The 57,191-nt window shown below is 60.2% G+C and carries 53 protein-coding genes and 1 pseudogene (2 of these 54 running past the window's edge); 36 read left to right on the forward strand and 18 right to left on the reverse strand.

All coding sequences use genetic code 11. The annotated features are described in order from the left end of the window. Positions 1-424, reverse strand: partial view of a putrescine utilization regulator PtrR gene (gene ptrR / locus BK660_RS26320; protein WP_123435784.1) — the start only. The gene continues 455 nt to the left of window position 1, outside the view; 424 of the gene's 879 nt are visible here — the first part of the coding sequence; its start codon is at positions 422-424; its stop codon lies beyond the left edge, outside the window. A gap of 100 nt (positions 425-524) precedes the next feature. Between ptrR and BK660_RS26325 the strand changes: the two genes are divergently transcribed. Both BK660_RS26325 and BK660_RS26330 read left to right on the forward strand, forming a co-directional pair. After that, on the forward strand, positions 525-1,916 hold the full coding sequence (locus BK660_RS26325) for an aldehyde dehydrogenase family protein (protein ID WP_123435785.1): 1,392 nt from the start codon (positions 525-527) through the stop codon (positions 1,914-1,916). A 99-nt stretch (positions 1,917-2,015) separates the two neighbouring features. After that, a complete protein-coding gene (locus tag BK660_RS26330) occupies positions 2,016-2,687 on the forward strand; it encodes a glutathione S-transferase family protein (protein WP_123435862.1) in 672 nt (223 codons plus the stop codon). Here BK660_RS26330 and BK660_RS26335 read toward each other — a convergent pair. Beyond that, positions 2,684-3,628, reverse strand: a complete 945-nt coding sequence (locus BK660_RS26335; RefSeq protein ID WP_123435786.1) for an aldo/keto reductase — start codon at positions 3,626-3,628, stop codon at positions 2,684-2,686. The genes BK660_RS26330 and BK660_RS26335 overlap by 4 nt on opposite strands. Before the next feature lie 98 nt (positions 3,629-3,726). Here BK660_RS26335 and BK660_RS26340 point away from each other — a divergent pair, with 98 nt between their 5' ends. After that, positions 3,727-4,515, forward strand: coding sequence for an alpha/beta hydrolase (locus tag BK660_RS26340; RefSeq protein WP_123435787.1), 789 nt, complete (start codon positions 3,727-3,729; stop codon positions 4,513-4,515). A gap of 113 nt (positions 4,516-4,628) precedes the next feature. Then, positions 4,629-5,528: a bestrophin family protein gene (locus tag BK660_RS26345; RefSeq protein ID WP_123435788.1), complete on the forward strand. Its 900-nt coding sequence runs from the start codon at positions 4,629-4,631 to the stop codon at positions 5,526-5,528. 2 nt (positions 5,529-5,530) lie between these two features. Here BK660_RS26345 and BK660_RS26350 read toward each other — a convergent pair whose 3' ends face one another. Beyond that, positions 5,531-6,508: an NAD-dependent epimerase gene (locus BK660_RS26350; RefSeq protein WP_123435789.1), complete on the reverse strand. Its 978-nt coding sequence runs from the start codon at positions 6,506-6,508 to the stop codon at positions 5,531-5,533. Between the two features lie 606 nt (positions 6,509-7,114). Here BK660_RS26350 and rfaH point away from each other — a divergent pair. From rfaH to BK660_RS26430, 16 genes are all read left to right on the forward strand, one after another. Continuing rightward, positions 7,115-7,651: a transcription/translation regulatory transformer protein RfaH gene (rfaH, locus tag BK660_RS26355; protein WP_123435790.1), complete on the forward strand. Its 537-nt coding sequence runs from the start codon at positions 7,115-7,117 to the stop codon at positions 7,649-7,651. Between the two features lie 93 nt (positions 7,652-7,744). Further along, positions 7,745-8,848 (forward strand): outer membrane beta-barrel protein, encoded by a 1,104-nt coding sequence (locus BK660_RS26360; protein ID WP_259698539.1) that lies wholly within the window; start codon positions 7,745-7,747, stop codon positions 8,846-8,848. Positions 8,849-8,859: 11 nt separating this feature from the next. Then, positions 8,860-9,393 carry a polysaccharide biosynthesis/export family protein gene (locus tag BK660_RS26365; RefSeq protein ID WP_123435792.1) on the forward strand — a complete coding sequence of 178 codons (534 nt, stop codon included), beginning with the start codon at positions 8,860-8,862 and terminating at the stop codon, positions 9,391-9,393. Between the two features lie 2 nt (positions 9,394-9,395). Next, positions 9,396-11,708: a GumC family protein gene (locus BK660_RS26370; RefSeq protein WP_123435793.1), complete on the forward strand. Its 2,313-nt coding sequence runs from the start codon at positions 9,396-9,398 to the stop codon at positions 11,706-11,708. Between the two features lie 387 nt (positions 11,709-12,095). Further along, the gene (locus tag BK660_RS26375; RefSeq protein ID WP_123435863.1) at positions 12,096-13,487 is read left to right on the forward strand and encodes an undecaprenyl-phosphate glucose phosphotransferase; all 1,392 of its coding nucleotides are present in this window, start codon (positions 12,096-12,098) and stop codon (positions 13,485-13,487) included. A gap of 30 nt (positions 13,488-13,517) precedes the next feature. Further along, positions 13,518-14,858 carry a UDP-glucose dehydrogenase family protein gene (locus tag BK660_RS26380; protein ID WP_123435794.1) on the forward strand — a complete coding sequence of 447 codons (1,341 nt, stop codon included), beginning with the start codon at positions 13,518-13,520 and terminating at the stop codon, positions 14,856-14,858. Positions 14,859-14,871: 13 nt separating this feature from the next. Further along, a complete protein-coding gene (locus tag BK660_RS26385) occupies positions 14,872-15,576 on the forward strand; it encodes a WecB/TagA/CpsF family glycosyltransferase (RefSeq protein WP_123435795.1) in 705 nt (234 codons plus the stop codon). A 2-nt stretch (positions 15,577-15,578) separates the two neighbouring features. After that, positions 15,579-16,661, forward strand: a complete 1,083-nt coding sequence (locus tag BK660_RS26390) for a glycosyltransferase (RefSeq protein WP_123435796.1) — start codon at positions 15,579-15,581, stop codon at positions 16,659-16,661. Then, positions 16,658-17,770, forward strand: coding sequence for a glycosyltransferase (locus BK660_RS26395; protein WP_123435797.1), 1,113 nt, complete (start codon positions 16,658-16,660; stop codon positions 17,768-17,770). Before BK660_RS26390 ends, BK660_RS26395 begins: the two co-directional genes overlap by 4 nt. Further along, positions 17,767-19,080, forward strand: coding sequence for an O-antigen ligase family protein (locus BK660_RS26400; protein WP_123435798.1), 1,314 nt, complete (start codon positions 17,767-17,769; stop codon positions 19,078-19,080). The genes BK660_RS26395 and BK660_RS26400 overlap by 4 nt, the downstream gene beginning before the upstream one ends. Before the next feature lie 15 nt (positions 19,081-19,095). After that, positions 19,096-20,049 (forward strand): glycosyltransferase family 2 protein, encoded by a 954-nt coding sequence (locus BK660_RS26405; RefSeq protein ID WP_123435799.1) that lies wholly within the window; start codon positions 19,096-19,098, stop codon positions 20,047-20,049. Positions 20,050-20,062: 13 nt separating this feature from the next. After that, the gene (locus BK660_RS26410; RefSeq protein ID WP_123435800.1) at positions 20,063-21,481 is read left to right on the forward strand and encodes an oligosaccharide flippase family protein; all 1,419 of its coding nucleotides are present in this window, start codon (positions 20,063-20,065) and stop codon (positions 21,479-21,481) included. A 29-nt stretch (positions 21,482-21,510) separates the two neighbouring features. Continuing rightward, entirely contained in the window at positions 21,511-22,566 is a 1,056-nt protein-coding gene (gene galE, locus BK660_RS26415) for a UDP-glucose 4-epimerase GalE (protein ID WP_123435801.1), read from the forward strand. A gap of 28 nt (positions 22,567-22,594) precedes the next feature. Further along, entirely contained in the window at positions 22,595-24,073 is a 1,479-nt protein-coding gene (locus BK660_RS26420) for a family 16 glycosylhydrolase (RefSeq protein ID WP_123435802.1), read from the forward strand. 172 nt (positions 24,074-24,245) lie between these two features. Then, a complete protein-coding gene (locus tag BK660_RS26425; protein ID WP_123435864.1) occupies positions 24,246-24,479 on the forward strand; it encodes a hypothetical protein in 234 nt (77 codons plus the stop codon). A 77-nt stretch (positions 24,480-24,556) separates the two neighbouring features. Next, on the forward strand, positions 24,557-25,687 hold the full coding sequence (locus BK660_RS26430) for an acyltransferase family protein (RefSeq protein WP_123435803.1): 1,131 nt from the start codon (positions 24,557-24,559) through the stop codon (positions 25,685-25,687). Here the strand turns inward: BK660_RS26430 and treS are convergent. Further along, complete coding sequence (gene treS, locus BK660_RS26435; protein WP_123435804.1) at positions 25,665-27,731, reverse strand: maltose alpha-D-glucosyltransferase; 2,067 nt, start codon at positions 27,729-27,731, stop codon at positions 25,665-25,667. The genes BK660_RS26430 and treS overlap by 23 nt on opposite strands. 230 nt (positions 27,732-27,961) lie before the next feature. Between treS and BK660_RS26440 the strand changes: the two genes are divergently transcribed. Next, entirely contained in the window at positions 27,962-28,813 is an 852-nt protein-coding gene (locus tag BK660_RS26440; protein WP_123435805.1) for a hypothetical protein, read from the forward strand. A gap of 45 nt (positions 28,814-28,858) precedes the next feature. Here BK660_RS26440 and BK660_RS26445 read toward each other — a convergent pair whose 3' ends face one another. After that, complete coding sequence (locus BK660_RS26445) at positions 28,859-30,244, reverse strand: MFS transporter (protein ID WP_123435806.1); 1,386 nt, start codon at positions 30,242-30,244, stop codon at positions 28,859-28,861. Between the two features lie 128 nt (positions 30,245-30,372). On the opposite strand from BK660_RS26445, the gene BK660_RS26450 reads away from it, so the two are divergent. After that, a complete protein-coding gene (locus BK660_RS26450; protein ID WP_123435807.1) occupies positions 30,373-31,269 on the forward strand; it encodes a LysR family transcriptional regulator in 897 nt (298 codons plus the stop codon). A gap of 66 nt (positions 31,270-31,335) precedes the next feature. After that, a complete protein-coding gene (gene ilvD / locus BK660_RS26455) occupies positions 31,336-33,018 on the forward strand; it encodes a dihydroxy-acid dehydratase (protein WP_123435808.1) in 1,683 nt (560 codons plus the stop codon). A gap of 131 nt (positions 33,019-33,149) precedes the next feature. Here the strand turns inward: ilvD and BK660_RS33715 are convergent, their stop codons facing one another. Further along, the gene (locus tag BK660_RS33715; RefSeq protein WP_404942959.1) at positions 33,150-34,013 is read right to left on the reverse strand and encodes a methyl-accepting chemotaxis protein; all 864 of its coding nucleotides are present in this window, start codon (positions 34,011-34,013) and stop codon (positions 33,150-33,152) included. Then, positions 34,008-34,763: pseudogene (locus BK660_RS33720) on the reverse strand (MCP four helix bundle domain-containing protein); the annotation flags it as partial. The gene BK660_RS33715 and the pseudogene BK660_RS33720, both read right to left, overlap by 6 nt. 221 nt (positions 34,764-34,984) lie before the next feature. On the opposite strand from BK660_RS33720, the gene BK660_RS26465 reads away from it, so the two are divergent. Then, the gene (locus tag BK660_RS26465; RefSeq protein WP_123435810.1) at positions 34,985-35,845 is read left to right on the forward strand and encodes a CAP domain-containing protein; all 861 of its coding nucleotides are present in this window, start codon (positions 34,985-34,987) and stop codon (positions 35,843-35,845) included. A 6-nt stretch (positions 35,846-35,851) separates the two neighbouring features. On the opposite strand, the gene BK660_RS26470 is transcribed toward BK660_RS26465, so the two are convergent. Next, positions 35,852-36,481: a DUF2238 domain-containing protein gene (locus tag BK660_RS26470; RefSeq protein WP_123435811.1), complete on the reverse strand. Its 630-nt coding sequence runs from the start codon at positions 36,479-36,481 to the stop codon at positions 35,852-35,854. A gap of 514 nt (positions 36,482-36,995) precedes the next feature. Here BK660_RS26470 and katG point away from each other — a divergent pair. Beyond that, complete coding sequence (gene katG / locus BK660_RS26475; protein ID WP_123435865.1) at positions 36,996-39,251, forward strand: catalase/peroxidase HPI; 2,256 nt, start codon at positions 36,996-36,998, stop codon at positions 39,249-39,251. 324 nt (positions 39,252-39,575) lie between these two features. Continuing rightward, a complete protein-coding gene (locus tag BK660_RS26480) occupies positions 39,576-39,800 on the forward strand; it encodes a hypothetical protein (protein WP_123435812.1) in 225 nt (74 codons plus the stop codon). A gap of 176 nt (positions 39,801-39,976) precedes the next feature. On the opposite strand, the gene BK660_RS26485 is transcribed toward BK660_RS26480, so the two are convergent. From BK660_RS26485 to BK660_RS26495, 3 genes are all read right to left on the reverse strand, one after another. Then, positions 39,977-41,449 carry an FAD/NAD(P)-binding protein gene (locus BK660_RS26485; RefSeq protein ID WP_123435813.1) on the reverse strand — a complete coding sequence of 491 codons (1,473 nt, stop codon included), beginning with the start codon at positions 41,447-41,449 and terminating at the stop codon, positions 39,977-39,979. Between the two features lie 158 nt (positions 41,450-41,607). Next, a complete protein-coding gene (locus BK660_RS26490) occupies positions 41,608-43,038 on the reverse strand; it encodes an LLM class flavin-dependent oxidoreductase (RefSeq protein WP_123435814.1) in 1,431 nt (476 codons plus the stop codon). A 157-nt stretch (positions 43,039-43,195) separates the two neighbouring features. Continuing rightward, a complete protein-coding gene (locus tag BK660_RS26495) occupies positions 43,196-43,759 on the reverse strand; it encodes a helix-turn-helix domain-containing protein (RefSeq protein ID WP_123435815.1) in 564 nt (187 codons plus the stop codon). Between BK660_RS26495 and BK660_RS26500 the strand changes: the two genes are divergently transcribed. The 7 genes from BK660_RS26500 (at position 43,754) to BK660_RS26530 (ending at position 51,109) form a co-directional block, all read left to right on the forward strand. Further along, positions 43,754-44,779: a DMT family transporter gene (locus BK660_RS26500; protein ID WP_123435816.1), complete on the forward strand. Its 1,026-nt coding sequence runs from the start codon at positions 43,754-43,756 to the stop codon at positions 44,777-44,779. The two genes, BK660_RS26495 and BK660_RS26500, sit on opposite strands and share 6 nt — an antisense overlap. A 266-nt stretch (positions 44,780-45,045) precedes the next feature. After that, a complete protein-coding gene (locus tag BK660_RS26505) occupies positions 45,046-47,964 on the forward strand; it encodes a monovalent cation/H+ antiporter subunit A (protein WP_123435817.1) in 2,919 nt (972 codons plus the stop codon). Next, the gene (locus tag BK660_RS26510) at positions 47,964-48,308 is read left to right on the forward strand and encodes a Na+/H+ antiporter subunit C (RefSeq protein ID WP_007944721.1); all 345 of its coding nucleotides are present in this window, start codon (positions 47,964-47,966) and stop codon (positions 48,306-48,308) included. Before BK660_RS26505 ends, BK660_RS26510 begins: the two co-directional genes overlap by 1 nt. Then, positions 48,305-49,990, forward strand: coding sequence for a monovalent cation/H+ antiporter subunit D (locus BK660_RS26515; RefSeq protein WP_123435818.1), 1,686 nt, complete (start codon positions 48,305-48,307; stop codon positions 49,988-49,990). Before BK660_RS26510 ends, BK660_RS26515 begins: the two co-directional genes overlap by 4 nt. Then, complete coding sequence (locus BK660_RS26520) at positions 49,987-50,475, forward strand: Na+/H+ antiporter subunit E (RefSeq protein ID WP_123435819.1); 489 nt, start codon at positions 49,987-49,989, stop codon at positions 50,473-50,475. Before BK660_RS26515 ends, BK660_RS26520 begins: the two co-directional genes overlap by 4 nt. After that, positions 50,472-50,750 carry a K+/H+ antiporter subunit F gene (locus tag BK660_RS26525; RefSeq protein WP_027924693.1) on the forward strand — a complete coding sequence of 93 codons (279 nt, stop codon included), beginning with the start codon at positions 50,472-50,474 and terminating at the stop codon, positions 50,748-50,750. Before BK660_RS26520 ends, BK660_RS26525 begins: the two co-directional genes overlap by 4 nt. After that, on the forward strand, positions 50,747-51,109 hold the full coding sequence (locus BK660_RS26530) for a Na+/H+ antiporter subunit G (RefSeq protein WP_123435820.1): 363 nt from the start codon (positions 50,747-50,749) through the stop codon (positions 51,107-51,109). Before BK660_RS26525 ends, BK660_RS26530 begins: the two co-directional genes overlap by 4 nt. A gap of 141 nt (positions 51,110-51,250) precedes the next feature. Here the strand turns inward: BK660_RS26530 and BK660_RS26535 are convergent, their stop codons facing one another. The 4 genes from BK660_RS26535 to BK660_RS26550 form a co-directional block, all read right to left on the reverse strand. After that, complete coding sequence (locus BK660_RS26535) at positions 51,251-51,688, reverse strand: DUF3995 domain-containing protein (protein WP_123435821.1); 438 nt, start codon at positions 51,686-51,688, stop codon at positions 51,251-51,253. A gap of 74 nt (positions 51,689-51,762) precedes the next feature. Beyond that, complete coding sequence (locus tag BK660_RS26540; protein ID WP_123435822.1) at positions 51,763-52,779, reverse strand: ABC transporter substrate-binding protein; 1,017 nt, start codon at positions 52,777-52,779, stop codon at positions 51,763-51,765. Between the two features lie 117 nt (positions 52,780-52,896). Further along, positions 52,897-53,100 carry a hypothetical protein gene (locus BK660_RS26545; RefSeq protein ID WP_123435823.1) on the reverse strand — a complete coding sequence of 68 codons (204 nt, stop codon included), beginning with the start codon at positions 53,098-53,100 and terminating at the stop codon, positions 52,897-52,899. Further along, positions 53,100-53,549 carry a hypothetical protein gene (locus tag BK660_RS26550; RefSeq protein ID WP_172825907.1) on the reverse strand — a complete coding sequence of 150 codons (450 nt, stop codon included), beginning with the start codon at positions 53,547-53,549 and terminating at the stop codon, positions 53,100-53,102. Before BK660_RS26550 ends, BK660_RS26545 begins: the two co-directional genes overlap by 1 nt. A 420-nt stretch (positions 53,550-53,969) precedes the next feature. Between BK660_RS26550 and BK660_RS33185 the strand changes: the two genes are divergently transcribed. The 3 genes from BK660_RS33185 (at position 53,970) to BK660_RS26565 (ending at position 54,977) form a co-directional block, all read left to right on the forward strand. Further along, complete coding sequence (locus tag BK660_RS33185) at positions 53,970-54,218, forward strand: hypothetical protein (RefSeq protein WP_123435824.1); 249 nt, start codon at positions 53,970-53,972, stop codon at positions 54,216-54,218. Positions 54,219-54,376: 158 nt separating this feature from the next. Further along, complete coding sequence (locus tag BK660_RS26560; RefSeq protein WP_123435825.1) at positions 54,377-54,607, forward strand: hypothetical protein; 231 nt, start codon at positions 54,377-54,379, stop codon at positions 54,605-54,607. A 130-nt stretch (positions 54,608-54,737) separates the two neighbouring features. Continuing rightward, on the forward strand, positions 54,738-54,977 hold the full coding sequence (locus BK660_RS26565; RefSeq protein ID WP_123435826.1) for a DUF2789 domain-containing protein: 240 nt from the start codon (positions 54,738-54,740) through the stop codon (positions 54,975-54,977). 9 nt (positions 54,978-54,986) lie between these two features. Here BK660_RS26565 and BK660_RS26570 read toward each other — a convergent pair whose 3' ends face one another. The 3 genes from BK660_RS26570 to BK660_RS26580 form a co-directional block, all read right to left on the reverse strand. Next, positions 54,987-55,190 (reverse strand): hypothetical protein, encoded by a 204-nt coding sequence (locus tag BK660_RS26570; protein ID WP_046027607.1) that lies wholly within the window; start codon positions 55,188-55,190, stop codon positions 54,987-54,989. A 120-nt stretch (positions 55,191-55,310) separates the two neighbouring features. Then, positions 55,311-56,954 carry a methyl-accepting chemotaxis protein gene (locus tag BK660_RS26575; RefSeq protein WP_404942958.1) on the reverse strand — a complete coding sequence of 548 codons (1,644 nt, stop codon included), beginning with the start codon at positions 56,952-56,954 and terminating at the stop codon, positions 55,311-55,313. Positions 56,955-57,114: 160 nt separating this feature from the next. Further along, positions 57,115-57,191 carry the end of a TraR/DksA family transcriptional regulator gene (locus BK660_RS26580; protein ID WP_007907888.1) on the reverse strand. The gene runs 328 nt beyond the window's last position, so 77 of the gene's 405 nt are visible here — the last part of the coding sequence; its start codon lies off the right edge, out of view; it ends in the stop codon at positions 57,115-57,117.

Raw genomic sequence — 57,191 nt, forward strand, 5'->3', positions numbered from 1 at the left:
CAGCAGCCAACCGCCCCGACAACACCCCATCAATCATCGTCCCCGAAGGGCCGGTCGTCAGATCCAGTTCAACCTTGGCGTGTTTCTGGTTGTAGGCCGCCAACAACTCGGGAATCCGCACCGCCGCCGTACTTTCCAGTGAACCCAAGGGAAACGAGCCTTGCGGTTCTTCTCCTGCCACGGTGGCGCGGGCTTCCTGCACGAGGTCGAGGATACGCCGGGCATAGTCGAGAAAACTCCATCCGGCCGGCGACAGGCGCAGGCGGCTTTTCTCGCGGATAAACAGGTCCACGCCCAGGTCCAGTTCCAGCTGCTTGATCCGCGTGGTCAAGTTGGAAGGCACGCGATGGATGTGCTGCGCGGCGACGCTGATGCTGCCGTGCTCGGCAACGGCCTTGAAGATTTCCAGCTGAACCAGATCCAAGTCATTCTCCAAACGTGAACGATATGCTCAGCATTATTCAGTTTCCAGAAAACAAACGCCACCGTAACCTGAGCGCATTCCCACCTAGCAGGACGGTGCCATGACCAGCGTTTCCAGCCTTACCCACGCCCTTTCGATCAACCCGACCACCGGCGAGCAGATCGGCCACTACCCATTTGAGTCCGAGTCGGCACTGCAAGCCGCCCTGTCGCGGGCCGCAGGCGGCTTTCGTGTCTGGCGCAAAACCGCTGTCGAGCAACGCTCGCAGTTGTTGATCGCCCTCGCCCAGGCCCTGCGCAACAGCACCGACAAAATGGCCACCATGATCACCCTGGAAATGGGCAAGCCGATCTCCCAGGCCCTTGGCGAAATCGAAAAGTGCGCGCAACTCTGCGAGTGGTACGCCGAACACGGCCCGGCCATGCTCAACGCCGAATCAACGCTGGTTGAAGGTGGCAAGGCGCGCATCGAATACCGCCCGCTCGGGCCGATTCTTGCGGTGATGCCGTGGAACTTCCCGATCTGGCAAGTGCTGCGCGGCGCCGTTCCAGCGCTGATCGCCGGCAACACCTACGTGCTCAAACACGCTCCCAACGTCATGGGCAGCGCTTACCTGCTGCTGGAAGCTTTCAAGAACGCCGATTTCCCTGAAGGTGTTTTCGAAGTGCTGAACGTCACGCCGGACGGCGTATCCAAGGCGATTGCCGACCCGCGCATCGCCGCAGTGACCCTCACCGGCAGCGTGCGCGCCGGCATGGCCATCGGCGCTCAGGCCGGTGCGGCATTGAAGAAATGCGTGCTGGAACTCGGCGGTTCCGATCCGTTTATCGTGCTCAACGATGCCGACCTCGATGAAGCGGTCAAAGCCGCCGTCATCGGCCGCTATCAGAACACCGGGCAAGTCTGCGCGGCGGCCAAGCGCTTGATCGTCGAACAAGGCATCGTCGAGGAATTTACACGCAAATTCGTCGAAGCCACGGGCAAACTGGTGGTCGGTGACCCACTGGCCGCCGACACTTACCTCGGCCCGATGGCGCGGTTTGATCTGCGAGATGAACTGGATCAACAAGTGCGCGACACCCTGGAAGAAGGCGCAACCTTGTTGATGGGCGGCAAGAAGGCGCAAGGCCCGGGCAACTTCTACGAGCCGACCGTGTTCGCCAATGTCACCGACCAGATGACCTCGTTCAAACAGGAACTGTTTGGTCCGGTGGCGTCGATCATCACTGCACGCGACGCCGCCCATGCGCTGGAACTGGCGAATGACAGCGAGTTCGGCCTGGCTGCGACCGTCTTCACGGCCAATGTCGCGCTCGCCCAGCAGATGGCCGGCGAACTGCAAACCGGTGGCGTGTTCATCAATGGCTACAGCGCTTCCGACCCCCGCGTAACCTTCGGCGGCGTGAAGAAAAGCGGGTTTGGCCGCGAGTTGTCGCACTTCGGCGTGCGCGAGTTCTGCAATGCCCAGACCGTGTGGCTGGACCGCCGCTAAGCGAAAAACGCAGCCTGGGCGTCGATGGCACCCAGGCTGCGGTTTTACTCGCGGGCGGCGACTATGCTGTTGTTGGTCACTTCCCGGGAGGCGCTGGAGATGTCCCTGACGCTTTATTACCATCCGTTGTCGTCGTACTGCCACAAAGTACTGATCGCGCTCTATGAGCACGCGGTCGACTTCGACAAAAGGATCATTGATCTGGGCAACGCGGCTGAGAAGGCCGAGTTGCAGGCACTCTGGCCGATCGGCAAATTCCCGGTCATTCATGATCACACCGGCCAGTGCGACGTGGCGGAGTCGACGATCATCATTGAATACCTGGATCACTATTTTGCCGGGCAAAACCGGCTGATTCCGGGCAATTGGGACACAGCGTTGGAGGTCCGCCTGTGGGACCGGGTCTGCGACAACTACCTTCAGACGCCGTTGCAACAGATTGTCCTGGATCGCATCCTCGGCGCGAACGGCAATCTGACCCAACAGCGCTCCACGCTACAGACCGTGTACGGCATGCTTGACCGCCAGTTGGCGAACAATTCCTGGCTGGCCAGCGCGGAGTTCAGCCTGGCCGATTGTTCAGCGGCCCCGGCGCTTTTCTATGCCAGTACGCTTGAGCGGATGCCTGATGAACACGTTCACTTGAACGCCTATTTCGAGCGGCTGATGAACCGGCCGTCCGTTCAGCGGGTGATCGACGAGGCCAGGCCTTACTTCTCGCTCTACCCGTTTGAGCAAGACATCCCGCAACGGTTTTACCCGCGGCCCTAACGCACGATGTCGATCAATTGCTCGCGCTGCGCCCCCGTGAGCATCGGTCCGAAACCGGCGCCGGCGTTGTCTGCCATGTAGCGCGGATTGCCGGTGCCGGGGATCACGCAGGTCACCGCCGAATGGGACAGCAAGAACTTCAACGCCAGTTGCGCCCAACTGGTAACCCCCACTTGCGCGGCCCACCCGGGCAGTGGCTTGCCCTTCAAGCGTTCGAGCAAACCGCCGCCACCGAAGGGCCGGTTGCAGATCACCGCCACCCCGCGTTCGCGACACAGCGGCAGGATGCGTTTCTCGACACCTCTATCATCCAGCGCATAGTTGATCTGCAAAAAATCCAGGGCTTCGGCCTTGAGCACCGCTTCCACTTCCTCGTAGGCCGTCGGCGTGTAATGGGTGATGCCGATGTAGCGAATCCGCCCTTGCTCCTTCCATTCGCGCAACGTCGGCAAATGGGTTTGCCAGTCCAGCAGGTTGTGGATCTGCATGAGGTCGATGCGGTCGGTTTGCAGCAGGCTGAAGGACTGTTCCATCTGCGCAATCCCTTCATCGCGGCCACGGGTCCACACCTTGGTGGCGAGAAAGGCCGGCGAGCGCGGCTCATGGATCGACAGCAATTCACCGGTGGTCTGTTCGGCGCGACCATACATCGGCGAGCTGTCGATGACGGTGCCGCCCTTCTTGAACAAGGCGCTAAGCACCTCCGGCAGTTGTTTGTAGGCGGGGCTGGAGGGCTCGACATCAAAACCGCGATACGTGCCCAACCCGACGATGGGCAATGGCTCGTTGCTGGAGGGAATGGCGCGGGTCAGCATGGTCTTGCCTCCTGTTTCCGTCGACGGCGCCGAGGTTGCAAAAGCCCGATCGAAGGTGAATACCGCCGAAACACCGGCAGCCAGCGTGAGAAATCGTCGACGCGTGTATTCGTCAGTGTGGCTCATCGTATTGCCCGTGTGGCCCAACCCGGCGTGCCCCGCTACCGTTGAACTAAACTCTGGCACCGATCCTGTGTTAGCGGACCTCGATCCCAGAGCCGTCAATGTCGCCCCCTAAAGTTAGTCGAATGTTCAGAACCCTGGCGCTTATCGTTGTCATCCTTGCTGCGTTGTACCTGGCGCTGTGTGCGGCATTGTTCGTGTTTCAGCGCGCGTTGATCTATTACCCGCAACCCAGCGCCCTCGCCACACCCGCGTCGCTGCTGACGCTGAACGTCGAAGATGCGCAAGTACAGGTGTCGGTCAGGCCTCATGACGGCCCGAACGCCTTGATCTATTTCGGTGGCAATGCCGAGGATGTGTCTCGCAGCCTGTCCGGGTTTTCGCAGGCGTTCCCCGAGTATGCGCTGTACTTGATGCACTATCGCGGGTTCGGCGGCAGTAGCGGCTCGCCGTCGGAAGAGGCGATTGCCCGTGATGCGCTGACCTTGTTCGACAAGGTCTACAGCATCCATCCGAACGTTGCCGTGGTCGGACGCAGCCTCGGCTCGGGCGTCGCCGTGCGCCTGGCCAGCCAACGCCCGGCCGCGCGGCTGATCCTGATCACGCCCTACAACAGCCTGGAAAGCCTCGCCCGGCAGCAGTTCCGCTGGTTTCCGGTGAAGTGGCTGTTACAGGACCGCTTCGAATCCTGGCGGTACGCCGCGCACATCACGGTGCCGACGTTGCTGATCGTCGCGAGCCACGACGAGGTCATCCCGCGTTCCAGCACGCAGCAGCTCTACACCCATTTCGCCCCCGGTGTGGCGACGTTGAAGGCGATCCCGGGCACCGGCCATAACTCCATTTCCGACAGCCCGGAATACCTCAAATTGATACGTGATGGATTATGAGCGCGCGCGTATTCATAGACAGCATCGATCACGCGGTCATCGAGAGTGATTGGACTCGCTGCCCGCAAGCTCTTAGCCTGCCCGCGACGCGAAACAGCTGAAGGCACAACTCCATGATCGTCAGACCCAAACCGAATTTCATCAACATCCTCAGCGCCATCAAGGGCTCCATCGCCAAACGGATTGCCTTGCGCAGCCTGATGGTGACCCTGCTGGCGGCGGTCATCGTGCTGGTCGAGACCTTGCACCCGAGCTACTTTTCCAAAGTCAGCGCGACGCCGTTCACGCTGCTCGGTTTGTCGCTCTCGATCTTCATGAGTTTTCGCAACAACGCCTGTTATGACCGCTGGTATGAAGGCCGCAAAGCCTGGGGCGACGTGATCGTGGCGATTCGTTCGATGATTCGCGAAACCGTGATCATCAAGGACGCCGACACGCGCAACATTCTGCTGAGCCATTTGTGCGGGTTCGCCCATGCGCTCAACGCCAAACTGCGCCAGGAAAACGAACTGGCGGCGAGTGGCCGCTGGCTCGACCCGATCCCCAAGGACAACGTGCCGGACTTCAGCGGACGCATTTTGCTGCAGGCCGGCCAGCAGTGCTCGGCGCTCAGCGAGTCGGGGGTGATCAACGAATGGCGCTACACGATCATGGCCAATCATCTGGCGCACCTGACCCAGGCGCAGGCCGCCTGCGAACGGATCAAACACACGCCGCTGCCATTTGCCTACACCTTGCTATTGCACCGCACCAGCTACCTGTTCTGCTTCCTGCTGCCCTTCGCCATGGCCGAACCTTTGGGTTGGCTAACCCCGATTTTCACGGCGATTGTCAGCTACACCTTTTTTGGCCTGGACGCGATTGGCGATGAACTGGAGGACCCGTTTGGCCGCGACGAAAACGACCTGCCCCTCGATGCGATAGTGCGCACCATCGAGCGGGAAATCCTCACCGCGATGGGCGAAACACAACTTCCACCGGCGCTGGAACCGGTGGACTTTGTGCTGAAATGATTTCACACCTGATAAAAGCCTCGATACCACGCCACAAAGTGCGCCACGCCGGTTTCAACGGTGACTTGCGGGCGGAAGTCGACCCAGTCCGCCAACGCCGACACATCGGCCCAGGTCTTGATCACATCACCCGCTTGCATCGGCAGGTTGTTGCGCTGGGCTTTGATCCCCAATGCCGACTCCAGGCACTCGATAAAATCCAGCAACGCGACCGGCTGGCCTCGGCCGATGTTGAAGAGGCGGTTGACGCCCCCGCTCTCGTGGGTCGCCAGTGGCGGCTTTGTTCGTAAGCGGGCGATGCCTTCGACGATGTCGTCGATGTAGGTGAAGTCGCGCGCCATCTGACCATGGTTGAACACCTCGATCGGCTGGCCCTTGAGGATCGCTTCGGTGAACTTGAACAGCGCCATGTCGGGACGCCCCCAGGGCCCGTAGACGGTGAAAAAGCGCAGGCCGCTAGCCTTCAGGCCGTACAGATGGCAGTAGCTGTCGGCGAGCAATTCGTTGGCGCGCTTGCTTGCGGCGTATAGCGAGACCGGATGGTCCACTGGATCATCGACGCTGAACGGTAGCTTGTTGTTGGCACCGTACACCGAGCTGCTCGACGCGTAGATCAGGTGCGCCGGCGGATGGTGTCGACAGGCTTCCAGCACATTCAGGAAACCCACCAGGTTGGATTGCGCATAGGCGTCCGGATTGTCCAGCGAATAACGAACGCCCGCTTGCGCCGCCAGATGCACCACTTCGGTGAAGTGCTGCTCGTTGAACAACGCCATCAACGCAGGTTTGTCGACAATGTCCATCTTCTGAAAACGGAAGCCCTGCAACATACTCAATTGCTTGAGTCGGGCCTGTTTGAGTTCAACGCTGTAATAGTCATTGAGATTGTCGACACCTATCACTTCAAGGCCTTGCAGGCACAACCGTTTAACCGTGTGATACCCGATGAACCCTGCGGCGCCAGTCACAAGAACAGTCATAGTGCCTTGCTCCGCTGTCTGCACAAGAAAGTGATAGTTATAGCTTTGCAATTGCATTGGGTCTAGATCTGGCGCTAACTACTAATACTCCCCACAGTTGGGGTTTTATATTCAAATGGCGTGACTATCAGTACCAGCAAAAGTTTAATTTTCCCGACGAAAGAAAAATACCCCCTGAAAACAATAACTTGAGCAGTAGCAAAATCACTAATGGATAAAAGGCGTGCTTTTTGACGAGGAACGTTTGACAGCTCGCTTAGAGTGGTCGATAACTACACCGGCCTATTGAAACAGTTATGCGATCGCAGACTCCCTGTTTAGCGACTGTTCCTTAGTCTCCTACCGAATTGTTTTTTATGTGGGTCCCTTGTGCAGACCGTGCGGTAGCTTTGCCCAAAGCAACGATCACTTCGGCTTATGCCGATTGCACTGCACGGTATAGCGTCACGTCATTGTCTTGTGCCCTTTCGTGAGGCGTTTTGTGATTCATTATTGATACACAACTGCGTAACTCTATAAAAAAAACATATCTGCTCGAATAACATTTCATAGGCCTCAATAGAGCCACTGCCTGCCTAAACTTCTCAATTCACAGAGTTTACCAGCATGCCAGCATTAAGCTCCGAGCGGTCTAATTGGTACCTTCTGCAATGCAAACCACGTCAGGATGAACGTGCCCACCTCAACCTGCTTCAGCAGAACTATGTGATTTTCCACCCCCAGCTGGTGACTGAACGCGTGATACGCGGCAAACGCCACAGGGTGCTGGAATCGCTGTTCCCCGGGTATCTGTTTATCCACCTCAGCCGTAACGACAATTGGGCGCCCCTACGTTCCACCCGCGGCGTCAGTCGTATTGTCGAATTCAATCATGGTCCTGCGACGGTGGCAGAGCACGTCATCGAGCATCTGCGCGCACGCTGTTTTGAATCGGCGGATGCGCACGTCGACCACGATCTGAAACCCGGCGAACACTTGCAAATCCTTCGAGGGCCACTGTCGACACTGGAAGGTATCTTCGTGTCCTCGCTGGGCGATGAACGCGTGATGATCCTGCTACAGTTCCTTAACCGCGATCAAACTATTTGCGTTCCGTTAAGTGATCTCGGACGCCAGAGCATGCCCATACTAATCAATAACTAATTGTTTTCCTTATATGCTTTCCTCAGGAGCTAGGATATGGCCTTGAAGTCACGCTGCCCTGTTGCACTGCTTATGGCCTCTCTTTACCCAGGGATGGCATGGAGTATCAATCCACAAAACATTGATGTTTACGGTTTTAACTTCACACCCACTTTCTTGATGTCAGAAAGTTACGACGACAACTTTCGCGAACTGGAAAAAAATACGCAGTCTTCCATGATCACCCGGTTGGCGCCCTCCTTCGAGCTCAAGGCTGAAGACCGCAATAGCGCCACCCGCTTGATCTGGCAGCCTTCTCAGAACATTTACCATGATGAGTCGGATGCCTCGTATACGGCACAACGGGTGCGAGCTGACAGCATCATGGAGTTCACTGACCGGCACCGTCTGAAGCTTGAAGCCGAATACCGCAAATGGGAGCGCACGGAATCGACGGCAGTCCCAGACGAGAATGACAAACTCAACAATAAACGCGTGGGCGGCCTGTACACCTACGGCGCCAAGAGTGCTGATAACCAGATCGATGTCGGCGCCAACTACGCAGAACTTCGCTACACCAATGCCGACGGTGTCAACGAGGACAAAGAACGTAATACCACCGGCGTGACCACCACCTGGTATCACCGCATCGGCAGCAATACCCGTGGTTTGCTGGAATACGACCACACCAACTTCGATTACCTGGAATCAAACAGCCCGCGCAGCAGTAAATCCGATGCAATTCTGGGCGGCGCCACATGGGACTTCACCGCCCGCACCTCGGGCAAAGTGCGCATTGGTTACGAGAAAAAGAACTTCGACAGTAGCGAATCCAAAGACCTCGACAACCCCACCTGGCAAGTGGATCTGCAATACAAGCCGCGCACTTACTCGACGTTTACCTTCGTCGCCCGCCAGGCGCTCGCCGAAGGTGACGATGGCGCCGACGCGGTGAAGTCGACCTTCACCCAGGTCGGTTGGCGCCATGGCTGGACCGAACGCATCACCTCCATCGCCCAGGCCGGTTACGGTACTTATGTCTACGAAGGCGAAAGCCGCACGGACAAGGTGCAGGACTACAACCTGGCCATGGTGTACGCCATGCGTCGCTGGCTGGATATAGAACTCGGCTATCGCTACCGGGATGACAACTCGGATGCCGACAACGAAAGCTACACCCGCAACATTGTTTCGATCAGCTTCAACGTAAGCCTTTAGGAGGGTTGGCCATGAACTCACACACTCTTGGCTTGTTGTTCGCATTGGCATTTGTCCCCAACACGTACGCTGCAGACCCCGGCACCCAGTACAAACTGGCGGCGGGCGATGTGTTGCGCATCACCGTGTTCGGCGAGCCGGAACTGAGCATAAAAAGGGTCCGCCTCAACGACGCCGGAACGTTTTCCTACCCGTTCCTGGGTGAAATTTCCGCCAGGGGCCTCACCCCCAACCAGGTCGAAAAGATCATCGTCGATGGCCTCAAACAGGGCTACCTGACCGATCCGAAAGTCAGCCTGAGCCAGATCGAATACCGCGCGTTCTACATCAACGGCGAGGTCACCAAGCCCGGCAGTTACCCGTTCGTGCCCGGCCTGACGCTTGAGAAAGCCATTGCCTTGGGCGGTGGCCTCACCGAGCGCGCCTCGATCAAACGCGTGACGATCGTGCGCGGTGACAGCGGCCAGACCCTCACCGATGAAGTGACGCGCAGCACCACGATTGCCCCCGGCGACACCATTTCCATTGCACAAGGCTTTTTCTAATCATGGACAACAGCCCTAGCAACTACGTCGAACGTCCTCTGCAAACGCACGTGTATCAACAGCACAGCGAAGACAGGGACACCATTGATCTGCTCAAACTGTGGAGAGTGATCTGGCGCGCGAAATGGAAAATCGGCTGGCTGGTCGTGCTCAGCGTTGCCCTGGCGGTGGTGGCCGTCTCGCTGATCACCCCGCAATACATCGGCAGCACCACGTTGCTGTTCAACGACAAGACGCCGCCGCTGATGTCCTTCCAGCAAGTGAAGGATTCAGGCACCAACGCCACCGACTACTTGCAGACCCAACAGGCCCTCCTCGAATCACGGGACCTGGCCGAGCGAGCAGTGAAAAAACTCGCCCTCACCACTAACCCGATCACCGACCCGCGCCAGCAGCCGGCGCCGTGGTTCACGCCGCGCAAATGGCTGGCGGACCTCAACCTTGATCAGTGGATACCCGGACTGGGCATGCTGTTGCCGGTGAAGGACGCGCCCACCGAGGAAGACGTGTTCAATCAGGTCACGCAAAACCTGATGCTGCACACCACCGTCAAGTTTGTCGGCAAAAGCCAACTGCTGAACATCGAGGTCGAGCTGCCGGACCCTGATCTCGCCGCCGCGGTGGCCAACGCACTGGCCCAGGGCTTTACCGACAGCCAGATCGACACCAGCGAAAAATCTTCGCAGACCACCACCGCGTGGATGAACACCCGACTGGTCGACTTGCGCAACAACCTGCGCGTGGCCGAGAAAAAACTTCAGGGCTACCGCGAAGAGCAAGGGCTGGTCGATGTCGGTGGGGTCTCCACCATCAGCGCCAACGAACTGGAGGCTACCGGCAGCCGCATGGTCGACGCCCGCCGCACCCGCGCTGAAGCCGAGAGTGAATACCGTCAGGCCAAGGCCTTGAGCACTGGCGACCTGAGTCGGCTTTCCAGCGTACCCGCCGTGTTGTCCAACCCGCTGGTCCAGCAATTCCAGGCGGACCGGGCCAAAGCGCAAGCCAAGGTCGATGAGTTGTCGGGGCGCTATGGGCCGAAACATCCGAGCCTGATTTCCGCGCAGTCCGAATTGCGCGCCGCCACCACCGCCCTGCAATTGCAGGTGCAGCAAGTGGTCGCCGGGATCGAGCGGCAATACCAACTCGCCTCGGCCAGCGAAGCCTCGATCCGCCAATCGTTCAACAGCAACAAAGCGCAGATCCAGGACATCGCGCGCAAAGAGTTTCAATTGCGCGAGTTCCAGCGTGAGGTCGACAGCACCCGTGCGCTGTACGAAACCTTCGTCACTCGCTTGAAGGAAACCGCCGCCACCGCCGACATGGACTCGACCAAAGTGCGCATCGTCGACCCGGCGATTGTGCCGATGGAAGCCAGCAAGCCACGCAAAACGTTGATCGTGGGCATTGTCGGGTTGCTGGCCGCGCTGATTGGCGTTGCGCTGGCCCTGCTGTTCGACAGCCTGAGCAACACCTTCAAGACCGACGAGACCATCGAGAGCACGCTCAATATTCCACTGCTCAGCGTCGTACCGTTGGTGATGAAGAAAAGCCGCCGGCAACTGGCGCGGTTGTTCGAGGACAACGACAACCCGCGTTTTTCCGAGACCATTCGCAACCTGCGCACCTGGTTGATGTTGCAAAGCAGCGAGATGCCGTCGCAGGTGGTGCTGGTGACCTCGACCGTGGCCGGCGAGGGCAAAAGCACCATCGCCAACAACCTCGCCAGCTCGCTCACCTCCCTTGAGCGGGTGCTGCTGATCGATGCCGACATGCGTCAGCCGACCCTTTCGCTGAACTTCGACTTCCCGCCGGACAGTCCGGGACTGGCGAATGTGATTGCGGGCACGGCACGGCTCGAAGACTGCATCGTGTCGGTGGGCAACCTGGACTTGCTGCCGGCCGGGAGAATGCTGCAACCCTCGGTGGACTTGTTCACCGCGCCGCGCCTGCCGTCCCCCGCCGACGCGCTCAATCCGGCACGCCAGCCTCCGCCTCAGGACTTGCTCAGCTCGCCGCGTATGGCGCGGATGCTCGAAGCACTGAAATCGCGTTACCGCCACATCATCATCGACTCGCCGCCGGCGGAGATGATCAGCGATGCGTTGCTGCTGGCCCAGCATTCGGACGCCGTGATCTACGTGGTCAAGGCCGACAGCACGCCGATCAGCCAGGTGCAAAGGGGCATCGCGATGCTGCAACAAAGCCACGTGCCGGTGTTCGGCACCGTGCTCAACCAGGTCGACCTGCGCAAGGCGCGCAAGTACGGCTACAACCACTCCCGCACCTTCTATAACTACGACTTCGCGCCCCGGTAATGTGTGGTGATGGGGTCTGTAGCCAGGAGGCTTCTGTGAACAGGAGGCTTCTGTGGCGAGGGGGCTTGCCCCCGTTCGGCGGCGAAGCCGTCGTAAAACCATTCAGCGCAGTTTTATCTGAACGGCAGCGGTGACTGGTCTTTCAGCGCCGCTGCGCCGCCCAACGGGGGCAAGCCCCCTCGCCACCGGAGCCCCCCAGCCACGGAAGCCCCCTCGCCACAGGTACGTGCCACACCGCAGTTATCCGCCATAACAAAAAGCTGCTTCACCTCTGCCAAAACAAAAACAACTGCTTCACCTCTGCCGAGCTACGGAAAAGCCTGCGGGAGCCACGCCGTGTCCGCCCGTTTAATGCTGGAGCATTACTTCTGCCTTGAGGTCAAGCTCATGACACCGCTCTATACCGCTCACCTGACCCACCGCCGAGGCCTGACGTTCTGGGGTCAGTGGGTCTGCGCAATGACGCTGACCATCGGGCTGCTGATGCTGCTCGTACTGTGGCGCGTCGGCTACCTGACCAGCGATTACCGGATCCTGATCATTCTGACCGTGCTCGGCTCGGTGCCGATCTACAGCCTGATGCAGGTCTACCACAAGCGTCATGGCTTGCTGGTCGGGCTCGGTCGATTGCTGGCCGGCTGGCTGATCCTGCTGGCTGTGCTGGCGGCCATTGCCTTCATCACCCAGACCAGTGCGACGTACTCGCGTCAGGTCATCATGGTCTGGGCGGTGATGGGGTTTCTGGTCCAGGCGTTGAGTTTCCTGCCCCTGCATTACTTCGCCCGGTTGCATTCGCGCATGGTCTGCAAGGAACGCCGGTCGGTGATCATCGGCACCTGCCCGACCGCCCATGAACTGGCGAAAAAACTCTCCCAACCGAACCGCGCGCTGGTCCTGGGTTTTATTGCCGCCGCCGACGACAGCGGCCCGGCACCAAGCATTCTGCCGTTGCTGGGGCGGGTCGACGGGATTCGCGAGATCATCACCCGCCTGTCCGTGCGACGCGTCTACATTGTCCTGACGATGGCGCACGCCGCGACCATCGAAGCGCTGTACATCGACTTGCTGGACATGAACGTCGACGTGGTCTGGATCCCGGATTTCGGCAGCATGGTGCTGCTCAACCATTCGATCTCGGAAATCGAGCGGATGCCGGCGATCTACCTCAACGAAAGCCTGATCAGCTCGCACCCCGCCAGCCTGTTTTGCAAGGACCTGTTCGAACGCAGCCTCGCGGCCACAGCCCTGATTGTGCTCAGTCCGCTGCTGCTGGTGGTCGCGGCCGCCGTCAAGTTGAGTTCCCCGGGTCCGGTGTTGTTCAAGCAAAACCGCCACGGCTGCAACGGCGAAGTGATCAAGGTCTGGAAGTTTCGCTCGATGCGCGTCCACGACGACCGCGAGGTGCGCCAGGCCACCCGCGAAGACGATCGCGTCACGCCGGTCGGGCGCTTCCTGCGCCGCAGTTCCATCGACGAATTGCCGCAGCTGTTCAACGTGCTGTTCGGTCAAATGGCCCTGGTCGGCCCGCGCCCGCATGCCGTCACTCACAACATTTACTACACCGGCAAAGTCCGCGCCTACATGGCCCGCCATCGCCTCAAGCCGGGGATCACCGGGCTGGCGCAAGTAACCGGGCATCGCGGCGAAACCGAGACCGTGGAAAAGATGCAGCTGCGCGTGGCCCAGGACCTCAACTACATCAACCAATGGTCGCTGTGGCTGGACATCAAGATTCTGATCAAGACGCCCTTCACGTTGTTTTCGAAAAACATCTACTGACGCCCTGCTTCGACTCCCCGAGGTTTGATCATGAATGTGAGCGTATTCGGTATTGGTTATGTGGGCCTGGTCCAGGGCGCCGCGCTGGCAGAAGTCGGCCATAACGTGATGTGCGTGGATGTCGACGCCGCCAAGGTCGAGGCCCTCAAGGACGGCACCTTGCCGATCTACGAGCCGGGCCTGAAAGCCCTGGTGCGCGACAACTACCAGAGCGGTCGCCTGCAATTCGGCACCGACCTGGCCAGCGCCGTGTTGCATGGCGATGTGTTGTTGATCGCCGTTGGCACGCCGCCTGACGAAGACGGTTCGGCAGACCTGAAGTACGTCCTGAGCGTGGCGCAAACCATCGCGCAGAACATGGATCGCCATCAGATCATCGTCGACAAATCCACCGTGCCGGTCGGCACGGGCGACCTGGTCCGCGAACGCATCGAGCAGGTGCTGGCCGATAACGGTCGCAGCCACCTGACCTTCGACGTGGTCTCCAATCCGGAATTTCTCAAGGAAGGCTGTGCGGTAGAAGACTGCATGCGCCCGGACCGGATCGTCATCGGCACCGACAGCCCGCGCGCCGAAGAAGTCATGCGAGAGCTGTACGAACCGTTCAATCGCAATCGCGAAAAGATCATCGTCATGGACATTCGCAGCGCCGAGCTGACCAAGTACGCGGCCAATTGCATGCTGGCAACCAAGATCAGCTTCATGAACGAAATGGCCAACATCGCCGAAAAGCTCGGCGCCGACATTGAAATGGTCCGCCACGGTATCGGTTCCGATCCGCGCATTGTTTATCAATTTATCTACCCCGGCCTCGGCTACGGCGGCTCGTGTTTTCCCAAGGACGTGAAGGCGCTGATTCACGCCGCCACCAGCGTCGACATCGATGCACGGGTGCTCAAGGCCGTGGAGTCGCGCAACAACGAGCAGAAAACCACCCTCTACAGCAAGATTTTCAATCACTTCGACGGCGCCCTGCGCGGCAAGACCTTCGCCCTGTGGGGCTTGAGTTTCAAACCCAACACCGACGACATGCGCGAAGCCCCCAGCCGGGTCTTGATGGAAGCCTTGTGGCACGCCGGCGCAAGCGTCCAGGCCTACGACCCGAAAGCCATGGAGGAAACCCAGCGCATTTACGGCTCGCGCGACGATCTGACCCTGGCAGGCACCAAGGAAGCGGCGCTGAAAAATGCCGACGCCTTGATCATCGTGACCGAGTGGCAAGCGTTCCGCGCACCGGACTTCGACCTGATCAGCCGACAGCTCAAGCAACCGCTGATTTTTGACGGACGCAACCTGTTCGACCCGCAACGCTTGAGCAAGCGTGGCTTCACCTACGTGTCCGTGGGCCGTCAGACCCACGCCGTTATCTGAAGGGAGTCAGGCCATGATCACGCTGAAAATTATCAGGCATTACTCACCGACGTTGCTGGAGGCCAGCCAGGCGTATTCCTTCATTAATTTCGCGTCCATTGGCAGCCTGATCAAACACACCCCAGGCACCGTCGCCTACTTTTGTGACGGCATGCTGATGTCGGCGTTCATGTCGCGGGTCACCGGGCGCAACGTTGGCCGGGTCAGTTTCGACTTCACTTCCATCGCTCATCCGGTGCTGGGCAGCGCCGAGCAACAGGGCAAACGGGTGTATTTCGTCGGTGCCCGGCAGGACGAACTGGAGCTGTTCATCAGCAAGATCAAGGCGCGCTACCCGCAACTGATCATCGCCGGCTATCACAACGGCTATTTCGATGCGGCCCAGGCCGAGGGCATTCAGGCCGAGATCTGCCGCAGCGAAGCGAACATCCTCATCGTCGGCCTCGGCGCCGGATTGCAGGAGCAGTTCGAGCAGGACGCGCAGCGCTCGGGCTTTCGCGGTGTTGCCTTTACCTGTGGCGGGTTCATTCGCCAGGAGGCCATGGCCACGCATCAGTACTACCCGGCGGCGATCGATCGCCTGCACCTGCGTGCGTTCTATCGCATGTACCGCGAGCCGCACACCATCAAGCGCTACCTCGTCGACTACCCGAGCAATTTCTTGCAGCTGCTGGCGATGGTCGTTCGGCGCGAAGTCAGCATCAGTGTCGGGGAATGACCATGCACATTCTGTTCATCCTCAAGGATTTCACCTCGGGCGGTGGCGTCGAGCGCGTGCAGCAGCGCTTGTCCGAGCAGTTTCTCAAGGACGGCCAACGGGTGAGCTTCTTCGTCATTAATGGCGACACGCCGGACACTGAAGGCGTGCAAAGCCTCAATGACGGCGGTGGCAGCGGTGTGTGGGGGATGCTCAAATCGATCGTCCAGTTGCGCCGGCTGATTCGCCGCGAAGGCATCACCCACCTGATTTCCGCCAAAGAGCAGGCCAACCTGTGCACGTGGTTCGCCACCCTCGGCAGCTCCTGCAAGGTGATCTATAGCCGCCACGCCTCATTCGATTGCACGGAACAGAAAACCGGCCCCGCCAGCCTGCGCCTGCTCTACGCGCTGTACCTGTGTGGCAGCGGCAAGGTGGTGGCGGTGTCCACCGCGCTGCGCCAGTCGCTGGCCGAAATGATGCCGTGGGGTCAGCAGCGCATCCGTTATTGCCCGAACGCGGTCATCACCGATCAACTCCTGCGCGCCGCCAAGGGGCCGTTGCCCACGGAAGTCCCCCGCAATTACTGGCTGGGCCTGGGCCGGTTGGTCGAACCCAAAGGCTTCAACCTGCTGCTCGACGCCTACGCCATGGCCCTGCAAAGCGAAGCGGTGCCGGACCTGGTGATCGCGGGTGACGGCCCGTTGCGCGAAGCCCTGATCATTCAGGCAAACCGTCTGGGGATTTCGCATCGGGTGCATTTCACCGGGTTCCTGAGCAACCCCTATCCCCTGCTCAAACAGGCACGACTGTTCATTCTCAGCTCGTTGCACGAAGGCATGCCGACCGTGCTGATCGAGGCCTTGGCGCTGGGTACGCCAGTACTGGCTAGCGACTGTGAGACCGGACCCCGGGAACTGCTGGACCACGGTCGACTCGGCCAACTGGTCAACGTCAACGACGTACCCGCATTGGCCGAAGGCATGTTGCAAAGCCTGTTTTTGCAGGGTCAGGTGGCGATCAGCGGGGAAATGATCAGTGACGCGATTCGCCAGTACACCAGCCAGGACGCCGCGCAGGCGTATTACCAGGTATGGAACCAATGAAAAAGCTGCTGATTATCCTTCACGACCTCAGCGCCGGCGGGGCGGAAAAAATGATGACGCGCCTGGCCGGTGCGTTGGTGGACGCGGGCAATGATGTGACCCTGCTGATGCTCACGGGCGGCGGCATCAACGCGGCGTCCCTCGACCCACGGGTGAAAAAGGTTGAACTGGGCAGCCCGCGCAGCTCAAGGGCAGTGCCGGCGCTGGCGCGTTTCCTTCGGCAAAACCGTTTCGATGCACAGCTGGCGGCGCTGACGCACGTCAACGTGGTGGCGATCGTTGCCGCCGCGCTGTCGGGGACGCTGGCCCGGTTGCACGTCAGCGAGCGCAATGCGTTTTCCCACGACAAGCACGTCAACCCCGACCTCATGGTGCGAATCGCTTACCGCGTAGCGCCGCTGTTGTATCGGCTGATTCCCAACCCGGTGATTTGCGTGTCACGCGGCGTCGCCCAGGACCTGATCGACACGACTATTGCGCGCCGACAGGATGTGACCATCGCCGACAACCCGGTGCTCGACAACGACTTTCGCGACAAGCCGCCACGCCCACCCAGCCATCGCTGGCTGCTGGAAGCGTCGAGCCCGGTGATTGTCGCCGTGGGTCGCCTGGCGCCGCAAAAAGGTTTCGACACCTTGATCACCGCGTTCGCCGCGCTGCCGAATCGCAAGGCACGCCTGATCATTTTTGGCGAAGGCGTGCTGCGCGATCGTTTGCTGGCGCAGGCACGCAAGCTGGGGGTAGAGGATCGGGTCGACCTGCCGGGTTACACCCATGAGCCGATGGCGGAAGTGGCAGCGGCCGATTGCTTCGTGTTGTCGTCGCGTTTCGAAGGCAGCCCCAACGCGCTGGTCGAAGCCTTGTCCACCGGCACGCGGGTGGTCTCGACCCGTTGCCCCCACGGCCCGCAAGACATCCTGATCAATGGCGTCGTCGCCCCCCTCGTGGCGGTCGACGACCCGATTGCGCTGTCGCAGGCGATTGCCCTGCAACTCACCACCCCTCGCGATGTACACCGCCAGGCCCGCCTCGATGCGGCGGCCCGGTTCATGAACGCCAGCGCAGTGAAAACCTACCTCACCGCCCTGCTCGGGAGCCCCTCGCCATGAACAGACTGGAGATCCGCTATTCCACCCTGCGTGACGGCTTCACCTTGTTCGGCGTGCTGTTTTACATCCAGGTGATTTCGTTTGTCCTCGGTTTGGGCAGTGCTTCGAGTTTCGACGACATCGACAAAGACCTCGAAGGCAACGTGGCCAACCAGGTCTGCGGCCTGATCACGCTGCTGGTGCCGTTGTATTTCTTCATCCGCAACAAGGTGTTCCTCAGCAAAAGTTTCTACCGCGGCAACTTCTTTCTGCTGCTGTTCCTGCTCTGTGTGATCGCCTCCATCGGCTGGTCCTTCGACCCGATGCTCAGCCTCAAACGCTTTGTCGCGATGATCAGCGTGGTGTTTTTTGCAGGCTTCATCGCCTACAACTACAGCCTCGAAAAAATCACCTTCATGCTCGGCTGTGCCATTGGCGCGGCGGCGTTGATCGGCTTGATTCTCGCGCTGGTGATGCCCAGTGCCGCGTTCGTTTCCGGCGGCATTCGCGAAGGCGCGTTCAAGGGGATTTTCATGGAGAAGAATGCCGGCGCACGGATCAACGCCATCGCGATCCTGTTGCTGCTGCCGATGATTCGCCAGCGCAACCGCTGGGCACTGTTCTGCTCGTTCTTCTCGCTGATTGCCATCTTGCTCGCCCAATCTGCGACCGGGGTGGTGCTGGTGATTGCCGGCACCATCAGCTACTGGTATTTCCTGACGCTGATCCGTCTGCGCATGAACCGATCGCAGCTGTTGTTCCTCGGTTGCACCCTCCTCTACCTGCTGGTGTGCCTGTTCCTCTACAGCAACTTTGCGGTGTTGCTGGAGATGGCCGGGCGTGACCCGTCACTTACCGACCGAACGATGATCTGGGAACTGCTCGGGCCATTTGTCGACGATCAATACCTCAAGGGCTACGGCTTCGGCGCCTTCTGGTCCAGCCCCGATGCCGCCGCGTTCATCAAGCGTTGGGGTTACATCGGCAACGCCCACAGCGGCTACATGGAAACGCTGCTCAATGGCGGCATCATCCAGCTGGCCGCGCTGGCGCTGCTGCTCGGTGAAGCGCTGCTCAAACAGTACCGGGCCGTGACGGCGAACCAGTCTGCACAGTTTCGCGCCAGCGCCCTGGTGATCATCGGTCTGTTCGTCGTCACCAATTACGTGGCGTACGTGATTCCCAACTACCGCTCTGCCGAGTTCCTGGTGTTCTGCACCCTGGCCCTGTCCTTCCGGCATCACCACGCGACTGCCCCCGAATTGTCACCGACAACGCTGCGTCAACCTCCGTCTGGCCGAGCATTCCCGCGCGATTCAGCCAACGCTTGAAAAGGAGAAACACCCGTGTCTGACCAAGCCCCGTCCTTACCGCATTCAGTGTGTGTCGTGATCCCGATGTACAACGGCGCCGACAGCATTGAGCAAACACTGGCGTCCCTGGCCGGGCAAACCCGACTGCCCGACCACGTCATCGTCGTCGACGATGGTTCCTCCGATGACGGGCCACAACGGGTCAAAGCCTTCGCGGCGCCGTTTCGCCTGACGCTGTTGCACCAGGCCAACGCGGGCCAGGCCAGCGCCCGCAACCACGGTCTGCGGCACTCTGAAGAGACCTTTGTGGCGTTTCTCGACGCCGATGACCAATTTCGTCCGCAAAAGCTGGAGCTGCAACTGGCCCTGTACGACGAACTCAGTCGTCAAGGCCGACCGGTGGGGCTGATCGATTGCTACACGCAGGTCAACTACAGCGACGGCCGGCGGCAAATGGACGATCTGCGCAAGAACGGCCGGCATTTCTACGATTTCATCCATGCCAACGTCCTCAATGGCGTATCCACCGCGCTGGTCAGGCGCGACGTGATCCTGCAATACGGCGGCTTCGACGCCAGCCTGCGTTACTCCGAAGACCGCTTCATGTGGACCCGGATCGCCGAACACTGGGAGATCCACACGGTGCCGCAGGTGCTGCTGGAGCGCACGGTCAATGGCAACAACATGACCGCGCAACCGAAGAAGTACTACCCGAACAAGATCAAGTTCATCGAGGTCTACCTCGCCCGTTACGGCGCGCAGCTCAGCAAGCAGCAACGGATCGATTTCGTGCTGGGCAACCACACCGACTTTCTCAATGCGTTTTCCCGCAAAGGCGAGTATGCCGACGTGATCGGCGTCTACCGGCGAATGCTGGACTACTCCTGGCAAACGCTGTTCTTCGCCAACGGCAAACCGACCTTGCGCTACCTCAATGCCTGCGCCCGCTCATGGCGCAAGGCAACGGCGTCAACCACCGCTCATTGAACCGGTATCCGCCATGGCCAATCATCGTCTGGTGACATTGATCTGGATCTTCACCGAGAAATTCGGCCTGATTTTCCTGTCGATGATTACCTTTGTCGTGTACGCCCGGCTGCTGTCGCCCGCAGAGTTGGGTGTGGGCACGGTGATCATTGCCATCGTCGAGTTGATCGGCCTGGTGTATTCATCGGTACTGGAAGATCCGCTGGTACGACTCGAGCGGCTGGAGGACAAACACATCTCCACGGCCTTCTGGGCGGCGGTACTCGTCAGCCTGGTGTCCATCGTCGTCATCTCGGGTGCGGCAGTTCTGTATACGCCCGACCCGGTGCTGCAATGGATGACGGCGGTGGCCTCGGTGAAAATCCTGTTCACCATGATGGCGCGGGTCTATGTGGCGCAGATGCGCCGTAGCGGCGACTTCAAGACGCTGGCGTCGCGCACGCTGCTGGGCAAAGTGTGTGGTGGCGTCGGCGGCGTCGCTGTCGCGCTGTGGGGATTGGGGGCCTGGGCGGTCATTGCCCAGGCGCTGATCATGGAGTTCGTGTCCATCATCGTATTGATGCGCGCAGACTCGCGACGCATTGCCTTTTATATTGACGGCCCGTTCTTGCGCGAACTGTTGAAGGCCGGTGCGCCGGTAGCCGTCAACGCGCTGAGTTCGCAAACGCTGCAGCGCGGGGTCAACGTGGTTCTGGGCATGACGGCCGGCGCCAACGCGGTCGGCATGTTCAACATGGCGATGCGCATCATCGAGCTGCCACGCACGGCGATTTACAACGGCCTGCTGAGCTATGCGCTGCCGGTGTTCGCCCGGCGCAGCGCAGACCCGTCACGGTTGCGCGCGATCATCAGCGATTCCACCGCCGTCAGCGGCTTCCTGCTGACGCCCTTGTTCATCGGCATCGCACTCACGGCGCACGACGTGATCCTGTTGATCTTCGGCGCCAAATGGACCGAGGCCATTCCCCTGCTGCAAGTGCTGGCGTGCACGGCAGCCATCGGCAACATCGCCATGTACGCCACCACCGCACTGGTCGCGGTCAATCGCAGCCACCTGACCATCAAGGCCGAAGTGGCAACCACGGTACTGGCGCTGGCGCTGGTCTATGGCTTCGGCAGTCTCTACGGCGGCATGGCCGCCGCCCTGGCTCTGCTGGCCCGGATGGTAATCATCACGCCGTTGCAGATCCGCGGTTTGAACAGCGCAATCGGCTATGGCTGGCGGCTGTTTGTCGACACCAACTATCGCAGCGTGATTGCCTCGCTCGTCATGGCCGCGATCGTTCTCCTGGTGTCTTCCCGATCGGGTTTTGAAGGTTACTTGCACCTGATCTGCAGCATCGTGGCAGGCGCGCTGAGCTATGCCGTGGCGTATAGCCTCATGCACCCGCGCTGGCCGCAAGAATTCAAATCGGTTTTCACCGCTCGCTGAATTCAATCCCGAAACAGGAACACCTCACCATGCGCAAAACTACGCTGATCACTGGCGGGGCCGGCTACATCGGCTCCCATACCGCCCTGGCGCTCATCAACGCCGGACACCGTGTGCTGATACTCGACAACCTGTGCAACAGCTGTCGAGAGTGCATCGCGCGCCTTGAGCTGCTGACCCACACCCGGGTCGACTTCATCAATGGCGACATGGGCGATCCGATCCTGCTCGAGCAGATTTTCAGTCGATACGACATCGATGCCGTGGTGCATTTCGCGAGTCTCAAATCCGTGGAAGAAAGCGTCCGCAAGCCACTGGACTATTACGCCAACAACGTCGCCGGGACACTCAATCTGTGCCAGGCGATGCTGCGTCATGAAGTGTTCAACCTGGTGTTCAGCTCGTCGGCCACGGTGTATGGCGACCCCACGCACATACCGATTGCCGAAGACCTCGGCACGGGCAAACCGGTCAACCCCTACGGCCGGACCAAGCTGATGATCGAAGAGCTGCTGACCGACCTGTCCCACTCCGATTCGCGCTGGAACATCGCCTTGTTACGCTACTTCAACCCGATTGGCGCGCATGAAAGCGGGATGCTCGGCGAAGACCCCAAGGGCCGCCCCAACAACCTGTTGCCGTGCCTGACGCAGGTCGCGATTGGCCGGATGCCCGAACTCACGGTGTACGGCAGCGACTATCCCACCGTGGACGGCACGTGCGTGCGCGACTACATCCATGTGGTCGACCTTGCCAATGGCCATCTGAAAGCGCTGCAGGTCTTGCAAGACATGGGCGGCATTCATTGCTGGAACCTGGGCACCGGCATTGGCTACAGCGTGCTCCAGATCATCCACAGTTTCGAAGACGTGACCGGCATCACCATTCCTTACCGCATCGCTCCGCGCCGCGCCGGAGATATCGCCCAATGCTGGGCCGACCCGAGCCGGGCTGGACGGGATCTGGGCTGGAGCGCGCAACGCAATCTGGATCAGATGATGGAGGATTCCTGGCGTTGGCAGTCGTGCAATCCACAGGGCTATCAATCCTCATTCGACAAAGTGAAATTGACTGCGGTGAAGTAAGCAGTCGTTCCAACGGCAAGGAAAACACATGCTCAGAGACTGTCTGTGGGTACTGCTGTTGTCGGTTTCGCTGGCGTGCAGCGCCGCGCCAGCGCCTTCCCGTCCGCCCGCCGCCGGGCTGGTGCTGTGGCTGGACGCGGCCGATGCGTCGACCCTGGGTCTCGATACCCAGGACCGCATCGAGCACTGGAACGACAAGTCCGGCAAATCCAACCACGCCACGGTGGACGATGCCATTGCGTCCTCGCGTCCGCAGCGCGTGGATAGCGCCCTGAACGGTCAGGCGGTGGTGCGCTTCACCGGCGCTTCGGCGTTGCTTGGCAACACCATCCGCGCCGGCAAGGGCCCGGCAACCCTGCTGATCGTTTCCCGCCGGCTGCCCGAACAGACCCCGGCAGACCCATGGCAACGGCTGTTCAGCTCGCGCCCCAACAGCGTCGATAACGACAATGTACTGCCGAACTTCGCCATCAGCCTGCGACAGGCAGACGCCTACGCGCCGACCTTTTCCGTCCTCGAACTTCAAGACGTACCCATCGGCCCCTACGCGGTCGGGCGCAACGTGGTCGGCAACGCCGACAACTTCAAAGGTGATATCGCGGAAGTGCTGGTGTACGACCGCCCGTTCGCCTCTCTGGCGCAGCAACAAGAGGCGTATCAATACCTGGCGAACAAGTGGTCGATTGCCGTTCCCAGGCAGGCCGATACCTGGACCCGGGTCGGACCGTTGGGCACGTTGCCCAAACCCGTAGACGCCAGCTTGCCTCTGTCCGATCAGGCCAATGCCGGCAACTGGATATTCGACGGAAACCTGTCCGATGACTTCAATGGCGACGTTCTCGACCCCGTGCGCTGGCACGTCAACAATGCCCAAGGGAATGAATCCCTGGGCCGCAAACCGGCGCTGTTCAAGCCGGCCAATGCGTTCGTGGCAAACGGCAACCTGAACATCGTCTTTCGCAAGGAAACTTTGCCCCAGAAGTACGTGGACCTGGGTTACAAGGACTATTCCTCCGCCATGGTGCGCACGGTCGACCGCGGTCTTTACGGTTACTACGAGGCACGCGCCAAACCCATGGACTCGGCAGGTTCCAGCGCCTTCTGGCTGGCCTGGACGGGCATGACTGACAACGCCACCGAAATCGACATCTTCGAAATCGGCGGCAAGACCAAAAACGCTGCCTTCGACCGGCTGTACAACATGAACGCCCACGTATGGGCCACCCCGCAAAGCACCGAACATATCGCCAACGGCAGCAACTGGGTCAGCCCCTGGCGCCTGGCGAGTACGTTTCATGTCTACGGCTTCGACTGGCAGCCCGACACCCTGCGCTGGTACGTCGACGGCGTGCTGGTCCGGGAATCGAAAAATACGAATTTCTTCTTTCCGATGCAGATCGTCTTCGACAGTGAAGCCATGTGGCAATGGTTCGGCGTGGTCGACGATGCTGACCTGCCCTCTACCTTCAGGGTCGATTACGTCAAGGTGTGGCAACGCAGTCAGTAGCATTTCTCAATCATGGATTAATCCGTCAGGTGCATCCGGTTACCCTTGAACTTTCGTTCGAGCCGTCGGGTCGACAGAATTCCAGCCTCGTCCGCACGCCCGATAAATCCCGCGCGCGGTGCCTCAACCGGCTCCCGGGCGGCGATTAAAAAAACAAGAATGGGGGATGACGATGAATTGTCTTATCTGTGTTGGCGTGGCGGAACGCATCCAGTGCCACGGCCCATGGGAGGAAAGGGATTGCCCGGAATGCGGGCGCTATCGGGTTTCCGATGAGCTCCTTTTGACCTTGATGGATCAGGGCCAGATCTTCGATGTCGTCAAAACCCGAAACTGGCTCGAGAGCCGACGCAAGGAAGGCGTTACCCCTTCAATTGAAGTCCATGAGGCGCTACTGCTGCTCTAGCGTTCGCCTTGGGTCAACGTTCAATCGGCAGGGAGGTCAGTTGTCAATCAGCGCCAATCCATCTGGAGCGCATCTACGTGATCAAACGCCGGCTGAACGAACTGGATTTGCTGCGCTTCCTGGCAGCGCTCGCCGTGGTGTTTTTTCACTATGCTTTTCGCGGGTATGCAAAAGGCGACATGTCTGAAATGCCCTACCCGCTGTTGGCAGAGCCTGCCAAGTACGGTTACTTGGGTGTCGAACTGTTTTTCATGATCAGCGGATTCGTCATTCTGATGACCGCATCGGGCAATAATCTCAAAGCATTTTTCATATCCCGCGCCCTTCGTCTCTACCCTGCTTTCTGGGTGTGCTGCACCCTGACTTTTCTAGTCACGCTGGCCATCGGACAGCCGCGATACACCGCTACTGTTTATCAATACATGATCAACATGACCTTGCTCGGCGACTTTGTCGGGGTCGAGCCAATAGACGGCGTTTACTGGTCGCTGTTTGTAGAAATAAAGTTCTACCTGATGATCTCCATTCTCCTGGCCTTCAAGAAAATAGAAAAAATAGAAACCTTTCTTGTGTGCTGGTTAGTGATCTCCGCTGGCGCCGAAGTATTCGCCTTTGAAAAGATGCGCTCGGTATTAATTACTGATTACGCCGCCTATTTCATCGCGGGGGCGACGTTCTACATGGTCTGGGCCAAGGGGATCACCAAAACAAGAATGCTGCTCCTGGCGGGGGCATTGGCATTGGCCTGCTTCACCGCCATCGTATGGGCCGAGTTGCTCGAAACCAAATATCCAACCGACTTCGATCCCCTGATCGTCTGCAGCCTGATCATCCTGTTCTTCATGACGTTCTTCCTGGTCGCCACCAACAAGACAGCCGCCATAGGAGCCTTCAACTGGACGGCATTAGGCGCGCTGACTTACCCGCTTTACCTGATACATCAAATGATCGGCTTCATGATCTTCAACATTTCCTATCCGGCGATAAACCCGCACCTGCTGCTCTGGGGCACTATCGCGTTGATGATCGGTGCCTCTCATCTCATCCACACAAAAATAGAAACCCCCATTGTCAGGCACATTAAAAAAGCCCTGTCATTCTCCTCCAAGCGTGTAGAGGCGAATAAGCTCAGGTATCTGCGGCCGGTTGAGCGTCAAGTGGATGCTCAACCGACGCGCCCACGCCCTAAATCATCGGTGAAGCGCTGACCACTCGCAGCGCCAATCCTTCGAACGCATCCAGCGTTATGGTGAACTCCCCTTCAGGCGTCAGGTCCCCTTCCACCCGCTCATTGATGATGTCGACCACCGGCCCCGGCGCAATGTTGGGCAGGTGCAGGGTTTCAGTGATCGGCGTGGAACCGAAGTTCAGCGCAGTGATTTGCGTGCCCTTGCCGGCCGGTAATTCGTGGACCATGACCAGCAACCCCGGATGCTCGACATCCGGAATCAGGATCTGCCGACTGGCGGCAATGTCGTAAGCGCGGCGTGCGGCGAGGATTCGCTTGAGTTGCGAGACGAACGAATCCGGGTCCTTCAATTGGCTGGTCAGGCTGCCGTACAAGGTTTTCGGTCGCGGCATCTGCCCGGCGGAAGTTTCTGCATCGGGGTTGAGGTCGACCAGATCGTAGGCGCCGCGATGAATCCACCGGGTGTCGCCGTCGTGCATCAAATGCGCGACCTGCTCGGCCGGCAACGGCAGCGCACCGACCAGATCCCAGCCAGACAATGCGAACACACCGGGCTGCATGGCGTTGTACATCACCAACAGTAAATGCACCTGGCGAATCTGCTGGATGTCCGCATCGGTGATCGCGTCGAGATCACGAATCCCCAGCGCCGCCGTGATGATGCTGGCGGTGGTGCAGGACACGCCGTTGGTGACGAACTTCAGATTGTACGGTGCGTGCTCCCCGGCCAGGCGTTCGTACATCTGTTCGCGGATGTGCTCGCGCAGGATGTTGCCGGGGAAGGTCTGGCCCTGATAGAGGAAGTTGTCGTGGGCGTGCAGCGTCCAGAAATGCACCAGTTCCAGGGTCAGTTCGTCGTGGTTTTGCAAGGCGTGGATCAACGAACCGGGGTCGATGCCGAGGGTGTGCATCTGCCGCAGCATCAGGCGCAGGAACTCGGTATCGCCCATCAGCAATGCGTGCTGGTAGGCCGGTCGGGTGATGAAATCGTATGAGAGATCAGCACCGCCGTGGGACATGGCGGCGATGTCGTCGACGGTCAGGTTGAGTTCCTGAAAGCTGAAACCGCCGGCCTTGCGGATCGCCCCGGCCAACAACTGGTTGCCGGTGATCGACAGCGGATGGCTTTCTGACCAAGCGGTGCCGTCGAGTTTGCGTTCCACACCGAGAAAACCGTTGGCATCCAGACGCAGGATTTTCGCGCCCATTACGTCGATGGCGTGCAGCGCGTCGCCGATGATCATCTGTTGCGCGGCGAAGGTCGGGTCCAGCCAGTTCAGCGAGGGCTGCCCTTCCTTGAAGTAATGCAAATAGACCCAGCGGCGCGGCTTGCCGTCGACGCCCACTACAATCGGGGTCGCGCTCCAATCGGTTTCCTTCACGCCGGGCTCGAAGAAAATCACCCGCTGCAACTGACCGACGATGTAGTGCTTGTCGCGCAGCACATCGACCTGCGCCGGGCTGAGGTTTTGCGCATCGCGGCCTTCGGCGATGTCCGGCAGCAGTGGCCAGTCTTCTTCGCGGATTTCCACCATGTGGTAAAGGCCGGGATAGTCCTCATACGCCATCTCGGCCAGGCGAAAATCCGCGCCTTTGCCGGTGTGCGACGGGATCACGTCATCGATGATCACCGCGTTGTGCGCGGCGGCCATGCGCACCAGCGCCTGCAACTGCGCCTCGGTACCCAGTTGCGGGTCGATGTCGAAGCTGATGCGGTCGAAATTGCCGTCAATCGTCGGCGTACGTTCGGTGCCCGTCAGGCCGCCGGACATTTTCAGCGGGCCATTATGGATGCCCTGAATGCCGATTCTCGACAGCGCATGCCACAGGGTTTCATCGCCCAGGGCCTCCAGCACCGTGCCGTTTTCCCGGGTGACGATGGACGCCGGGTACGCGGTGAACCACACCGACGCCAACGCCGAGGCATCACGCGGCCGGGTATGCGCATAGGGTTGCTGCCACAAACGGCCCTGCCCCGAATAGAGCCGGGCCCGCTGCCGGGCGGCGTACAGCATGGATTGTTCAACCAGCCAGATCACATGGTTCTTGTCCGCTGCGGTCATAAAAACAATCACCTGTCATTGAAGTCAGTGGCGCGAAGCCCGTGTTCATGTGGCGTCGCTGGTTTTTATATGAGGCCCTGTGGCGGGATTCGTTGCATTGACCGGCGATCGCTTTCAAGTAGAAGGTATCGTCGCCGATACAATGAAAGCGTCATGGATACGGCGTACGGTGTCCGGCATCGAGCGTCTTATCGCTCTCACTTGCGAGCGTCCCTCGCCAAGGAAGCACAATGATCAATGTTTCAACTTCAACGAATGCGGCGATGTCGGCCTACGCGGCTGCCGTCGATTCGAAGTCTGCCAATGCCCGGCAGCAGGTCGCTCAAGACGACACGGCACAGGCCAAGGCCTCGAACACCGATTCGGTGAGCCTCTCCAGCACCTCCACCGATTACAGCAGCTCCATCGTCGGCAACGCGCCCTACTTTCCAGTGCGTGCGGGGATGAATGCCGACGCACTGGTGCTGGGCGCGTCCAAACCGGGTGCGGTCTCCAGTTCCAAGGACAAGACCTTCCCGGAAGTGGCCGCCGATGCGCGCAAGCGCATGGATGAAAAATACGCGCAGATGACCGCCAGCGGCAAGCCGTACGCCAAGACCGATGAAGACCGCAATGCCTTGTTCGGTGACCTCGATCGCCGCTCGCTGAACGCCGTCGCCACCAACGAAGGCGGCAAGTTCAGCGCTGACGAACAAGCCTCGGCCCAAGCCTTGATGCGCCAACAGGGCCGTCTCGCCACAGGTTATTACAGCGGCCCGGCGGACCAGGAAAAAAACTGGAAAGACCCGTTCGCCAACGACCCGGTCGCCCGCGCCCATGCGGCCCTGGATTTTCTCGACAACATGAGCCCTGAGGAAAAGAACACGCCTCAATGGCTGACCCAGCACTTGTCGCTGGAAGCGGTGTTGAACCAGGGTGGTGGTTCGGATCCGACCGAGAAAAAGTCCGGGCATTTTCACAACCTGGCTGAAATCCTCGCGGGTGTGGTGACGGATGGGTCGGACAAGGACAAAGCCAGTGATGCCAAATCTGACGATCCGGCAGCCCTGATCCTGGCCAAGCTTCAATCGCAATTTTCCTGATCCCGGCCCCCTTGTAGGAGTGAGCCTGCTCGCGATGGCGGTGGGTCAGTTGGTAGGAATGTTGCCTGTCACACCGCCATCGCGAGCAGGCTCACTCCTACAAGGGATGGCGGTGAGTTCAGGTTTTGGGGTACGTAATGCGATTGCCAGCGCCAGGACAATCAACCCCGCCGCCACCGCAAACGTCACCCGCATGCCATTACCGGCAAACACCGCGCCCATCGCCGAGGCGCCCGTGATCAACCCCAGATTGCGCGACAAACTCAGCAACCCGGCAATCACCCCTCGTTGATCGGCACTGACACCGGTCATGACCAAGGTGTTATTGGCCGCCTGAAACAGCGCATAACTGGCAGTGATCACCGCGATGGGAACGACATAGCCCGGAACACCAAAACCCACCGGCAAAATCGCCATGACCCCGGCGCCCAACGTCATGGTGACCAGCCCGAGCACCGTCATGCGCTGTGCCCCGAATCGATCCACCAGACGCCCCGCCGGCACCCCGCCCAGCGCCGCCACCAGCGGACCGACCGACAAGGTCAACCCGACCAGCGCGGCGTTCAACCCCAGCGTGCCCGAGAGATAAAACGGCCCGACCACCAGCGTCGACATCATCACCGTCGACACCAAGGCGCTCATGGCCAGACTCGCACTCAGCCCACGTTCACGAAACATCGCCAGCTTGATCAAGGGTGAAGCGGATCTCGCCTCGACGAAAAGGAAGATCCCGCCGCCGACAACCGCAATCAACAGCAACTCCCAATCACCCAACGTCATGGCCAGCGCATACGCGCCGAGCGTCAGCGCCAACAGCAGCGTGCCCGGAAAGTCGAAACCATTACGCCGGGCCACAGGCTGATCCGCCGGCAAACAGCGGTACGCGAGTACAAAATTCAAAACACCCAACGGCACGTTGACCAGAAAAATCGTCTGCCAGCCGAACCCGGAAATCAACACACCACCCAATGAAGGCCCCAGCGTGGTGCCCGCCGCCGACATCGTCCCCAGCAACCCCATGGCGCTGCCGGTCTGCGCTTTCGGCACCGTATCAGCGACAAACGCAACGGTCAGCGCCAGCATGATCGCCGCACCGAGGCCTTGCACCGCCCTCGCCGCCACCAGCCAGCCCAGCGAAGGCGCGAGCCCGCACGCCAGCGAAGCCAGGGTGAAAATGACGATCCCGCTCAACAACAAGCGTTTGCGACCGATCAAGTCGCCGAGTCTTCCAACGCTAACGATCAGCGTCGTGATCGCCAGCAGGTACGCCAGGACAATCCACTGCACGTCTTGAAAAGCGGCATCAAACGTCTGAGCCAACGTCGGCAATCCGGCATTGGCGATGCTGGTGTCGAGGGAAGGCATCAACATCGACAGCGAAAGGCTGGCAAGCGCCCAGCGGACCGGGGCGGATGACGCGAGGGTTTTCATGGGCTGGTCACTCCTGAAAGATTGGCCTCCAGCGTATGCGCGCCGCTGGCATGGCGGAAGACGCAGCGTTTGCACTTGATACCTGCACACAACGCCATGTCACCGCCAAGCCGTGCTAACGTTCAGCCATGACCACACCCGATCTGAACCTGCTGATTACCCTCGATGCCTTGCTCGCCGAAGGCAGCGTGGCGCGCGCCGCTCAACGCTTGCGCCTGAGCCCGTCGGCGATGAGCCGTGCGCTCGCGCGGTTGCGCGAAACCACCGGCGATCCGCTGCTGGTGCGCGCCGGCCGTGGGCTGGTGCCGACTCCGCGAGCGCTGGAACTGCGCGAACAGGTCAGCCAACTGGTGCAGCACGCCGAAGCGGTGCTGCGCCCCGCCAAGCAACTCGACCTCCAGCACCTGACCCGAACCTTCACCTTGCGCACCAGCGACGGTTTCGTCGAAAACTTCGGCCCGGCACTCATCGCCCGTCTCAGCGAGCAAGCGCCCGGCGTGCGGTTGCACTTCGTGCAGAAACTCAACAAGGACAGCGCGCTGCTGCGTGGCGCAAGCGTCGATCTGGAAACCGGTGTGGTCGGCGACACCACCAGCCCCGAAGTGCGCACCCGAGCGTTGTTCCAGGACCGCTTTATCGGCGTGGTGCGCGCCGGACATGGCTTGAGCGAAGGCGAGATCACGCCCGCCCGTTACGCCTCTGGCCGGCACATTCTGGTCTCCCGACGTGGGCGGGACAGTGGGTCGATGGATGATGCGCTGCAATCACTGGGGCTGGAGCGTGACATCGTCACCATTGTCGGCGGTTTTTCCGCTGCGCTGGCAATAGCGCGCGCCTCGGACCTGATTGCTACCGTGCCCGAACGGCACACGCAAAACCTGCGCGCCGGACTCCACAGTTTTCAACTGCCGATCCCGACGCCACCGATCACGATTTCCATGCTCTGGCACCCGCGCATGGATGCGGACTCGGCGCATCGCTGGTTACGCGATTGTGTTCGCGAGGTGTGTGCGCAGGCGAACTGATTTTTGCCGTACCCGGGTCTAGACTTCAATCCTTGCCGATACGGTCTGCTGGTGTGAGCAAAAGTCATGAGCGACAAAGACGATCTGCGCAAATATTCCTCCCAGGTCATCGACGGCGTCGAAGCCGCGCCTGCCCGCGCCATGCTGCGCGCCGTGGGTTTCACCGATGCCGACTTCAAGAAGCCGCAGATCGGCATCGCGTCCACCTGGGCCATGGTCACGCCGTGCAACATGCACATCGACAAGCTCGCCCTTGAGGTCGAAAAAGGTGCCAATGCGGCGGGCGCCAAAGGCGTCATTTTCAACACCATCACCATTTCCGACGGCATCGCCAACGGTACTGAAGGCATGAAGTATTCGCTGGTGTCGCGCGAAGTGATCGCCGATTCGATCGAGGTGGTGGTCGGTTGTGAAGGCTTTGACGGCCTGGTGACCGTCGGCGGTTGTGACAAGAACATGCCGGGCTGCCTGATCGGTATGGCGCGGCTCAATCGTCCGTCGATTTTCGTGTATGGCGGCACCATCCGTCCGGGTGCGGGGCATACCGACATCATTTCCGTGTTCGAGGTCGTGGGCCAGCATGCGCGGGGGGATATCAGCGAGATTCAGGTCAAGCAGATCGAAGAAGTGGCGATTCCCGGACCCGGTTCCTGCGGCGGGATGTACACGGCCAACACCATGGCTTCGGCCATTGAAGCGTTGGGCATGAGCCTGCCGGGGTCCAGTTCTCAGGACGCAGTCGGCAACGACAAGGCGTCAGACAGTTTCCGCGCCGGCCAGCAGGTCATGGAACTGCTCAAGCTGGACCTCAAACCCCGCGACATCATGACCCGCCAGGCCTTTGAAAATGCGATCCGCGTGGTCATCGCCCTCGCCGGCTCGACCAATGCGGTGTTGCACCTGCTGGCCATGGCGAATGCCGTGGATGTTGACCTGACGCTGGATGACTTTGTCGAACTGGGCAAAGTCTCACCGGTGGTCGCCGACCTGCGTCCCAGCGGCAAATACATGATGAGCGAACTGGTGGCCATTGGCGGGATCCAGCCGCTAATGAAACGCATGCTCGCCGCCGGCATGCTGCACGGTGATGTGCTGACGGTGACCGGCAAAACCCTCGCGGAAAACCTCAAAGACGTCCCCGACTATCCCGAAGGCCAGGACGTGATCCTGCCCTTCGACACGCCGATCAAGAAGGACTCGCACCTGGTGGTGCTGCGCGGCAACCTCTCACCCACCGGCGCCGTGGCCAAGATCACCGGCAAGGAAGGTTTGCGCTTTGAAGGCACGGCGCGGGTTTATCACGGCGAGGAAGGCGCGCTGGCGGGGATTCTCAATGGCGAGGTCAAGGCAGGCGATGTGATCGTGATCCGCTATGAAGGGCCCAAGGGTGGGCCGGGTATGCGCGAGATGCTCTCGCCGACGTCGGCGGTGATGGGCAAGGGTTTGGGCAAGGAAGTTGCGTTGATCACGGATGGACGTTTTTCCGGTGGCTCGCACGGTTTTGTCGTGGGGCACATCACGCCGGAAGCGTTTGAGGGTGGGCCGATTGCGTTGGTTGAGGATGGCGACAGGATCATCATTGACGCGGAAACCCGGTTGATTACGGTGGACGTTTCCGATGCCGTGTTGGCTGAGCGCAAGAGCCGTTGGGTGCGGCCGGAGTCCAAGTACAAGCGTGGGGTGTTGGCGAAGTATGCGAAGACGGTGTGCAGTGCCTCTGAAGGGGCTGTGACGGATAAGTATCTTTAAGGCTTTGGATCTGTGCTGTCTGACCTACCGCCTTCGCGAGCAAGCCCGCTCCCACACTGGATTTGTGAACGCCCGAGATCAAATGTGGGAGCGGGCTTGCTCGCGAAGGCGTCCTGCCAGGCGCTATCAATTTAGAGCCTGAACCGATCCACCGACTGCGACAGTTTCCCCGCCAGACTCGACAATTCATCAGTCGTCGAAGCCGTCTGCCCGATCACCTTGCTGTTACCTTCCGACATCCCCGCAATCATGTCCACCTGATGCGCAATTTCGTTGCTGGCCAGGCTTTGCTCGCCGATGGTGCGGGTAATGTCGTTGACCAGTTGCGTGGTGCTCAGCGTCGCGTCGAGGATTTCACGAATTGCGCGCTCGACGTCGGCGGTCACGGCCATGCCTTTGTCGACCTGCGCCACGCCCGCTTCCATGCTGGTTACCGCTTCGCGGGTGCTTTGCTGGATGCGCGCGACCATGCTGGCGATTTCCTGGGTGGAGGCGCTGGTACGGCCGGCGAGGTTGCGCACTTCGTCGGCAACCACGGCAAAGCCTCGGCCCTGCTCACCGGCACGGGCAGCCTCGATGGCGGCGTTCAACGCCAGCAGGTTGGTCTGGTCAGCAATGCCCTTGATCACCTGAATGATGTTGAAAATCCCTTCGGACTCCTTGTCCAGTGTGCGAATCACCTGCGCTGACTGCTGCGCGGAACGGGCAATGCCGTCCATGTCTTCGACGACCTGATGGATCACCCGACCGCCATCCTTGGCCAGTGACTCGGCCTGGTTGGCCATGTCCAGCGCACGTTCGGCGTGACGGGTGATTTCTTCGATGCTGGCGGTCATTTCGCTGGCGGCGGCGGCCATGGTGCTGGCCGCGGCGCTTTGCTGCTGGCTGCTGTCGGCGACCTGATGGCAGCCGCTGCTCAGTTGATCACTCATGCCGCTGACGCCATGGGCATTGCTGCGCACTACTTCGATCATCCCGCGCAGGTCGCGTTGCATGGTCGCCAGGCTGCGGATCAGCGCGCTGGCTTCGTCCTTTTGAGTCGGCTCGACAATCGGTTCGCTCAAGTTACCGTGGGCGATGCTTTGAGCGATCCGGCTGGCGGTCTGCAACGGCCCCATGATGCTCAGAATCACCCAGCGTCCCTGAATCAGCAGCAACACCAGGCTGGCGATCAGCACGATGCCAAGGGTGAAGTTGGCGCTGTGGATGGCTTGCTGGGTGCCTTGGCTGGTCTGTTGCGTGTTGGTTTCGATCAACTCGCTGAGGGCGGCCATCTGGTCTTCCAGCTGGCTGAACGCGGTATTGAAAGTGCCCAGTTCCTTTTGCGCTGTTTCAGGATTCTCCAGCGCCAGGCCGACGATACGCTCGGCGGCGCTGATGTAGGTGTCGAGGCTCGGTTTAACCTTGTTCAGGGCGGTCTTGATTGTGTCGTTGACCGGCAGCTTGAGGTTATCACCCAGCACTTCACGAAAATGCGCCGTATGTTCCTGGATAGAACTGTGTACTTCAGCCTTGCTGCTGGTGCTTTTGCCCAAGCCGACCAGCATTGCCGACAGCACGTCGGCACGCAGGGCGTCATGCATCATGTCGGCTTCCAGATGGTTGCGCAGCGCCGTCATGCTGACCTCGCTCTCGTTCACCGCTTCAGCCATCTGCATATTGCCCACGTAACTGACCAGGCTGACGATCAGCGCGGTCAGCAAACTGGTGCCAATCAACAAGAGTAAACGGAGTTTTATCGACATGGTGCAGCCCTCTGTTGGCACGTCGGCATTTATGAAAAGGCTATCGACTGCGGCTGCCACATATTTAAGGCGGGGGCGGTACTTTTCGCATTTTGCGACACGCGGTAGGCAAAGCAGCTGTTTTTTGCGCCCTTCCCTCCTGAACCTAGTCTCAAAACTCCAGTCATACAGGCGCCGTGAATTCCCCCTTACCGTCGTCTCTGACCAGAGCTGTCCGTCTCATGCACCCGACCGTCCTCGCCTTGCGCTGCGCCTCGCTGTGTTTTTTGCCTGTGTTTGCTCTATTTACCTCCCCCGCTCACGCCAATGGCGAACGCCAACTGGTGGCGGCGATCAACGATTACCGTGCCCATCCCCAGCGCTGCGACAGGCGCCCGGCCCAACGCTTGGCACCGCTGGCGCTGAATTCCAACCTGGCGTTGCCCATCGGCTATGGCGGTGGTTTGCGCGATCGGCTGAAGGCTTCCGGCTATTCAGCAGTGACCGTACGCAGCATTCGGGTGGTCGGCGCGCAGGATGCCGACGAAGCGTTTGACAGGCTTCAGGACGATTACTGCGGGGCGCTGCTGGATGGTCAGTACGCCGACATTGGCGTCAGCCGCGCCCGAAGTGAATGGCAAGTGGTGCTGGCGCAACCGGTACTCGACCGCAAGGTCGGCGATACACGCGCCGTCAGCAAAGCCATGCTGGCGCAGGTCAACGCCGCGCGGGCCAAACCGCGGATGTGTGGCGGCCAGCGCTTCTCCGCCGCGCGTCCACTGAGCTGGAACCCTGCGTTGGGCGCCGCCGCACAAGGGCATAGCAAGGCCATGGCCTATGGCAACTACTTCGCCCACCGCGATCCCGATGGCGATATGCCTGCCGATCGAGCGAGGGCCGCCGGTTACCGCGGCAGGCAGATCGGCGAAAACATCGCTGCGGGGCAAAGTTCACCGAGCAAGGCGATGGCCGGGTGGCTGGCCAGTCCCGGGCATTGTGCGAATTTGATGAACCCGATGTTTACCCAGGTCGGCGCGGCGTATGCGGCGGATGCGCGCAGTGATGAGGGGGTGTATTGGACGATGCTGTTCGGAGCGCAATGACTGAGGTCACGCCTGCCGTTTTTTCAGCAGGCACATCACCAACATACTGAAACAGGCGCCGGCCACCGCCAGCGCCATGTCTTTCTGTGAGTCCCAAGGATCATTTTGCGCGCCGATAAAGGCCCGGGAAGTGTCATCGCCCAGATACGCCCCACCGACCCATTCCACCAATTCGTAGATGGCCGACGTCGACAGCATGATGTTCAGCGCCACGAACACCACCCAGAAACCCCGCAACGGGGTCAGCCGCACCAGCACTTCGCGCACGGGATACACCATGAACAACCCGTAACTCAAATGGACCAGACGATCAAAATGGTTGCGATGCAACCCGAGCGCTTTGTTGAGGCTGACCCCGATCAAATCCGCACACCAACGCTCGTAGGGCACTTCGGCGTAGGTGTAATGAGCACCCAATTCGTGAATGCACAGGAACACGAAAATCAGGGTGATGGACACCGCAGACAAACGAAACCAGCGAGCTACCGCCACCAACGTACCGACGAGAAGCAGCACCAACAGATTTTCCAGCGCCCAATCAACCCGGCTGTGCGGCGAAAAGCCCAAGACCACGACGATCAACAGCAGCAGACTCAACAGCGTCAGCTCATATCGCGCTTCTGCCTTGAGCTGCATGGTGTGGACTCCTGGCCAATGTTGCATGTCTCAACCTTCGCTTCGTCCCCTATCAATGAAATTGATTCACCCCGGCAGCAGTGGTTCAAAACCCACGCAACAACTTCTATCAAAAGCCGCGGGAAATACGCGCGCCAATGCCAGCGTATTTCCCGGATGCCGTCCCCTAGGCGGTCAATCTCACCCCCGCCAATAAAAGCTTTTGCCTATCAGCCCCGAATACTCCACCTATTAGCTGACTTGGGGATAGGCGTCTAACCTTATCCCAGCGCTGGCGTCAGCCGGCCGGTTTTGAGCTGATAAGGAGACAGGAATGAGTCAGAAACATGACTAAGCCTGCCGTGGGCCACCGTGATTGCACCTCGTTTTTTCTGTACCGATAGCCGTGTGATCAAAACAATCAGTGAATCGAACTGCTGGCCCAGCAGCCTGTGTCATTGCTTTCGCTCGTCGCTATTCCAGAACCCACAAGGGCCGGATAGCCCGGATGAACACGACCAAAGGTAGCTCGCACATGGCAAATGAATCGAAATGCCCGTTTAACCACGCCGCCGGCGGTGGCACGACGAACCGCGATTGGTGGCCGAACCAGCTGAATCTGAAAATCCTGCACCAGCACTCGTCCCTGTCCGATCCCCTGGACGAGGGCTTCAACTACACCGAAGCGTACAAAAAACTCGACTTTGCCGCGGTCAAACGAGACCTCACGGCGCTGATGACCGATTCGCAAGACTGGTGGCCAGCCGACTTTGGCCACTATGGGCCCCTGTTCATTCGCATGGCCTGGCACGCCGCCGGTACTTATCGCACTGGTGATGGCCGCGGCGGTGCCGGCTCCGGCCAGCAACGCTTTGCCCCCCTCAACAGCTGGCCAGACAATGTCAGCCTCGATAAGGCACGCCGGCTGCTCTGGCCGATCAAGCAAAAATATGGCCGCAACATTTCCTGGGCTGACCTGATCGTACTCACCGGCAACGTCGCGCTGGAGTCCATGGGCTTCAAGACCTTTGGCTTCTCCGGCGGTCGTGCGGATGTATGGGAACCGGATGAGGACGTTTACTGGGGTTCGGAAAACAAATGGCTGGGTGGCGACACCCGCTACGACAAGGCGCAAAAAGACGTGCAGGCCCCCGGCGATGTTCCACTCGTGGCCGAGCCTGGGAGAAATGAAGACAGCCGTACCGATCAGGGGCGCAATCTGGAAAATCCACTGGCCGCCGTGCAGATGGGCCTGATCTATGTGAACCCGGAAGGTCCGGAGGGCAATCCCGATCCCGTCGCTTCGGCCCTGGACATTCGCGAAACCTTCGGCCGCATGGCGATGAACGATGAGGAAACCGTGGCGCTGATCGCGGGTGGTCACGCCTTCGGCAAAACCCACGGCGCAGGTCCCGCCGACAATGTCGGTGCCGAGCCCGAAGCCGCCGGACTCGAACAGCAAGGCTTTGGCTGGAAGAACAGTTTTGGCACCGGTAAAGGCGCCGACACCATCACCAGCGGCCTGGAGGTGACCTGGACCACCACACCGACAAAATGGAGCAACAACTACCTGGAAAACCTGTTCGGCTTCGAGTGGGAGCTGAGCAAAAGCCCCGCCGGAGCAAACCAGTGGGTGGCGAAAAACGGCGCCGGTGCCGGCACCATTCCGGATGCCCACGACCCGTCAAAACGGCGCAATCCGACCATGCTGACCTCGGACCTGGCCCTGCGCTTCGATCCGATCTATGAGCCGATTTCGCGGCGTTTCCTGGCCAATCCCGATCAACTGGCCGACGCCTTCGCCCGCGCCTGGTTCAAGCTGATCCACCGCGACATGGGCCCCCTCTCCCGCTACCTCGGCCCGGAAATGCCGAACGAAGAACTGCTGTGGCAAGACCCGATCCCGGCGGTCGATCATGCCTTGGTCAACGACAGCGATGTCGCCGCACTCAAAAGCAAAATCCTCGCCTGCGGCCTGTCGGTTTCGCAGCTGGTATCCACCGCTTGGGCGGCGGCTTCGACCTTCCGCGGCTCTGACAAACGCGGCGGTGCCAACGGTGGTCGCCTGCGTCTGGCCCCGCAGAAATTCTGGGCCGCCAACCAGCCGGAACAACTGGCAAACGTGTTGACGAAACTCGAAAGCATCCAGAACGAGTTCAACAGCGGCGGCAAGAAAGTCTCGCTGGCGGACCTGATCGTGCTTGCCGGTAACGCCGGGGTTGAACAGGCAGCAAAAAATGCCGGGCAAACCGTCACCGTACCTTTTACGCCGGGACGGATGGACGCCTCACAAGAGCAAACCGACGTGGAATCCTTCGGCTTCCTCGAACCGATTGCCGATGGCTTCCGCAACTTCCTGAAAACCCGCTACCGCGTACCGGCCGAGCACTTGTTGATCGACAAGGCGCAATTGCTGACGCTCACCGCGCCAGAAATGACCGCGTTGATCGGCGGCCTGCGCGTGTTGAACACCAACGTCGGACAAACCCGGCACGGCGTGTTCACCCAGCAACCGGAAGCGCTGACCAACGACTTCTTCACCAACCTGCTCGACATGGGCGTGGAATGGAAACCGACCTCTGAGGCCGCTGAAGAGTTTGAAGGCAGGGATCGCAAAACCGGTCAAGTGAAGTGGACCGGGACGCGGGTGGATCTGGTCTTTGGTTCGAATGCGCAGTTGAGGGCATTGGCTGAAGTGTATGCAAGCAGCGACGCGAAGGAGAAGTTCGTCAAAGACTTCGTGGCGGCATGGACCAAGGTGATGAACCTGGATCGGTTTGATGTGAAGTGAGGCACCTGTTCCACCCCGGCCCGGTGACAAGGGCCGGGGTGGCCTGACTTGGCGCCGATCGACACCACAACAAATATCCCCTGTGGGAGCGAGCCTGCTCGCGAAGGCGGTGTATCAGTCAGCATTGATGTTGAATGACACACCGCCTTCGCGAGCAAGCCCGCTCCCACAGTTTTGATTCGGTGGTGTCAGTTTATAAAGCCTCGACCCCCTCACTGACCATGGATCAACGCTCTCGATAACGACTATGCCCAAGGGTGTTTTTTCATCGCCGGGCTCCAGCACTACAGTGGCCACATCTTCTTCCCACTCTGGAGCAACATCATGAAAAGCATCATCGGTCTTGGTTTCGCCCTGTCGGTTCTTGGCGCTACGTCCGCTATCGCCGCCCCGCATGCCACCTCGCAGGTTGTCGCCGCCGTCAAGGTCAGCCAACCGGCGACACTGAACGTCAACACCGTCGGTCTCGATCACAAGGACAGCCAGCCAAGCAAACTCTACGTCGCTGAAAACCGTCCTGAGTTCGGTTCGAAGTATCAGCGTTATTGATCAACGGCTTTGCGCCGCTTGAACCAAAAACCCCGGGTAGATCCGATCTACCCGGGGTTTTTTTCGCCTTACGCCGATCCCTGTAGCAGCTGCCGAGCCTGTGAGGCTGCGTCCGGCCGCGCAGCGGTCGTAAACCCTGAGTACTCGCTTCTACTGAAACACCGCATCGTCTGATTTCACGACGGCTTCGCCGCCGAACGCAGCCTCGCAGGCTCGACAGCTGCTACCACAAGTCGAGCGGCCAGGGCTTTGGCCTGAAGCGCTACGTCGGTGACGGCCGTGCTTTCCCACCACATGCCGCGCAACGGCGGGCCCATGGCGAACAGGCGACGGGCGACCTGGCCATTGGCGTCCAGTACCGCGCCGTCAACCGCCGCCGCGATCCCCAGTGCCAGTGGTCCCGGTCGGATCAGTCCGCGCACCAGCAATTGTTGCGGCAGCGGTCGAGCGACCCGGCGCCAGTCATATTCGATCCCACTGGAGTTGATCAACGCAGCGCCAGTCACCACACAGGTATCGGCCTCGCCACGGCGGCGAATGCGGATGCTGACGCCGCCCTGCGACGACGGCTCAAGCCCTTTGAACGACGCGGCCTGAATCCGCAACCGCCCTTGCCGGTGCAACCGTTCCACCAGGGCCGCACTCACCGGCGGCGAGCGGTGGTGATGACTTTCCCACCATGGCCGCACATGCCGCACAAACTGCCGACGCTGCAGGTCCGTCGCCTGATTCCACAACCGTCCAATGTGCGCCCGCACGGTGTCGAGCGGTGCTTGCCAGTCAATGCCCTGGGCGATCGCCTCGCGGCAATGCCGACGCAGCTCGCGCACCAGTTGCCGGGGTGTGCGCAGGCGGTGATCCTCCGCCAGAAAATCCACCCAGGCCGGCGGTTGCCGACGCACGTGCGGGAGCAAGCCGTGGCGGGAAAACACTTCGATAGGGCCGCGATGCCCGGCCTGTTCCAACGACACCACGGCATCGACCATGGTCAGGCCGGAACCGATGATCAGCACCGTCGATTGTGGATCGAGTTGACGCATCGCGGCGACATCCCACGGATCGAGCGCTGCGGCGTTCAATCCGCTGGACTCGGTCTGTGGCGTGCGCGCGGCGGGGAACATGCCTGTCGCCAGCACCGCATAAGCGCCCTGCAAGCGTTGCCCGTCACTCAAGGTCAGTTGCACCGAATCGTCGTCCGTTTGCAGATCGATGACTTCAGCCTGCACATGTTCGACGGTCGAGCCATGCAACGCCCCGACGGCTTGCGCTTCGGCCAGACGTTGTTGCACGTACACGCCGAACAGCCCTCGTGGCGGGAACAACTCGCTGATCGGTACCGGTTGCTCGGCCGATTCCGGCCAGCCACCGGCGGCAATATGCTCGGTCAGCCATTGCGTCAGGTCATCGGCGTTGTCCGGGTCGACGCTCATCCGCGCCGCGTTGCCGTTCAGCGTATGACCCAATTCGACGGCGCTGTAGGCTTCGCCTCGACCGAGCTCGGCACGCGGTTCGATCACCAGCACCGAACGCCGGCCCGGCAAGCGCAACAACTGCGCCGCCAGCATCGCGCCGCTGAGACCGCCGCCGATGATCAGGACGTCGGCGTGGCGGGTGTCGCCGGTCGTTTGTGCGCTTTGGATTTCGCTCATGCCATGCTCGTTGGTCAAATGGAATGCTGCTGCGTGCCACAGTAATGGGTTGCTCTCCCGCACACAAACCCACCCTTGGCAGGCTCGCTCCCACAGGTGACCGCGGTGCCCGAGAGATAGGTGATCAAATGTGGGAGCGAGCCTGCTCGCGAAGGCGTCTACGCAGACACCACTTCTTTCTCCTGCTGCCGCAACACTCCAAGATCCCGATAACCGGCACCCGGGTGACTCTCCGGCAACCGCGCGCCCTCCCCAAACAACTTCTCGCGCAAGGTCCCCGGCGCGTACTCGGTCTTGTACACCCCGCGTTTCTGCAATTCAGGCACCAGCAACTCCACGGCATCGATGAAGGTTTCATGGGTCAGCGCATAGGCCAGGTTAAACCCGTCCACGTCGGTCTCCTCCACCCACTCTTGCAACAAATCGGCGACCGTCTCGGGGCTGCCGACAAACAACGGCCCAAACCCGCCAATCCCCACCCAGTCCGCCAGTTCATTGGGGGTCCAGACCTTGTTCGGGTCCGCCGTGGAAAACGCCTCCACCGCCGATTGAATCGCATTGGTGTGCACATGCTTGAGCGGTTCATCGGGTTTGAACTGGCTGAAATCGATGCCGGTCCAGCCAGATATCAACGCCATCGCGCCTTCGTAGCTGACCCAGGTTTTGTATTCCTCGAACTTGGCCTTGGCCTTCGCGTCGGTTTCACCGAGGATCACCGTTTGCAGGTTGAAGATCAGGACTTTCCTCGGGTCGCGCCCGGCCTCGGCGGCACGCCGGCGAATGTCAGCCACGGTTTTTTTCAGCAGCACTTTCGACGGTGCGGCGACGAACACGCATTCGGCATGTTCGGCCGCAAACTGCTTGCCACGACTTGAAGCGCCGGCCTGATACAGCACTGGCGTACGCTGCGGCGAAGGTTCGCAGAGGTGGATGCCCGGCACCTGGAAGTGTTTGCCGACGTGGCGGATCTCGTGGATCTTGCTCGGGTCGCTGAAGATCCGCCGCTCGCGATCACGCAAAATCGCGCCCTCCTCCCAACTGCCTTCCCAGAGCTTGTAGCAAACTTCCAGGTACTCCTCGGCGAAGTCGTAACGGGCGTCGTGTTCGGTCTGGTTTTTCTGACCGATGTTCTTCGCGCCACTCTCAAGATACGACGTGACGATGTTCCAGCCGGCGCGGCCCTTGGTCAGGTGATCCAGGGTCGACAGGCGTCGGGCGAACGGATACGGATGCTCAAACGACAACGAGGCGGTCAGGCCAAAGCCCAAATGCTCGGTCACCAGGGCCATCGGCGGTATCAGTTGCAGCGGATCGTTGACCGGCACCTGCGCAGCCTGACGGATCGCCGCCTCACCGTTGCCGTTGTAGACGTCGTAGATGCCCAGCACATCGGCAATGAACAAGCCGTCGAACTTGCCGCGCTCGAGGACTTTCGCCAGGTCGGTCCAGTATTCGAGGTCCTTGTATTGCCACGAACGATCGCGTGGATGCGCCCACAAGCCCGGGGACTGGTGGCCGACGCAGTTCATGTCGAAGGCGTTCAGGCGAATTTCGCGGGAGGTTCGTGGGGGCTGGGCTGGGGTTGTCATGGGCCGACTCCGGGATTCTGATAAAGGCTTCTAGAGCTTTTGCAGGAGTCGTGCCCGATCGCTATTCCCCGTTATTTCAATAGGTTGGTGAACCTTCCGAGAAAAATCTGCAGCTGCAGTAAGGCAAAGTGTCTATCCACTGTTGATCGGCAAACAGTCAGATCACCACGTTGCGCACAAACCGCGCCGCCACCGGGCCATCGTTGCGATAGGCATGGGGCTGGTTGCTGGCGAACATGAAGAACTCACCGGCAGCAATGTGCTGCGGCGTGTCGCCCAACATCAGGGTCAGGCAGCCTTCGAACACGTAGATCTGTTCGCTCCAACCTTCGGCGTCCGGTTGCGAGGGGTAGATTTCCCCCGGTTGCAGGCACCATTCCCATTGTTCCACTTCGCGAGTCGCGGAGGCCTTGGACAATAAAACGGCTTTGCTGCCGGGGATTAATCCGGCCCAGGCCACTTCGTTGATGCGGCTCGGGTCGCGGGCGTCCGGGGCCTGGATCAGGTCGCTGAACCTGACGTCCAGCGCTTCGGCCACGCGGTCGAGGGTGGTCAGGCTGACGTTCTTCTCGCCGGCCTCGATGGCCACCAGCATCCGCCGGCTGACTCCGGACTTTTCGGCCAGCGCGGTCTGGCTCAAGTCGGCGGCGTGGCGCAGACGCCGAACGTTTTGGCTGACGTGTTGGAGGACCGAAGCCCGTTGCGTGGAATCTTTGTGCACTATATTGCTCACTCGGTGGGGTTGGGCAGTATACTGCGCAACATTCGGCGCATTGTGCGTCCCCCTCAGGTAGCGTGCAAGGTCATGACGTCGGTGAACTCTTCTTCCCTCCGTTTCTCACGGTTCAGCAAAGCCGAGTGCGTGCTGGTGTTGATCACCATGGTCTGGGGCGGCACCTTTTTGTTGGTGCAGCACGCCATGACCGTCAGCGGCCCGATGTTTTTCGTCGGCCTGCGCTTCGCCGCTGCCGCGAGTCTTGTTGCGCTGTTCTCCTGGCGTCACCTGCGGGAACTGACCCTGTTCGAACTCAAGGCCGGGGCCTTAATCGGTGTGGCGATCATGCTCGGTTACGGTTTGCAGACCGTGGGCTTGCAGAGCATTCCCAGCAGTCAGTCGGCGTTTATCACGGCGTTGTACGTGCCCTTCGTGCCGTTGCTGCAATGGCTGGTACTGGGACGTCGCCCGGGGTTAATGCCGAGTATCGGGATCATGCTGGCGTTTACCGGGTTGATGCTGCTGTCGGGGCCGTCTGGTGCTTCGTTCAATTTCAGTCCCGGTGAAATTGCTACCTTGATCAGTGCCATTGCGATTGCCGCAGAAATCATTCTGATCAGTACCTACGCCGGTCAGGTCGATGTACGTCGGGTGACGGTGGTGCAATTGGCGACCACCTCGGTGCTGGCGTTTTTGATGGTGGTGCCGACCCAGGAACGCATTCCGGACTTTTCCTGGCTGCTGCTGTGCAGCGCGTTGGGGCTGGGCGCGGCGAGTGCGGCGATTCAGGTGGCGATGAACTGGGCGCAGAAGAGTGTTTCGCCGACCCGGGCGACCTTGATTTATGCGGGCGAGCCGGTGTGGGCCGGGATTGTCGGGCGGATTGCCGGGGAACGGTTGCCAGCGATTGCGCTGGTGGGTGCGGGGTTGATTGTGGCGGCGGTGATTGTCAGTGAGTTGAAGACCAAGGGTAAGAGTGTGGCGGCGGAGGAAGAGTCGGAGCCAGAAACATCGGTTGAACCTTGATAAGTTAGTTGCCGGATAGATCGCCTTCGCGAGCAAGCCCGCTCCCACATTTAATCTCTGTCGTACACAAATTTTGTGTTCACTGAAAATCTAATGTGGGAGAGGGCTTGCTCGCGAAGGGGCCAGACCTGCTAAACACAGGTCTTTGAAACAATGTGAATCAGCCTTTTTCCGTCTACCGTGTAGGATTCTGCGACAGCTTGGCGTTTGGCGATCTTGGGAGTGGCACGTATGATGCTTCATAAACTTCCGCAGATTAGAAGCCTATGTCCCTGATAGTTCTACTGCTTCTGCCTTTTATCGGCAGCTGTCTGGCAGCCGTCCTGCCACACAACGCACGCAATACCGCCCCCCTGCTGGCCGGCCTGATCGCACTGATCGGCACGGTCCAGGTCGCGCTCTTGTACCCGCAAATCGCCCATGGCGGCGTGATCCGCGAAGAATTCTTCTGGCTGCCCAGCCTCGGCCTGAACTTCGTCCTGCGCCTGGACGGCTTCGCCTGGTTGTTCTCGATGCTGGTGCTGGGCATCGGCACCCTCGTCTCGCTTTACGCGCGCTACTACATGTCGCCGGACGATCCGGTACCGCGGTTTTTCGCGTTTTTCCTGGCGTTCATGGGCGCCATGCTCGGGCTGGTGATTTCCGGCAACCTGATCCAGATCGTGTTTTTCTGGGAGCTGACCAGCCTCTTCTCGTTCCTGCTGATCGGTTACTGGCACCACCGCAGCGATGCACGACGCGGCGCCTACATGGCGCTGATGGTCACCGGCGCGGGCGGTTTGTGCCTGCTGGCGGGGGTCATGCTCCTCGGCCATGTGGTCGGCAGCTATGACCTGGACAAGGTCCTGGCCGCCGGCGAGCTGATTCGCGCACATGCCCTCTACCCTATTCTGTTACCCCTGATCCTGATCGGCGCCTTGAGCAAAAGCGCGCAATTCCCCTTCCACTTCTGGCTGCCCCATGCGATGGCGGCGCCGACACCGGTTTCGGCCTATCTGCACTCGGCGACCATGGTCAAGGCCGGGGTGTTTCTGCTGGCACGGCTGTGGCCGTCGCTGTCCGGCAGCGAAGAATGGTTCTACATCGTCAGCGGCGCCGGCGCCTGCACCCTGTTGCTGGGCGCGTACTGCGCGATGTTCCAGAACGACCTCAAAGGGTTGCTGGCCTACTCGACCATCAGCCACCTGGGCCTGATTACCCTGCTGCTGGGCTTGAACAGCCCACTGGCGGCGGTGGCCGCGGTGTTCCACATTCTCAACCACGCGACCTTCAAGGCCTCGCTGTTCATGGCCGCCGGGATCATCGACCACGAAAGCGGCACCCGCGACATTCGCAAGCTCAGCGGTTTGATCAAGCTGATCCCGTTCACCGCCACCCTGGCCATGGTCGCCAGCGCCTCGATGGCCGGTGTGCCACTGCTCAACGGTTTCCTCTCGAAAGAAATGTTCTTCGCCGAAACCGTGTTCATCAATGCGACGGCCTGGGTCGAGTGGAGCCTGCCCATCGTCGCGACCATCGCCGGCACCTTCAGCGTCGCCTATTCGCTGCGTTTCACCGTCGACGTGTTCTTCGGCCCGACCGCCACCGACCTGCCGCACACCCCGCACGAACCGCCACGCTGGATGCGTGCGCCGGTGGAGTTGCTGGTGTTCACCTGCCTGGTCGTGGGGATGTTCCCGGCGCAAGTGGTCGGTTCGATCCTGGCCGCCGCAGCCCTGCCAGTGGTCGGCGGAACCCTGCCGGAATACAGCCTGGCGATCTGGCACGGCTTGAACGCACCGATGATCATGAGCCTGATCGCCATGTCTGGCGGCATCGTGCTCTATCTGCTGCTGCGCAATCAGCTCAAGCGCGGGCGCTTCAAGTACCCGCCAGTGATTGGCCGGTTCAACGGCAAGCGTCTGTTCGAGCGCGGCCTGGTGATCATGATGCGCCTGGCCCGTCGCCTGGTGCGTCGGATCAGCACCAACCGCCTGCAAACCCAATTGTTCCTGGTGGTGCTCGCCGCCGTGCTGGCCGGGTTGATCCCGATGCTTCACAGCAGCCTGAGCTGGGGCGACCGGCCGAAAATCCCCGGTTCGATCGTGTTCGTGACCCTGTGGTTGCTGGCGATTGTCTGCGCCCTTGGCGCGGCGTGGCAGGCCAAGTACCACCGGCTCGCGGCCCTGACCATGGTCAGCGTCTGCGGCTTGATGACCTGCGTAACTTTCGTCTGGTTCTCCGCGCCGGACCTGGCGTTGACGCAACTGGCGGTCGAAGTGGTGACCACGGTGCTGATCCTGCTGGGCCTGCGCTGGCTGCCTCGGCGGATCGAAGAAGTCTCGCCACTGCCGAGTACCCTGCGCAAGGCGCGCATCCGCCGTATCCGCGACTTGCTGTTATCGACCGTGGTCGGTGGCGGCATGGCCCTGCTGGCCTACGCGATGCTGACGCGCCAGACGCCCAACGACATTTCCTCGTTCTACCTCAGTCGCGCCCTGCCCGAAGGCGGCGGCAGCAACGTGGTCAACGTGATGCTGGTGGACTTCCGTGGCTTCGACACCCTGGGTGAAATCACCGTGCTGGTGGCCGTGGCCCTGACCGTGTTCGCCCTGCTGCGACGCTTCCGCCCGCCGAAAGAAAGCCTGCAGCTGCCGGCGCAGCAACGCCTGTTGGCACCGGACGTGGTCACCGATCTGGTCAACCCGCGCCACGCCAGCGACACCGCACTGGGCTTCATGATGGTCCCGGCGGTGCTGGTGCGTCTGCTGCTGCCGATTGCGCTGGTGGTGTCGTTCTACCTGTTCATGCGCGGACACAATCAACCGGGCGGCGGTTTTGTCGCCGGGCTGGTGATGTCGGTGGCGTTCATCCTGCAATACATGGTCGCCGGCACGCAGTGGGTCGAGGCGCAAATGAGCCTGCGACCGCTGCGCTGGATGGGCACCGGGTTGCTGTTCGCCACGGTCACCGGGCTCGGGGCCATGGCGGTCGGTTATCCGTTCCTGACTACTCACACCTGGCATTTTTCACTGCCGCTGCTGGGCGACATTCACATCGCCAGCGCGCTGTTTTTCGACATCGGCGTGTATGCCGTGGTGGTCGGTTCGACGCTGTTGATCCTCACCGCCCTCGCCCACCAATCGGTCCGCGGCCACAAAACCGCAGCCCAGCCCAAACCCGTCGCCACGCAAGGAGCCGTCTGATGGAAGAAGTCATCGCAATCGCCATCGGCGTACTCGCGGCCTCGGGTGTCTGGCTGATCCTGCGGCCACGGACCTTTCAGGTGGTGATGGGCCTGTGCCTGCTGTCCTATGGCGTCAACCTGTTCATCTTCAGCATGGGCAGCCTGTTCATCGGCCGCGAGCCGATCATCAAGGACGGCGTGCCGCAGGACCTATTGCACTACACCGATCCCCTGCCGCAAGCGCTGGTGCTCACCGCCATTGTGATCAGCTTCGCCATGACCGCGTTGTTTCTGGTGGTGCTGCTCGCCTCCCGGGGCTTGACCGGGACCGACCATGTGGATGGCCGGGAGCCTAAAGAATGAATGCGATGACGCACCTGATTGCCGCACCGATTCTGCTACCGCTGCTGACCGCCGCCATCATGTTGATGCTCGGCGAGAAACACCGTCCGCTGAAGGCCAAGATCAACCTGTTCTCCAGCCTGCTCGGCCTGGGGATTTCCGTATTGCTGCTGCAATGGACACAAACCACTGGCGTGCCGGGCTCCATCGGCGTGTACCTGCCGGGCAACTGGCAAGTGCCGTTCGGTCTCGTGCTGGTGGTCGATCGCCTGTCGGCATTAATGCTGGTGCTAACCGGGATCATCGGCGTCAGCGCCTTGCTGTTCGCCATGGCCCGTTGGGACGGCGCCGGTTCAAGCTTCCACGCGCTGTTCCAGATTCAATTGATGGGGCTGTATGGCGCGTTCCTGACCGCCGACCTGTTCAATCTGTTCGTGTTTTTCGAAGTGCTGCTGGCGGCGTCCTACGGCTTGATGCTGCATGGCTCAGGCCGGCCGCGAGTGTCGGCGGGGCTGCATTACATTTCGATCAACCTGTTGGCCTCGTCGCTGTTCCTGATTGGCGCGGCGCTGATTTACGGCGTCACCGGCACCCTGAACATGGCCGACCTGGCGCTGAAAATCCCGCTGGTGCCGGAAGCCGATCGCGGCTTGCTGCATGCCGGCGCGGGGATTCTCGCCGTAGCGTTTCTGGCCAAGGCCGGGATGTGGCCGCTGAACTTCTGGCTGGTGCCGGCCTACTCCTCGGCCAGCGCACCGGTGGCGGCGATGTTCGCGATCATGACCAAGGTCGGTGTCTACACCTTGCTGCGCTTGTGGACGCTGCTGTTCTCCGGTCAGGCCGGGGCGTCCGCCTACTTTGGCGGCGACTGGCTGATCTACGGCGGCATGGCGACGATTGTCTGCGCGGCATTGGCGATTCTGGCGGCGCAACGCCTGGAAAGGATGGCCAGCCTGAGCATCCTGGTGTCGGCCGGGATTCTGCTGTCCGCCATTGGATTCGCCCAGCCGAACCTGATCGCGGCGGCGCTGTTTTATCTGGTCAGCTCGACCCTGGCGTTGAGTGCGTTGTTCCTGCTGGCCGAGTTGATCGAGCGCTCGCGTTCGGTCAACGAACTGCCGCTGTTCGACGACGCCGACCTGATTGCGCGACCGGCACCGGCCGCACAACCGCTCAAAGGCATCAACCTCGATGACGATCAGAAAGCCGTGGTCGGCCAGGTAATTCCCTGGACCATGGCCTTTCTCGGCCTGAGCTTCATTGCCTGCGCGCTGCTGATCATCGGCATGCCGCCGCTCTCCGGGTTCATCGGCAAACTCAGCCTGCTCAACGCCCTGCTCAACCCGTTGGGCCTGGGCAATGGCGTCGGCGAGCCGGTATCGAATGCGGCGTGGGGATTGCTGGCGTTGTTGATTCTGTCGGGGCTCGCCTCGCTGATCGCGTTCTCGCGCCTGGGCATCCAGCGCTTCTGGACCCCGCAAGAGCGCCCGTCACCGCTGCTGCGCCGCTTTGAATGCGTGCCGATCATCGTCCTGCTGGGGCTAAGCATTGCACTCACCTTCAAGGCTGAACCGCTGCTGCGCTACACCCAAGCGGCCGCTGACGCCTTGAACAACCCGCAGCAATATGTGATGGCCGTGCTCGGCACCCGCGCGGTGCCAAGCCCGGAAGCCAAGGCGGCGATGGCGGAGGTACAACCATGAAGCGCTTGTTCCCTGCTCCCTGGCTGTCCTTGGCCCTCTTGCTGTTATGGCTGGTGCTGAACCAGTCGATCAGTCCTGGCAACCTGTTACTCGGTGTGCTGTTGGGCTTCTGTGCGCCGTTGATGATGCGTCGGTTGCGACCGCTGCCCATTAGAATTCGTCGTCCGGGAGTGATCCTTCACTTGCTGCTGGTGGTCGGCCGCGACGTGGTGGTGTCCAACCTCGCCGTGGCCTGGGGCGTGCTGAACGCCGGTCGCCGTCCGCCCCGCTCACGCTTCATCAAGGTGCCGCTGGACTTGCGCGACGCCAACGGCCTCGCCGCGCTGTCGGCGATCTGCACCGTGGTGCCTGGCACCGTCTGGTCGGAGCTGGCGCTGGACCGCAGCATCCTGTTGCTGCATGTGTTCGATCTGGATGACGAAGCGCTGTTCATCCAGCACTTCAAGGCGACCTATGAGCGCCCCTTGATGGAGATCTTCGAATGAGCGCATTGCTGTCGAACGCCATCCTGGCGAGCCTGTTCCTGTTTTCCGTGGCGATGATCCTGACGCTGCTGCGCCTGTTCAAAGGGCCATCGGCGCAGGACCGGGTACTGGCGCTGGATTATCTGTACATCATCGCGATGCTGATGATGCTGACGCTCGGCATTCGTTATGCCAGTGACACCTATTTCGAGGCGGCGCTGTTGATCGCCCTGTTCGGCTTCGTCGGCTCGTTTGCCCTGGCGAAATTCCTGCTGCGTGGCGAGGTGATCGAATGACTGGCGAACTGTCGCTGTGGGTTGAGATTCCGGTGGCGATTCTGCTGCTGCTCAGCAGTCTGTTTGCGCTGATCGGCGCCATTGGCCTGGTGCGGATGAAAGATTACTTCCAGCGCATGCACCCGCCGGCGCTGGCGTCGACCTTGGGCGCATGGTGCGTGGCATTGGCGTCGATCATTTACTTTTCTGCGCTTAAATCGGGGCCCGTGCTGCATGCGTGGCTGATCCCGATTCTGTTGGCGATTACCGTGCCGGTGACGACGTTGCTGCTGGCTCGGGCAGCGTTGTTTCGTAAGCGGATGGCTGGGGATGATGTGCCGGCTGAGGTGAGTAGTCGGCGGAGTGAGAGTGGGAGTTAAGTCCGGAAATTTTCGTTGACTGGACTGGCCTCTTCGCGAGCAGGCTCGCTCCCACAGTAGATCTTCAGCGGACACAAAATTTGTGGATCATCCAGATCCTGTGGGAGCGAGCCTGCTCGCGAAAGCGATTTCAGCAACAACTCAAATCCAGGCAACCGCCAGCAACCCCGCCCCCAACACCACACACAACGGCGAATACACCCAGGTGTCGAGCCGGGCAAACTTCGAATCTTTCACCTCTTTGAAAAACCCCACCAGGTTCGAATCGCCAATCGCCCGGGCGAACATCAGTATCGCAATGCCACTGATCACCCATTGCAGCCACCCGCCCTGCACCGCCGGCAAACACAGCCCGACCCGCAGGCACACCAGCATCGCAATCAGCAGCAACCCCACCGCCACCAGCAACGTCACCAACCCCGACGGCTTGAAGGCTGGCCTTGATTGCGCGCCGCCCTCCCCGGGCAATCGCGGTACCGCCGCCTCGCTGCCCAACTTGCCACCCGACGCCCAATACACGTGGACCAGGCTGATCATCAGAAAGATTGAAGACATCCATTGTGCAACCAACAGGTTCATATTCAGTTATCCATCCAGTGAGAGCACACGTGCTCCGGGCGGCGATAGCGAATGCAGTTGAGTGGAGCACCTGTTTACTTCAGGTCGGCGGAGACCTTATCAGCCACCTCCTTGGGTAGCCATGCCTTCCAGACGTCCGGGTGCGCCTTCATGAACGCTTCCGCGGCCTGGCGGGGCGGGGTGTGTTTTTCGCTCATCTCGGCCAGGGCCTTGTTCAATGGATCGATGGGCAAATCGACCTTGCTGAAGAACTCGGTGATCTGCGGGTACTGCTTTTGAAACGGCGTAGACACACCGATGGACAGCTTCGAGGCCAGTGAACGGGTCGGCTTGGGATTGGGATTGTCGGCGTCGGTCAGGGTTTTCCAGGCTTGCGCGTCGAAGGGTGGTTCCTCCAGCTGGATCAGCTTGAAGCGGCCGAGCAAGGGCGTCGGTGACCAGTAATAGAACAGCACCGGTTTACCGCGATGAATTGAAGAAGTGATTTCCGCGTCCAGCGCCGCTCCGGAACCGCTGCGAAAATTCACGTAGCTGTCGTTCAGGCCATACGCGGTGAGCTTCTGCTTGTTCACCACCTCTGAGGTCCAACCGATCGGGCTGTTGAGGAAGCGGCCCTTGCCAGGGCTTTCCGGGTCGCTGAACACGTCTTTGTACTTGGGCAGGTCGCTGACACTGCGCAGCTCCGGTGCCAGTGGCTTGATGCCTTTGGCCGGGTCGCCCTTGATTACGTATTCCGGAACCCACCAGCCTTCGGTCGCGCCCTTGACCGTATCGCCCAGGCTGGCGACCTTGCCTTCGGCCTCCGCCTTGACCCAGACGGGACTGCGGCCGGCCCACTCTTCGCCAATGACTTGAATGTCATTGTTGGCCAGGGCGGTCTCCAGGGTGATGGTGGTGCCCGGCAAGGTATCCGTCGGTAGCCCGTAACCCTTCTCGACAATGATCCGCAGGATATCGGTGATCAGGCTGCCGCTTTCCCAATTCAGGTCGGCGAAGTGGATGGGTGCCTGGGCGGCGAATACCGGAACGGTTGATGTCAACAACCCGAAACTGGCCACGGACGCAGCCAGTAACCGTCGAAATCCTTTCATGCTTTTGCACCTCGTGCTGTTCACAGCAATAGCAGGATGGCCTGATGAAAGACCGCGAGCCTCAAAATATTCAGTCAATTGACTGTAGTAGAGGATCCTGATTTCGAGGGGCGGGAATTAATTTTCGGAAGATTCCTGCAAGAGGGATAGCTCTCTTCTGACCATGCTGGCGTACGCCGCCGGGCGCAGCGTATAGATCTGTGACGCCACCCAATTCAGCCAGGCTCCCTGCAGAACAGCCTTCTGCTCGAACAACCGAAGGGCTTCAGTGCATGCACTGGCCTGGTTCTGTTCGTGGAAATCGGCGCGGGTCAGGGTCATTACTCGCTGGCCTTGAAGGTCACCAGCTCGCCCTTGCGCCACTTGGCGGCTTTGGCGGTCACGGCTTTCAGGGTTTTGGTCAGGCCTTCCTGCAATTGTTGATGGGCGGCGAACACCATCACCACGCTATGACCTTCCTTGAACACGATCGCCTGACCATCGGCGGTGGTGACAAACGCGTAATCGCCCAACCCATACACCGTCAGTTTGATTTCGCGGAACTTGATGTCCAGCTTGCCGCCTTCGCGACTGGGCAGGACCGAGGCGCTGAAATGATCGCCAACCTTGAGTTTTAGCCCTGGCTTGTCATCCACCACCAGTGCTTCTTCGGTGTCGATCTCGGCAATGTAAATGCCTTCGGCGTTCTGTTCGGTGACGTAGACAAAACGAGATTGAAACTGTTTAACCAACTTTGCGCGCAAATCACCCAGCACGAACAAAGCATGCATATCGAGATTACTTACTGCCAAGGAAACATCCCCACATCTGAAATGGATGCCGCGCGCAGGAAAAACGCGCAGCAGAAAAAAGCGGCCATGCCGAGGGTCTAGCAAAAAAACCGGGTTGAAATCCTGATCCGGGCAGAGGGCTCATGCATCGCGAGGTCCGTGAGCGTACTGGAATAACACTCGCGCCGTCTTCCCTCAACGTCGTCAGATGTTGAAGGAAAACGCCCTTCTTACTGCCAGAAGAAACAGGACTACCAACTTTAAGGAAAAAACCCTACAAGAAAAGCACTTTTCCGACATATCGCCCGCAAAAAATTGCTTTAGATGGACACCCTTGATGGCGATTCTAGAGCAGCGATGCTGACAGAGACCAGCCAAAACGGCGTACATACGTCGGCAAAACAATGAAAAGGACTTCATATGTGCACAATGACTCACTTTGCAACCGCCCAGTCGCCTTACACGCACAACACCTTGTCGCTGTCGCAGAGGTTGTTCGATCAACCTCCCTTACACCCTGACAGCCCTTCCCGGCCAAGGTTTCAGGTGGTCCTGGCCGGTAACGCGTTTTTCCATATCAAGGAAACCTCCACAGGACGCGTCAGAGGTTTCCGCGGTGACCACAACCAGGCCTGTGTGCTTGCCCGCGCACTTGAGTCTCGCGAATAAAGCCTCCCTTGAGTTCATTCCAATAGACGTTTCGTCATACCGTCGAGTTAACTCAGCCGTCGGCGGGCAACTACTGCCATACTGCCCGCCCCATGAAACCCGTTCCCACGTCGGACGGCACTCAAAACAACAAAACATTTCCAAGGGAAGACTGCTACGTGACGGAATTTGATATCGGCGAATTTATTATCCGGGGCGAAGCCAGAGAGATCGACGGCGAATTCCAGGCAGTGATAGTCATGCGCGCCAAACCAAAGTTGACCACGGTGACGTATCACCAGGTCGAGAAAGATCGCTGGTTCAAAACGGCAGATGTCGCCGCCGTCGCCGCTCAGGAAGCGGCCAAAGAACTGAAAGCTGCCGTCGATGCAGGGGCATTGAAAGCCTGATCAGCGAATTTGCCGTCTATGCTCACTCCTGCTTTTGAACATCCATCGAACTCCTGAAGCGCGGCCTCCTCAGATGCAATGAAGCCGCCCTTCAGATCTCGCATTCGACGCGACCCACCAGGAGATGAACATGGATTCACCTACACATGACTTGAAAGGTTTGTTCGACCAACTTGGCCTGGACTCCAGCCAAAAGGGTATCGACGATTTCATCGCCAGCCATTCACCATTGCCCGACGACAAGAAAATGATCGACGCCGAGTTCTGGACCCCGCAACAAGCCGGCTTCCTCAAAGAACAACTGCGTGAAGACGCCGATTGGGCGCGAGTGGTCGACGACCTGAACCTGCGTCTGCATCAGGTTCACTAGCCCGCGTACTCAGTGCAGGCTGTCCGGTGACTCGGCGCTCAATTGCGCCAGCCAGGCAGCCCTGCACTCTTCAGCTTCATCGCGACTGGAAAACGCCGTCCCCCGGCGCTCACCGTTTAGCAGTACCACCCAACAAACGCTCTGCCCCATCGCGCGCAAACAGGCCGGCACCCCGCTGCCAATCATCACCGCGACATCCACTTTGCTTTGCATGCTGGCCTCTCGAATTTCATTAGCAACCTAACTATGTAGGCATATTAATGAGTTCATCCGCGAGGAAACAGCAACGAGGCTGCACAGCTTCGTTGCCGGAATCGTAACAATGGCCAGCGGCTAGCGTGGCCCCTGTGGCTTGTATCCCAGGCGCAAACCGCCCCAATGCCGGCCCTTGACGAGGATTGGCACGGAGAGGTCGTGCATCAGTTCGCCGGTGTCACGGGTATAGGTCTGTAACAACACCGGCTGTTGATGGCTGCCGCAGCGGATGCCGGTGCGATCGGCGAATTTGCGCTTGGTGCGGTTTTGCAGGGTATCGACCTTCGCGTCGCCCGTCAGAGGTTGGCTGAAAACGATGTTATGGGTCGGCACGTAACCCTGTTGCGTGCAGGCGATGGCAAACACCAGCCCTTCGTGACGCGGCAACAACGGCTCCTGAATCGTCGGCAGGACCTGATCGGTGTAGCGGTCGAAGCGGGTCTGGAACTTGGCCGGGCTGGTATTGGGGATCGTCTGATAGTTGCGGTCAAACAAATCATCGAGACTGACGCGCCCCTGATCGATATCCGCTTCGAAACGCGCGGCAATCTGGCTCGCGCCCTCACGGGCCAGGTCATAAATTCGCTGGTGATAGTCATCCAGCCCGACTTCGGCCAGGCGTTCGCTAATGGATTCGGCCTGCCCTTCCATTTGCACGGCGGCCTGGGCCAGACGCTGGGTCTGCTGGTCGCTGATTGCCAGATCGCTGCGCATCTGTTCGATGGCATGAAACAGGCTGTCGAGTTGTTCGCGATTGGTGTCGGCGCCACGGGCGATTTCCCCGACCTGATGCTCGACACCCGCCGCCAGGCGCGCAATATTTTCCAGGTGCTGACCGGTGTGCTCGACTTGTTCGACACCGGTATCGAGGTCGCTGGACAGCTGGCGAATCTGCTCGACGACCTGGGCAGTGCGTTGCTGGATATCGGCGACCATCTCGCCGACTTCGCCGGTCGCCGTCGCGGTGCGCGCCGCCAGCCCTCGCACTTCATCGGCCACCACCGCGAAGCCGCGCCCGTGCTCCCCGGCCCGCGCCGCTTCGATAGCGGCGTTCAACGCCAGCAGGTTGGTCTGGCTGGCGATGGACTGGATCACCAGCGTCACCCGCTGGATATCGTCACTGCGCAGGCTCAGGGCCTCGATCAGCTCACGACTGTTGCTGGCGCGCTCGCTGAGTTGATGCATGCGGGCGATGGACTCGATCAACTCCTTGCGCCCGGCGGCGCCGCTCTGATGCGCTTCACTGGCGGCGCCGAGCGCTTCGCGACTGAGTTTGGACGTGACTTCTTCGGTCGCGATCATCGCCTCGGCATTGCGGACAATTTGCGCCGCCGCGCTGAGTTGCGATTGCAGCTTGTCCGCCAGTTGCTTGACCGAAAAGGCCACGCCAGCCGCAGACAGTGCGTTATGACTGGTGGTGTAGGAAAGATCGCGGGTCAACGTGGTGATGGCGCTGGCGTTTTCCGCCGGCGAATCTTGAGGCGCAGCCCGGGAGCGCAGACGCGGCAACCAGATAATCAGCACCGCCAACGGCAGGCCAAGGTAAAGCGGCCAACCACCCAACGCCATGCCGCACAACAACAGCATCAGGGCGATGCTTTGCAGGGTCGGCGTCAGCCAAGGGTTTTTCGGCAAAAGCACTGGCGCAGGCGCGGCCGTCGCCAGAGATCCGTCTCTCGTCATCTTCGTCACCCCACGATCTTCTAATTGTTGTCTTCGCATTAAACGCCACTACAAGGCCATTATCTATGGTCCATTAGTCGCGTGTACTGCAGCAGATCAATAGCGGCGCGTGAGGGTTTTTACAGACGAAAAAAAGCATCGCGGGCCAGCCTTGCTCCTTTGGGAGTGAGGCTCGCCCGCGATGCGGGGCGCTACGAAATCAGGCCTGACGCTGGTGCTTGTCGATCTGTTCGTGACGCTCTTGTGCTTCGATGCAGTACTTGGTGGTCGGGCTGA

This window comes from Pseudomonas brassicacearum, assembly GCF_003732265.1.
Classification (GTDB): Bacteria; Pseudomonadota; Gammaproteobacteria; order Pseudomonadales; family Pseudomonadaceae; genus Aquipseudomonas; species Aquipseudomonas brassicacearum_D.

What these genes read in the sequence shown, in the direction of transcription:
- BK660_RS26345 (WP_123435788.1), top strand. Translation starts at nt 4,629, where the DNA reads ATGATCGTCAGACCCAAACCGAATTTCATCAACATCCTCAGCGCCATC.
- BK660_RS26410 (WP_123435800.1), top strand. Translation starts at nt 20,063, where the DNA reads ATGGCCAATCATCGTCTGGTGACATTGATCTGGATCTTCACCGAGAAA.
- BK660_RS26505 (WP_123435817.1), top strand. Translation starts at nt 45,046, where the DNA reads ATGTCCCTGATAGTTCTACTGCTTCTGCCTTTTATCGGCAGCTGTCTG.
- ilvD (WP_123435808.1), top strand. Translation starts at nt 31,336, where the DNA reads ATGAGCGACAAAGACGATCTGCGCAAATATTCCTCCCAGGTCATCGAC.
- BK660_RS26420 (WP_123435802.1), top strand. Translation starts at nt 22,595, where the DNA reads ATGCTCAGAGACTGTCTGTGGGTACTGCTGTTGTCGGTTTCGCTGGCG.
- BK660_RS26465 (WP_123435810.1), top strand. Translation starts at nt 34,985, where the DNA reads ATGCACCCGACCGTCCTCGCCTTGCGCTGCGCCTCGCTGTGTTTTTTG.
- BK660_RS26515 (WP_123435818.1), top strand. Translation starts at nt 48,305, where the DNA reads ATGAATGCGATGACGCACCTGATTGCCGCACCGATTCTGCTACCGCTG.
- BK660_RS26360 (WP_259698539.1), top strand. Translation starts at nt 7,745, where the DNA reads ATGGCATGGAGTATCAATCCACAAAACATTGATGTTTACGGTTTTAAC.
- BK660_RS26385 (WP_123435795.1), top strand. Translation starts at nt 14,872, where the DNA reads ATGATCACGCTGAAAATTATCAGGCATTACTCACCGACGTTGCTGGAG.
- katG (WP_123435865.1), top strand. Translation starts at nt 36,996, where the DNA reads ATGGCAAATGAATCGAAATGCCCGTTTAACCACGCCGCCGGCGGTGGC.
- BK660_RS26370 (WP_123435793.1), top strand. Translation starts at nt 9,396, where the DNA reads ATGGACAACAGCCCTAGCAACTACGTCGAACGTCCTCTGCAAACGCAC.
- BK660_RS26395 (WP_123435797.1), top strand. Translation starts at nt 16,658, where the DNA reads ATGAAAAAGCTGCTGATTATCCTTCACGACCTCAGCGCCGGCGGGGCG.
- treS (WP_123435804.1), bottom strand. Translation starts at nt 27,731, where the DNA reads ATGACCGCAGCGGACAAGAACCATGTGATCTGGCTGGTTGAACAATCC.
- BK660_RS26365 (WP_123435792.1), top strand. Translation starts at nt 8,860, where the DNA reads ATGAACTCACACACTCTTGGCTTGTTGTTCGCATTGGCATTTGTCCCC.
- BK660_RS26525 (WP_027924693.1), top strand. Translation starts at nt 50,472, where the DNA reads ATGAGCGCATTGCTGTCGAACGCCATCCTGGCGAGCCTGTTCCTGTTT.
- BK660_RS26510 (WP_007944721.1), top strand. Translation starts at nt 47,964, where the DNA reads ATGGAAGAAGTCATCGCAATCGCCATCGGCGTACTCGCGGCCTCGGGT.
- BK660_RS33185 (WP_123435824.1), top strand. Translation starts at nt 53,970, where the DNA reads ATGTGCACAATGACTCACTTTGCAACCGCCCAGTCGCCTTACACGCAC.
- BK660_RS26545 (WP_123435823.1), bottom strand. Translation starts at nt 53,100, where the DNA reads ATGACCCTGACCCGCGCCGATTTCCACGAACAGAACCAGGCCAGTGCA.
- BK660_RS26445 (WP_123435806.1), bottom strand. Translation starts at nt 30,244, where the DNA reads ATGAAAACCCTCGCGTCATCCGCCCCGGTCCGCTGGGCGCTTGCCAGC.
- BK660_RS26550 (WP_172825907.1), bottom strand. Translation starts at nt 53,549, where the DNA reads ATGCATGCTTTGTTCGTGCTGGGTGATTTGCGCGCAAAGTTGGTTAAA.
- BK660_RS26530 (WP_123435820.1), top strand. Translation starts at nt 50,747, where the DNA reads ATGACTGGCGAACTGTCGCTGTGGGTTGAGATTCCGGTGGCGATTCTG.
- BK660_RS26450 (WP_123435807.1), top strand. Translation starts at nt 30,373, where the DNA reads ATGACCACACCCGATCTGAACCTGCTGATTACCCTCGATGCCTTGCTC.
- BK660_RS26330 (WP_123435862.1), top strand. Translation starts at nt 2,016, where the DNA reads ATGTCCCTGACGCTTTATTACCATCCGTTGTCGTCGTACTGCCACAAA.
- BK660_RS26325 (WP_123435785.1), top strand. Translation starts at nt 525, where the DNA reads ATGACCAGCGTTTCCAGCCTTACCCACGCCCTTTCGATCAACCCGACC.
- BK660_RS26470 (WP_123435811.1), bottom strand. Translation starts at nt 36,481, where the DNA reads ATGCAGCTCAAGGCAGAAGCGCGATATGAGCTGACGCTGTTGAGTCTG.
- BK660_RS26480 (WP_123435812.1), top strand. Translation starts at nt 39,576, where the DNA reads ATGAAAAGCATCATCGGTCTTGGTTTCGCCCTGTCGGTTCTTGGCGCT.
- rfaH (WP_123435790.1), top strand. Translation starts at nt 7,115, where the DNA reads ATGCCAGCATTAAGCTCCGAGCGGTCTAATTGGTACCTTCTGCAATGC.
- BK660_RS26565 (WP_123435826.1), top strand. Translation starts at nt 54,738, where the DNA reads ATGGATTCACCTACACATGACTTGAAAGGTTTGTTCGACCAACTTGGC.
- BK660_RS26535 (WP_123435821.1), bottom strand. Translation starts at nt 51,688, where the DNA reads ATGAACCTGTTGGTTGCACAATGGATGTCTTCAATCTTTCTGATGATC.
- BK660_RS26340 (WP_123435787.1), top strand. Translation starts at nt 3,727, where the DNA reads ATGTCGCCCCCTAAAGTTAGTCGAATGTTCAGAACCCTGGCGCTTATC.
- BK660_RS26485 (WP_123435813.1), bottom strand. Translation starts at nt 41,449, where the DNA reads ATGAGCGAAATCCAAAGCGCACAAACGACCGGCGACACCCGCCACGCC.
- BK660_RS26375 (WP_123435863.1), top strand. Translation starts at nt 12,096, where the DNA reads ATGACACCGCTCTATACCGCTCACCTGACCCACCGCCGAGGCCTGACG.
- BK660_RS26425 (WP_123435864.1), top strand. Translation starts at nt 24,246, where the DNA reads ATGAATTGTCTTATCTGTGTTGGCGTGGCGGAACGCATCCAGTGCCAC.
- BK660_RS26570 (WP_046027607.1), bottom strand. Translation starts at nt 55,190, where the DNA reads ATGCAAAGCAAAGTGGATGTCGCGGTGATGATTGGCAGCGGGGTGCCG.
- BK660_RS26520 (WP_123435819.1), top strand. Translation starts at nt 49,987, where the DNA reads ATGAAGCGCTTGTTCCCTGCTCCCTGGCTGTCCTTGGCCCTCTTGCTG.
- BK660_RS26380 (WP_123435794.1), top strand. Translation starts at nt 13,518, where the DNA reads ATGAATGTGAGCGTATTCGGTATTGGTTATGTGGGCCTGGTCCAGGGC.
- galE (WP_123435801.1), top strand. Translation starts at nt 21,511, where the DNA reads ATGCGCAAAACTACGCTGATCACTGGCGGGGCCGGCTACATCGGCTCC.
- BK660_RS26575 (WP_404942958.1), bottom strand. Translation starts at nt 56,954, where the DNA reads ATGCGAAGACAACAATTAGAAGATCGTGGGGTGACGAAGATGACGAGA.
- BK660_RS26400 (WP_123435798.1), top strand. Translation starts at nt 17,767, where the DNA reads ATGAACAGACTGGAGATCCGCTATTCCACCCTGCGTGACGGCTTCACC.
- BK660_RS26540 (WP_123435822.1), bottom strand. Translation starts at nt 52,779, where the DNA reads ATGAAAGGATTTCGACGGTTACTGGCTGCGTCCGTGGCCAGTTTCGGG.
- BK660_RS26350 (WP_123435789.1), bottom strand. Translation starts at nt 6,508, where the DNA reads ATGACTGTTCTTGTGACTGGCGCCGCAGGGTTCATCGGGTATCACACG.
- BK660_RS26490 (WP_123435814.1), bottom strand. Translation starts at nt 43,038, where the DNA reads ATGACAACCCCAGCCCAGCCCCCACGAACCTCCCGCGAAATTCGCCTG.
- BK660_RS26390 (WP_123435796.1), top strand. Translation starts at nt 15,579, where the DNA reads ATGCACATTCTGTTCATCCTCAAGGATTTCACCTCGGGCGGTGGCGTC.
- BK660_RS26335 (WP_123435786.1), bottom strand. Translation starts at nt 3,628, where the DNA reads ATGAGCCACACTGACGAATACACGCGTCGACGATTTCTCACGCTGGCT.
- BK660_RS33715 (WP_404942959.1), bottom strand. Translation starts at nt 34,013, where the DNA reads ATGCAACGCGACCTGCGCGGGATGATCGAAGTAGTGCGCAGCAATGCC.
- BK660_RS26440 (WP_123435805.1), top strand. Translation starts at nt 27,962, where the DNA reads ATGATCAATGTTTCAACTTCAACGAATGCGGCGATGTCGGCCTACGCG.